This window comes from Vibrio sp. ZF 223 (genome assembly GCF_003050585.1).
Classification (GTDB): Bacteria; Pseudomonadota; Gammaproteobacteria; order Enterobacterales; family Vibrionaceae; genus Vibrio; species Vibrio crassostreae.
Map to the genome: position 1 here is coordinate 115,344 of NZ_PIGB01000001.1, position 57,671 is coordinate 173,014.

The 57,671-nt window shown below is 42.8% G+C and carries 48 protein-coding genes (2 of these 48 cut by a window edge); 18 read left to right on the forward strand and 30 right to left on the reverse strand.

What is annotated here, in order from left to right; genetic code table 11:
* The 7 genes from moeA to CWO13_RS00555 all read left to right on the forward strand — a co-directional run.
* A protein-coding gene (gene moeA / locus CWO13_RS00525) for a molybdopterin molybdotransferase MoeA (RefSeq protein ID WP_048662565.1) crosses the window boundary here: on the forward strand, positions 1-751 show its 3' portion. 485 nt of this gene lie to the left of the window's left edge; the window shows 751 of its 1,236 coding nt (coding positions 486-1,236); its start codon lies off the left edge, out of view; the stop codon is at positions 749-751.
* Between the two features lie 12 nt (positions 752-763).
* A complete protein-coding gene (gene moeB / locus CWO13_RS00530) occupies positions 764-1,513 on the forward strand; it encodes a molybdopterin-synthase adenylyltransferase MoeB (protein WP_048662564.1) in 750 nt (249 codons plus the stop codon).
* Between the two features lie 253 nt (positions 1,514-1,766).
* A complete protein-coding gene (locus CWO13_RS00535; protein ID WP_102432964.1) occupies positions 1,767-3,902 on the forward strand; it encodes an LruC domain-containing protein in 2,136 nt (711 codons plus the stop codon).
* 11 nt (positions 3,903-3,913) lie between these two features.
* Positions 3,914-4,522 carry a hypothetical protein gene (locus tag CWO13_RS00540; RefSeq protein WP_102432963.1) on the forward strand — a complete coding sequence of 203 codons (609 nt, stop codon included), beginning with the start codon at positions 3,914-3,916 and terminating at the stop codon, positions 4,520-4,522.
* Between the two features lie 161 nt (positions 4,523-4,683).
* On the forward strand, positions 4,684-4,998 hold the full coding sequence (locus CWO13_RS00545) for a hypothetical protein (RefSeq protein ID WP_102432962.1): 315 nt from the start codon (positions 4,684-4,686) through the stop codon (positions 4,996-4,998).
* A gap of 35 nt (positions 4,999-5,033) precedes the next feature.
* Positions 5,034-5,882, forward strand: a complete 849-nt coding sequence (locus tag CWO13_RS00550; protein ID WP_108082340.1) for a sulfurtransferase — start codon at positions 5,034-5,036, stop codon at positions 5,880-5,882.
* A 384-nt stretch (positions 5,883-6,266) separates the two neighbouring features.
* Positions 6,267-8,570 (forward strand): putative bifunctional diguanylate cyclase/phosphodiesterase, encoded by a 2,304-nt coding sequence (locus CWO13_RS00555; protein ID WP_108082341.1) that lies wholly within the window; start codon positions 6,267-6,269, stop codon positions 8,568-8,570.
* Positions 8,571-8,679: 109 nt separating this feature from the next.
* On the opposite strand, the gene CWO13_RS00560 is transcribed toward CWO13_RS00555, so the two are convergent.
* Genes CWO13_RS00560 through CWO13_RS00570 form a run of 3 tightly spaced genes read right to left on the reverse strand, consistent with a single transcriptional unit; the run spans position 8,680 to position 11,924 of the window.
* Positions 8,680-9,840: a patatin-like phospholipase family protein gene (locus tag CWO13_RS00560; RefSeq protein WP_065676218.1), complete on the reverse strand. Its 1,161-nt coding sequence runs from the start codon at positions 9,838-9,840 to the stop codon at positions 8,680-8,682.
* Positions 9,840-10,850: a DUF2955 domain-containing protein gene (locus CWO13_RS00565; RefSeq protein ID WP_108082342.1), complete on the reverse strand. Its 1,011-nt coding sequence runs from the start codon at positions 10,848-10,850 to the stop codon at positions 9,840-9,842. The genes CWO13_RS00560 and CWO13_RS00565 overlap by 1 nt, the downstream gene beginning before the upstream one ends.
* 9 nt (positions 10,851-10,859) lie before the next feature.
* On the reverse strand, positions 10,860-11,924 hold the full coding sequence (locus CWO13_RS00570) for an HlyD family secretion protein (protein WP_108082343.1): 1,065 nt from the start codon (positions 11,922-11,924) through the stop codon (positions 10,860-10,862).
* A 99-nt stretch (positions 11,925-12,023) separates the two neighbouring features.
* Between CWO13_RS00570 and CWO13_RS00575 the strand changes: the two genes are divergently transcribed.
* Positions 12,024-12,902, forward strand: coding sequence for a LysR family transcriptional regulator (locus CWO13_RS00575; protein ID WP_108082344.1), 879 nt, complete (start codon positions 12,024-12,026; stop codon positions 12,900-12,902).
* Between the two features lie 180 nt (positions 12,903-13,082).
* Here CWO13_RS00575 and CWO13_RS00580 read toward each other — a convergent pair whose 3' ends face one another.
* Genes CWO13_RS00580 through CWO13_RS00640 form a run of 13 tightly spaced genes read right to left on the reverse strand, consistent with a single transcriptional unit; the run spans position 13,083 to position 24,260 of the window.
* Positions 13,083-13,649: an OmpA family protein gene (locus tag CWO13_RS00580; protein WP_108082345.1), complete on the reverse strand. Its 567-nt coding sequence runs from the start codon at positions 13,647-13,649 to the stop codon at positions 13,083-13,085.
* 1 nt (position 13,650) lies between these two features.
* A complete protein-coding gene (locus tag CWO13_RS00585; RefSeq protein WP_108082346.1) occupies positions 13,651-14,967 on the reverse strand; it encodes a TadE/TadG family type IV pilus assembly protein in 1,317 nt (438 codons plus the stop codon).
* Position 14,968: 1 nt separating this feature from the next.
* Positions 14,969-15,553, reverse strand: a complete 585-nt coding sequence (tadF, locus tag CWO13_RS00590) for a tight adherence pilus pseudopilin TadF (RefSeq protein WP_108082347.1) — start codon at positions 15,551-15,553, stop codon at positions 14,969-14,971.
* Positions 15,543-16,079, reverse strand: a complete 537-nt coding sequence (locus CWO13_RS00595; RefSeq protein ID WP_108082348.1) for a TadE/TadG family type IV pilus assembly protein — start codon at positions 16,077-16,079, stop codon at positions 15,543-15,545. The genes tadF and CWO13_RS00595 overlap by 11 nt, the downstream gene beginning before the upstream one ends.
* Positions 16,076-17,176 carry a tetratricopeptide repeat protein gene (locus CWO13_RS00600; protein WP_375111945.1) on the reverse strand — a complete coding sequence of 367 codons (1,101 nt, stop codon included), beginning with the start codon at positions 17,174-17,176 and terminating at the stop codon, positions 16,076-16,078. The genes CWO13_RS00595 and CWO13_RS00600 overlap by 4 nt, the downstream gene beginning before the upstream one ends.
* Before the next feature lie 26 nt (positions 17,177-17,202).
* Complete coding sequence (locus tag CWO13_RS00605) at positions 17,203-18,069, reverse strand: type II secretion system F family protein (RefSeq protein ID WP_108082350.1); 867 nt, start codon at positions 18,067-18,069, stop codon at positions 17,203-17,205.
* Complete coding sequence (locus CWO13_RS00610) at positions 18,069-18,983, reverse strand: type II secretion system F family protein (RefSeq protein WP_108082351.1); 915 nt, start codon at positions 18,981-18,983, stop codon at positions 18,069-18,071. Before CWO13_RS00610 ends, CWO13_RS00605 begins: the two co-directional genes overlap by 1 nt.
* Complete coding sequence (locus tag CWO13_RS00615; protein WP_108082352.1) at positions 18,980-20,245, reverse strand: CpaF family protein; 1,266 nt, start codon at positions 20,243-20,245, stop codon at positions 18,980-18,982. Before CWO13_RS00615 ends, CWO13_RS00610 begins: the two co-directional genes overlap by 4 nt.
* The gene (locus CWO13_RS00620; RefSeq protein ID WP_108082353.1) at positions 20,242-21,435 is read right to left on the reverse strand and encodes an AAA family ATPase; all 1,194 of its coding nucleotides are present in this window, start codon (positions 21,433-21,435) and stop codon (positions 20,242-20,244) included. The genes CWO13_RS00615 and CWO13_RS00620 overlap by 4 nt, the downstream gene beginning before the upstream one ends.
* A 2-nt stretch (positions 21,436-21,437) precedes the next feature.
* Positions 21,438-21,899: an ATPase gene (locus CWO13_RS00625; protein WP_108082354.1), complete on the reverse strand. Its 462-nt coding sequence runs from the start codon at positions 21,897-21,899 to the stop codon at positions 21,438-21,440.
* Positions 21,899-23,224, reverse strand: coding sequence for a type II and III secretion system protein family protein (locus tag CWO13_RS00630; protein ID WP_108082355.1), 1,326 nt, complete (start codon positions 23,222-23,224; stop codon positions 21,899-21,901). The genes CWO13_RS00625 and CWO13_RS00630 overlap by 1 nt, the downstream gene beginning before the upstream one ends.
* Position 23,225: 1 nt before the next feature.
* Complete coding sequence (locus tag CWO13_RS00635) at positions 23,226-24,002, reverse strand: pilus assembly protein CpaB (RefSeq protein ID WP_108082356.1); 777 nt, start codon at positions 24,000-24,002, stop codon at positions 23,226-23,228.
* 51 nt (positions 24,003-24,053) lie between these two features.
* Entirely contained in the window at positions 24,054-24,260 is a 207-nt protein-coding gene (locus CWO13_RS00640) for a Flp family type IVb pilin (RefSeq protein WP_108082357.1), read from the reverse strand.
* A 210-nt stretch (positions 24,261-24,470) separates the two neighbouring features.
* On the opposite strand from CWO13_RS00640, the gene CWO13_RS00645 reads away from it, so the two are divergent.
* Positions 24,471-24,929 carry an A24 family peptidase gene (locus CWO13_RS00645; protein ID WP_108082358.1) on the forward strand — a complete coding sequence of 153 codons (459 nt, stop codon included), beginning with the start codon at positions 24,471-24,473 and terminating at the stop codon, positions 24,927-24,929.
* Here the strand turns inward: CWO13_RS00645 and CWO13_RS00650 are convergent, their stop codons facing one another.
* From CWO13_RS00650 to CWO13_RS00660, 3 genes are all read right to left on the reverse strand, one after another.
* On the reverse strand, positions 24,930-25,814 hold the full coding sequence (locus tag CWO13_RS00650; protein ID WP_108082359.1) for a LysR family transcriptional regulator: 885 nt from the start codon (positions 25,812-25,814) through the stop codon (positions 24,930-24,932).
* Positions 25,815-26,380: 566 nt separating this feature from the next.
* Positions 26,381-29,398 carry a M6 family metalloprotease domain-containing protein gene (locus CWO13_RS00655; RefSeq protein WP_108082360.1) on the reverse strand — a complete coding sequence of 1,006 codons (3,018 nt, stop codon included), beginning with the start codon at positions 29,396-29,398 and terminating at the stop codon, positions 26,381-26,383.
* 253 nt (positions 29,399-29,651) lie between these two features.
* Positions 29,652-30,644 carry a sugar-binding transcriptional regulator gene (locus CWO13_RS00660; protein WP_061016685.1) on the reverse strand — a complete coding sequence of 331 codons (993 nt, stop codon included), beginning with the start codon at positions 30,642-30,644 and terminating at the stop codon, positions 29,652-29,654.
* Between the two features lie 460 nt (positions 30,645-31,104).
* On the opposite strand from CWO13_RS00660, the gene tal reads away from it, so the two are divergent.
* Positions 31,105-32,055, forward strand: a complete 951-nt coding sequence (tal, locus tag CWO13_RS00665; protein WP_009845571.1) for a transaldolase — start codon at positions 31,105-31,107, stop codon at positions 32,053-32,055.
* Positions 32,056-32,142: 87 nt separating this feature from the next.
* Positions 32,143-34,134, forward strand: a complete 1,992-nt coding sequence (gene tkt / locus CWO13_RS00670; protein ID WP_102432956.1) for a transketolase — start codon at positions 32,143-32,145, stop codon at positions 34,132-34,134.
* A 96-nt stretch (positions 34,135-34,230) separates the two neighbouring features.
* Here the strand turns inward: tkt and CWO13_RS00675 are convergent, their stop codons facing one another.
* The 3 genes from CWO13_RS00675 to CWO13_RS00685 form a co-directional block, all read right to left on the reverse strand.
* A complete protein-coding gene (locus CWO13_RS00675; protein WP_108082361.1) occupies positions 34,231-34,884 on the reverse strand; it encodes an outer membrane beta-barrel protein in 654 nt (217 codons plus the stop codon).
* A 170-nt stretch (positions 34,885-35,054) separates the two neighbouring features.
* Entirely contained in the window at positions 35,055-36,617 is a 1,563-nt protein-coding gene (locus CWO13_RS00680; RefSeq protein WP_048659953.1) for a methyl-accepting chemotaxis protein, read from the reverse strand.
* A gap of 164 nt (positions 36,618-36,781) precedes the next feature.
* Positions 36,782-37,249 carry an Lrp/AsnC family transcriptional regulator gene (locus tag CWO13_RS00685; RefSeq protein WP_048659952.1) on the reverse strand — a complete coding sequence of 156 codons (468 nt, stop codon included), beginning with the start codon at positions 37,247-37,249 and terminating at the stop codon, positions 36,782-36,784.
* A 153-nt stretch (positions 37,250-37,402) separates the two neighbouring features.
* On the opposite strand from CWO13_RS00685, the gene CWO13_RS00690 reads away from it, so the two are divergent.
* The 3 genes from CWO13_RS00690 (at position 37,403) to CWO13_RS00700 (ending at position 41,986) form a co-directional block, all read left to right on the forward strand.
* Entirely contained in the window at positions 37,403-38,368 is a 966-nt protein-coding gene (locus CWO13_RS00690; protein WP_102431672.1) for a hypothetical protein, read from the forward strand.
* Positions 38,369-38,892: 524 nt separating this feature from the next.
* Positions 38,893-39,192, forward strand: coding sequence for a hypothetical protein (locus CWO13_RS00695; protein ID WP_107898458.1), 300 nt, complete (start codon positions 38,893-38,895; stop codon positions 39,190-39,192).
* Between the two features lie 37 nt (positions 39,193-39,229).
* The gene (locus tag CWO13_RS00700) at positions 39,230-41,986 is read left to right on the forward strand and encodes an immune inhibitor A domain-containing protein (protein WP_107898457.1); all 2,757 of its coding nucleotides are present in this window, start codon (positions 39,230-39,232) and stop codon (positions 41,984-41,986) included.
* 248 nt (positions 41,987-42,234) lie between these two features.
* On the opposite strand, the gene CWO13_RS00705 is transcribed toward CWO13_RS00700, so the two are convergent.
* Positions 42,235-43,410, reverse strand: a complete 1,176-nt coding sequence (locus CWO13_RS00705; protein ID WP_108082362.1) for an MFS transporter — start codon at positions 43,408-43,410, stop codon at positions 42,235-42,237.
* Positions 43,411-43,934: 524 nt separating this feature from the next.
* On the opposite strand from CWO13_RS00705, the gene CWO13_RS00715 reads away from it, so the two are divergent.
* Positions 43,935-44,825 (forward strand): LysR family transcriptional regulator, encoded by an 891-nt coding sequence (locus CWO13_RS00715; RefSeq protein ID WP_107898455.1) that lies wholly within the window; start codon positions 43,935-43,937, stop codon positions 44,823-44,825.
* A 101-nt stretch (positions 44,826-44,926) separates the two neighbouring features.
* Here the strand turns inward: CWO13_RS00715 and CWO13_RS00720 are convergent, their stop codons facing one another.
* The 6 genes from CWO13_RS00720 to CWO13_RS00745 form a co-directional block, all read right to left on the reverse strand.
* Positions 44,927-49,852, reverse strand: coding sequence for an ATP-binding protein (locus tag CWO13_RS00720; RefSeq protein ID WP_108019382.1), 4,926 nt, complete (start codon positions 49,850-49,852; stop codon positions 44,927-44,929).
* On the reverse strand, positions 49,845-50,870 hold the full coding sequence (locus CWO13_RS00725) for a response regulator (RefSeq protein ID WP_108082363.1): 1,026 nt from the start codon (positions 50,868-50,870) through the stop codon (positions 49,845-49,847). Before CWO13_RS00725 ends, CWO13_RS00720 begins: the two co-directional genes overlap by 8 nt.
* Positions 50,871-51,157: 287 nt before the next feature.
* The gene (locus tag CWO13_RS00730) at positions 51,158-51,922 is read right to left on the reverse strand and encodes an iron ABC transporter ATP-binding protein (protein ID WP_102571617.1); all 765 of its coding nucleotides are present in this window, start codon (positions 51,920-51,922) and stop codon (positions 51,158-51,160) included.
* Between the two features lie 12 nt (positions 51,923-51,934).
* Positions 51,935-52,885: an iron chelate uptake ABC transporter family permease subunit gene (locus CWO13_RS00735; protein WP_108082364.1), complete on the reverse strand. Its 951-nt coding sequence runs from the start codon at positions 52,883-52,885 to the stop codon at positions 51,935-51,937.
* Positions 52,878-53,831 (reverse strand): ABC transporter permease, encoded by a 954-nt coding sequence (locus tag CWO13_RS00740; RefSeq protein WP_108082365.1) that lies wholly within the window; start codon positions 53,829-53,831, stop codon positions 52,878-52,880. The genes CWO13_RS00735 and CWO13_RS00740 overlap by 8 nt, the downstream gene beginning before the upstream one ends.
* A 100-nt stretch (positions 53,832-53,931) precedes the next feature.
* A complete protein-coding gene (locus CWO13_RS00745; RefSeq protein ID WP_055319313.1) occupies positions 53,932-54,864 on the reverse strand; it encodes a siderophore ABC transporter substrate-binding protein in 933 nt (310 codons plus the stop codon).
* A 930-nt stretch (positions 54,865-55,794) separates the two neighbouring features.
* On the opposite strand from CWO13_RS00745, the gene CWO13_RS00750 reads away from it, so the two are divergent.
* Positions 55,795-56,004, forward strand: coding sequence for a hypothetical protein (locus CWO13_RS00750; protein ID WP_004731601.1), 210 nt, complete (start codon positions 55,795-55,797; stop codon positions 56,002-56,004).
* A 231-nt stretch (positions 56,005-56,235) separates the two neighbouring features.
* On the opposite strand, the gene CWO13_RS00755 is transcribed toward CWO13_RS00750, so the two are convergent.
* Entirely contained in the window at positions 56,236-56,829 is a 594-nt protein-coding gene (locus CWO13_RS00755; protein ID WP_048659943.1) for a hypothetical protein, read from the reverse strand.
* Between the two features lie 265 nt (positions 56,830-57,094).
* On the opposite strand from CWO13_RS00755, the gene CWO13_RS23370 reads away from it, so the two are divergent.
* Together CWO13_RS23370 and CWO13_RS00760 are read left to right on the forward strand one after the other, a co-directional pair.
* A complete protein-coding gene (locus CWO13_RS23370; RefSeq protein WP_181359903.1) occupies positions 57,095-57,256 on the forward strand; it encodes a hypothetical protein in 162 nt (53 codons plus the stop codon).
* Positions 57,257-57,482: 226 nt separating this feature from the next.
* Positions 57,483-57,671, forward strand: partial view of a DUF3332 domain-containing protein gene (locus tag CWO13_RS00760; protein ID WP_029405412.1) — the beginning only. It continues 351 nt past the right edge of the window; 189 of the gene's 540 nt are visible here — the first part of the coding sequence; it begins with the start codon at positions 57,483-57,485; its stop codon lies off the right edge, out of view.

Sequence of the window (57,671 nt, forward strand, 5' to 3'; positions counted from 1 at the left end):
TGATATTCCAATGATTGCTTCACTGGGTGTAAGCCACGTTACAGTACTACACAAGCCTAAAGTCGCGTTCTTCTCTACTGGCGATGAACTAAAACCATTAGGCCAGCCTCTTGAAGACGGTCAGATCTACGACAGCAACCGCTACGGCATTAAACCGCTGATTGAAGCGTTTGGTTGTGAAGCTATCGACCTAGGTATCATCCCAGATTGCCCTGCAACACTTAAAGAGACGTTCGAGAAAGCACAGCAAATAGCAGACGTGGTTGTGACTTCTGGCGGCGTAAGTGTTGGCGAAGCGGATTACACTAAAGACATTCTTGAAGAACTGGGGCAAATCGGTTTTTGGAAACTTGCAATCAAACCCGGTAAACCGTTCGCATTTGGTGAGTTGGATAACGCGTGGTTCTGTGGCCTACCGGGTAACCCAGTATCAGCGATGATGACGATGTACGTACTGGTTCAACCTATGCTGGCTAAGCTTGCGGGTCATACCGCGTGGACAGCACCAGAATCTATTCCTGCTATCACCAAGTCTGCATTCAAAAAAGGCCCAGGCCGTACTGATTACCAACGTGGCATCTACTCGATTGAAAACGGTCAGTTTGTCGTAGAAACAACCGGTAACCAAAGCTCTGGCGCTTTCCGCTCAATGAGTTTAGCAAACTGCTTTGTGGTACTAGAGCGCGAACGCGGTCGTGTTGAAGTTGGTGAAACGGTTCAGATCCAACTGTTTAACTCGACGCTTTACTAACGAGGCTCACTGATGGAAATACTGTCTGACACAGAGATGCTTCGCTACAACCGCCAAATCATCCTTAAGCAGTTTGATTTTGAAGGCCAAGAAGCGCTAAAGCAGAGCTCAATCTTAGTATTAGGGGCTGGAGGCTTAGGTTGTGCCTCTGCTCAATACCTTGCGACCGCGGGGATTGGTAAGCTGACACTGATCGACGATGATATTGTCGAGCTTTCAAACTTACAGCGACAAGTCCTTCACGCCGATGCTGACATTGGTAAGAAGAAAGTCGATTCTGCCGCTGAGTCGCTGCAGGTATTGAACCCTCATCTGACAATTGAAACTGTCGACCACAGGCTTGATGATCAAGCGCTTGCAAAGTTGATTGAAACTCACTCTCTTGTTCTTGATGCCAGTGACAACGTCGAAACACGTAATCAGTTGAACCGCCTATGTTACGCATCGAAAACACCATTAGTCTCTGGTGCTGCGATTCGAATGGAAGGTCAGATTAGCGTATTCACTTATCAAGACGCCGACGCGCCGTGTTATCAGTGCTTGAGTGCTCTATTCGGCAACGCCGCACTAAGCTGTGTTGAAGCGGGTGTAATGGCACCTGTTGTTGGCATGGTAGGCGCGGCGCAAGCTCTAGAAGCGATTAAGGTGATTGCTAAATTCGGGCAACCAAAGCAAGGCAAGCTTTTGATACTCGATGCGATGTCGCACAGCTGGCGTGAGATGAATTTGATGAAAATGCCTAATTGCTCGGTGTGTGGATAGACTAAACCATCCTCCTCTTATCGAGAGCCTAAGCCTTGACTATAAGTCAGGGCTTTTTTATTCCTGAAGTTTAGCTTCTACTCAGGGTTATCAATTTGAAATAATTATTAAGGGATTAGTTTCATTTGAATTCTCATTTTGAGAAAACAACAAGAACTTGAATTATCAAAAATAAAAACATATAAAATCATAAGCTTAAAAATGGCACATTACTTGACTAAGTATCTAGACCTTCCATCACAAGGGTGTAGATATGAGAATTACAACGTTAAGTTTGCTATTAAGCGCGCCACTGGTCGCCAACGCAGCGCCATTCGATACTTGCCCGAGTAAGGCATACCTCTTTCAATCCACCCCTGTGGAAGTTTGGGGCGTTAACCTAGTGACTGGTTCAACGACCCTTCTCGAAGACGACACGGGGATGAACGCTAACATCAATGGTGTCGGTTTCGACTTCGAAGACAGATACATCTACGGTTATGACACCACTAACAAGCGCTTGGTGCGCCTAGGCAAGGATTTCCAAGCAGAAGTCATCAACACCAGTGGACTGCCGACAGACCATACCTTCTATGTGGGTGACGTTTACGATCATGTTTACTACCTGTACCGCACTGGTAAAGGGCTCTTCACGGTTGATCTATCACCTTTGGATTCTGATCCAAATGCGACAGTTACCGTTAACAAAATCGCAGGCAGCCCAGCAACAGTGAAATTAACTGATTTCGCTTTCCACCCAAGCGATGGCTCTCTATATGGTATCGATAATAACTCTGGTGGCTTATACAGCTTCAACCCTACAACTGGTGCCGAAACCTATATCGGCGACACCGGCGAGTTAGGTACGTTCGGTGCTGGCTATTTTGATGTCAATGGCTACTACTACGTATCGCGAAATCAAGACGGTAAAATTTACCGTATCAACCTGTCTCCAGACAACGCTGCCAATATCGCGGCAGGTATTGTTCCAGCCGTTGAATTTGTTTCGAATGGCCCAGCTTCTGGTCAAAACGATGGTGCTCGTTGTGCCAACGCACCTGTTGTTGATGAAGATTCAAACATCGACTTCGGTGACGCGCCAGACAGCTACCTAACTCTACTAGCGAGTAATGGTCCTCGACATGAACTCGATGGTGTCACATGGTTAGGGACAGATGCACCAGATGCAGATCTGGATGGATACGTTTCTCCACAATCGGATGAAAGCGTCGGCATTGATGACGAATGGACGAATGGTGGTATCGGCTTCGTAACCGCACTTGAAGCTGGCCTCGATTCGAAAGTAATTATTGAAGCTTCAACAACGGGCTATCTTTCAGCTTGGATAGATTGGAACCAAGACGGCAGCTTCGACGGCGCCAACGAACAAGTCTTTACCGATTACTTATTGGCGGCCGGTGAGAACGACTTATTCTTAAATGTCGATATTAATGCCTTAACGGGTACCACTTGGGCTCGATTCAGATTCAGCCAACAAACTAACCTGAGCTACTTTGGTGGTTCTACCTCTGGTGAGGTGGTCGATATTCAAGTCGATGTTCTTAATGATGGCGCAACGGCTCGTTACTTCCCAAGTGCTTCTGGCTACGCCACCCTAGCGTATGAAGACAATTGGCCTTATAAAGCCGACTATGACATGAATGATGCCGTTATCATGTATCGCATCACTGAGATCTTAAAAGACGGTAAGGTTGTTAAGTCTACCATCGATGGTCGCCTAGCGGCTGTGGGGGCAACCTACAAAAATGGCTTTGCGATTCGCCTACCAAACCTTGCACCAAGCTCGGTAGATACCGTTAACTCATACATGAAACACAATGGCGTATTCACCGATTTAGGTATGGAAGACGGTCGTAGTGAAGCTATCTTTATCGCCGCTGAAGACTTGTCTGAAAAAGCGAATACTTCATGCGCCTTCTACCGTACAAGCAACGCTTGTAAAGAAGATGAACAGTTCGCATTCCAAATCGGTATCAACTTATCAGGCGACGGTGTGAGTACTGCGTCATGGACAGACATGCCTTACGACCCCTTCATTTTTGCAACACCGGGCTACTATCACGGCGACAACCTACCGATGCACCCAGGGCGTAGTTGGGAAGTTCACTTGCCAGACCAAGCACCAACCGAGGCCTTTGACACTGTGAACCTATTTGATTCTGGAATCGGTGTTGATGATAGCGACCCAGCAACAGGTAAATATTTCAAAACAGCAGAAAACCACCCTTGGGCACTGATTATCACGTCAACAGAAGAGTGGGAATGGCCACAAGAATACGTTGATATCGTAACTGCTTACCCAGAGTTTAAGCAGTGGGCAGAGTCAGGTGGTGACAATAACCAAACTTGGTACACATCACCAGCAGACAACCAATGTTACGAGCCATAAGGAGAGACGTCATGAGTATCAAAGATAAACCTAATCGCGAACATCATAACGTTGAGTTGAGAAGCAACCTCTCTAAGGAAAATAATATGTCTGCACAAAGCTCTTGGAACATGAAGAAAACAATGACCGTAGTTTTAGCTACAGCCCCACTCCTACTAGCAGGTTGTGGTGGGGGCGGAGGTGGCGGTGGTGGCAGCACGGCTTCTCCTTCACCATCATCACCGGCGACACCTGCAACGCCAGTAACTGCAACGCCATCACCGTCTCCAGTAGCCAGTGCAGCAGCGGAACCAACTTACACTATGAGTGATTTAGTGGTACCCGATGGTTTTGATTACAGCTCTGTAGAGCAGTTTGATATCGACATCGACATCAGTAGTATTTCAACAGACCGTTCATTTGTTACCGTGTATAGCCGTTTTAGTGCTCGTGACGACTCGACATTGAAACCAGACTACTCAAGCAAAGTGATTGCAGGATCATTAAACAATGGTGTGTTCGCCTCTAACTTCTCGAGCCCAGTCAACCACGATTCACTTCTTGTTGAGATTTGGTTTTACGATGGGCAGCCACCTCTACAAAAAGTAGTATCGAGCAGCAACTCTCAGATCGTGTGGTAATGAAAGTTTAGCTTCGAATATCAGCAACTAAAAGTGAGCAGCAATGCTCACTTTTTTAATCGCCCCACACTAATAACAGCGAAAATTATCTGATAGGCGTTCATTCACTTTACTTCGAATCTAACTTATATTTTCAAGATAACCTTCAAAGACTTACTCTCATGAAACAGTTAAAAATAGGTCTACTTATATTAATGTGTGGTGTCGGCGTATTAGTTGCTCTTACCCATTTCCCGTTAACGTCACAGACGGGGCAACGTATTGAAGCCAAAGTGATTTCTAACACGCTCACTCAGTCACTAGACGGACATAGGCGCTACCTCACGGTTGAAACTCAAAACAACGAGATATTTCGCGTTTCCATTCCACCAACAACAGACTGCCCTCTTGATTCTGTGGTCGCGCTTGATACATTAAACAATCAAATAACCGGACAAAGCAGCTATCAGTTCATCCACTGTAGAACAGCGCCTTAGTCGTCGATATAACAACAAGAATGGATATAAGAAGAATGACTCAGCCACTCATTTCACCAGAACAACTTCAACAACGTTTGCTAGAAGAAAACAACATTATAATCCTAGATGCCAGTATCGAATTTCAGATCCCAAGTGAGTCAGAAAAGATCAAAGGACAAATGATTCCTGGGGCTATTCGTTTTGACTACAATAAAGACTTTTGTAACAAGCACATTTTGCTTCCTCACATGTTCCCGACCGAAAAACACTTCAACACTCGCGCAAAAGAAATTGGCATCAATCAAGACAGTACGGTTGTGGTTTACGATAACTCAGGAACCTTCGCATCCCCTCGTGCGTGGTGGATGTTTATGGCAATGGGACACAACGACGTATATATCTTAGATGGCGGTTTGCCAGCTTGGATCGAAGCCAGTTACGCGACCGAGACTGACTATCGAACCGAAGTAAAAGTGGGTGATTTTGAAGGCAATATTCAAGACAACTATTTTGTTACTGCTCAGCAGATTGAAGGTTACTCCACTGCCAAAAGCGCAAACATTGTCGATGCTCGTTCTCAAGCTCGCTTCGATTCAGAAGTTCCTGAGCCACGTGAAGGCTTACGTAGTGGCCATATACCGAATTCGATTCGCCTACCATTTGCCCAAGTGCTCGATAACGGTAAGTTAAAGCCTCAAGAAGAGCTCGTCGATATCTTTTCAACGTTGCAATTAACCCCTTCTCAGCCGATGTTCTTTAGTTGTGGTTCTGGAGTAACAGCCTGCATCATATTATTAGCCGCTAAACTGGCCGGATATTCAGGTGAAATGGGCGTTTATGATGGCTCATGGACTGAATGGGGCGCTAACGAGAAATTACCCATCACTGTGACTAAAAGGTAATTCAACTTCGCTTACTGCCACTGTTAGAATATACTGCGCATGCATAAAGAGCTTACTCGTAGTGATGACTTAACGTCTCACACAGTAAGCTCTTTGCTTTGCGGTAATGCTACGTCGTTTGAAAACAAATCTGGATTTACTCGGTTGCTTTTTAATCTATAGCGATTTATTGACCATAAACCGTGATTAATCTTGGGTAAATCGTTATCAATGTGGTGAATAATAATATTTCACTCAAGAATCTCTGCTCGTAGTCGTTACACTATTTAATCATTGATACTGTCATCATTGATGTTTGTATCTTTCGTTGCACGAATCACGCTGACGACCCAATAGTTTGTCACTTGCACTCTGTTAAAAGTAGTAACCAACAAAAGGCATCTCATGGCTCTATTTAAGAAAAATATCTGGTCGCTGTACGCGTTGATCGTACTACTGACCCTGATACTTTTCGCCGCGTTGGGCGTAACTAAATGGCAAGCCAACAGAGATGACTTCACCCAACAACAACATATCCAAGTCGAGCTTTTTTCTAGCTCTGTAAGCTCACTCTTGACCAGTCAAGAGGCACTGCTTGAAGTGGTTGGGCACCAACTCGCCCAGCAGTCTGACTTCACTCGTACTGCCTCCATTCAAATTCGACCAATACTGGATAAACTGCTAGATACTCACCCTGCGATTGCAGCGTTTGGCTTGTTGAACACCGACGGTGACTACCTCTCGATCAGCTCAAATCTCCAACTTGCGAATCAAAGGAACTTGCTACAATACGCGCCAACGAAAGACTCCTTTTTAGACGCACTATCAAGCAGTAGCATGGTGCTTGGCCGTACCTATTTTCAAGAATCGTTGAATAGCTTGGTGATCCCGCTGAGAAAATCCATTTCGATCGATGGTAATAAAATCGATGCAGTAATGACCGCAGGGCTGCGGTTAGACGCCACGATCGTATTTGAAAATAATGCTCACGCCGGAAGTTTCAATACACTAAGCCTGATCAGAACAGACAGTTATCGCCAGTTTTATTCGAGTGATATCGAATCTGAGAGTGCATATTCCTCTCCAGTCGGCAAAGATGTCCTACAACGTATTGCACGGACCTTTACCGACCACTTCGGAATCAGCGTGCAAGAAGCGATGAATGGGCAAAAAACCTACTCTTTTGTCGTCGACGATGAACAATACCACTCTTTAATGAGCGCAAAATACATCCCAAACTACAAATTATGGGTGGTTGGACGCACGGATCTAACTCACGTTGATAGCATATTTATACAAGAGTTCAGCATTCTTTTCGTTGCCTTTATTTTTCTTCAATTTGGTTTCTACTTTTTGGTTAAGTCGATTGCCAAGAATGAACAGCGCACTCGTAGCCAACTCATTTATCAGGCTAACCATGATCCATTAACCTCTCTACCAAACCGCTTGTACATGCGTAAAAATATTGGTAAATGGATTGAGGATGAGTCAGAGCAGTTCTCGCTGTTGTTTATTGATATCGATAACTTTAAATGTGTCAATGATACCCACGGACACGACTTCGGCGACAAGGTGCTCAAACAAATAGCTTTGCGTTTGATGCGATTCCGATCTCGACTCAGCCTCTTAGTACGTGAATCAAGCGATGAGTTTTTGTTCTTAACGCCATTGTCGAATGAAGCTGAGGTAAAACGACTCGCCAAGCGTATTATTGAAGTACTTTCTCAACCTTATGAAGTTGAAAGCGCTCAGTTTTTGTTAGGTTGCAGCATCGGCGTAGCTCGTTTCCCTGAACACGGGAAAGATCTAGATAGTTTATTACGTTCTGCCGATATTTCGATGTACAAAGCGAAACAACAGCAAAACTCATACAGTATTTTCACAACGGAAATGCAAGATGCGCACCTCTACAAAATGAAAGTAGAACAAAGGCTACGCATCGCTATCGAGAAACAAACGCTGTTCATGGTTTTTCAACCGCTAGTTCGTGCAAATGAAAGTATTCATGGTGTAGAAGCACTCGTTCGCTGGATTGATGACGAATTGGGTTTTGTACCGCCAGATGTCTTCATACCGGTTGCTGAGAACACAGGCTTAATGCAAAAACTGGGTACTTTTATTATTGAGTCCAGCATTATGCAGATCGCCCACTTGCACAGAACAACGGAACAAAAGATCGGGTTGTCGATCAACATATCAGTTCGTCAGTTTTCTCATCAATCTTTCTCTGAGCACCTGTTCGCGACACTAGAAAAGTATCAACTCTCTCCTAGCTGTTTAACGCTAGAAATTACAGAGAGCTTGTTCATTGAAGATGTAACTTTAGTGAAACCGACTTTTGAAGCCCTCAAAGAGAAGAATATAAAGATCTCTTTAGATGATTTCGGTACTGGCTATTCATCACTGAGTATGTTGAAAGCACTCCCTATCGATGAACTTAAGATCGATAAAAGCTTTATTGAAAATATTGCGGTGGATCAGCAATCATTAACTATGGTTCAAAACATCATAGCAATCGGCAAGAACTTTGGCATGGTGGTATTGGCTGAAGGCGTAGAATCAAACGAACACTTCGCGATTCTAAAGGCGTGTGGATGTGACTTAATGCAAGGCTATTACTTCTCTCGCCCTATTCCTTACGATGAGCTGTGTGAGTTTTTATCTCCAGCTTTAGCAAAGGAAGTCGAGCTGACAGAATCCGAAAGTTAACGAGTAGCGTCACGATTCAAACCTCTAGACATTGGCTGAATCAAGCAGATGGGGAAAGTAGATTTACATCTATGCTTCCCCAAAAACCATAGATGCATTTAAAGCTCACTCAATCTGGATTCGGTAAATTTTGGCTCCATAAGTCACTCTCTATCTTTTTTTGATATCCGTACGCAAACAACTTTTGCATATACTCTAGGCTAAACGAGTTAAGGTTATCTTTCGAAAAATCATCGTCTATGTAAGCAAGATGAAAGCCAATCTGATTTCGCTCACTGTAATTATAGATATGTTCTATATCACCAATACTTTGCCGGCGAATCAAAATCGATAAAGCACGGTAAGAGACTGACGCTAAACCATTTTCCACTTCTTCGAATTCTGGCTTCAGGAAACCATTACGTATGACGTAGATGTTCCTTTTTACGTCTCTTGACGTTGACGCCAAAGGTGTTTGAAAACCTTGAGGAATGAGAAACACTTGTCGTGACACGCCACCATCTACATGCAACTCATCTAGCGTTCCTCCTTCATAAGGCAACACAATTCGAGTCGCAGGGAACAGGCCTGGTACAGCACTACTCGCGATAATAATATCTTGAATCAAATACTGTGCTTCAGGCGTACCGATCTGCGCTATTTTTCCAATGTCCCAAATTGCCATTTTTTGATTATCTAAACTGGTTGTTGCTATCAGCAATAACCGCCCTTTACTTCTCTCAAGAGCAAGCTGATTAAGCATAGTGACATCGACAGCGTGACGCACTTTGCGTTCAAAGCCACTCACATCCACCATTGAGTTACGAAAAGGTAACTTAAAAATCGAGTTACGCTTAAACATCTCTTCAGCTGACGTTCTCGTATAGTAGTACTCTAGTGCTTGATCGTAATCACTTCCTAAAAAGGCAAACACCGACACAATTGCACCGGTTGAAACTCCCGTGACCACGTCGAACTCGGGTCGAGTACCGCTTTTGGTCCATGCATTCAAAACACCAGCAGAGAAAGCTCCATCAAACCCGCCCCCAGACAAAGCAAGATGATTCACCTGTCCAGACAGGTTACTGTGCTCAACTAATGAATCTATCGCGTTATCGATATCGTAATTATCAGCAGAGTTGACAGACTCATCCCAAAATCTCAACCCAGGAGTATTAAGGGGATTTATCTGCTCAGACTTTAAGGAGATGTTTCGCTCAGGGGTTTGTGCGCACCCAGACGTGACGAGTATCAGTAACAGCGTAATAACTACCGCATAATGTGGCGTCATTATCGTTTCTCTTTCAAACTTGGGGAGTTATCTAACGCTTTATATTCAAGTATTTTTTGCATCAAAAAAATAAATAAAGCGCTGACGACAACTGCAATAAAAATTGAACTAAACCTATATAAAATAGAAAAAATAGCGTCTTGCTCACTTGGGGTTATAGCAGTTGTCAAAGGTACCGTTAATGAAGCCATCCCGGCAGAGGCAACGGCAGATTTTAATTTACCTTGTGTGTGCCAATAACAGAATGGCCCCATAGCAATTGTGAATAATAACCAATACAAAATTGCATTTTCGTACCATGGTCCAAGAATCAATTGCACAGCCAATCCTGTAATACAGCCCAGCGCTGTACCAATCACTCTCACTTTGGCCATTTGCACTGCACCTGAACAAGTTAAAGGTGCCAAAATTACAAGTATTGATGCGTATGCAGCCGATGAGTCATAAAGATCAACAACTTGAAATACGATAAAAGACAGCATCACGACAACCCAAATCACCATGATTTGCGTTGCATCGTACTGAATAGGCAGTGCTGTTTCTTCTGGCTGTTGGTTCTTGTCTGTCGCGTCCGGGAATAGCCAATATGCCATAGAGCAGATAACAATATTCATAAAGCAATACACGCCAATCGTGATTGATATTTCTTCTATGTCGATAAAGTCGTAACTACTTAGATGTAATAAAATAGATATCGCAATCAATCCCATATACCCGATAATAAAGGTTTGTTTTTTTGTCATCGCAATACATTTAAAGAGAAATACTCCCGCTACAGCGATCAACAAAGCAAAGGGATAACTTCCGAAAGCTCCCCATAGTAAATTAGCCTGAATTATTGACCAAAGTGCACTAGCCGCAATGATCAACAACAGAGGTAGGTTCAAACTATCACTTAGGCTAAGTACAAAAAGGGGCAGCAGAATCGCCAAAAAGCCCAGTTCCCAGCCCATACTCATACTTATGGCTAAACCGAATGAACAACCAAACCATATTCGAAACGTCTTCATCGCGACCGCCTAATAGATGAAATGAAACCAGCTAACCAAACGGATACGCATCTTAGCGACAAGCCCCCAAAAGCGATTATCGTTTGAGTACAAGGCTAACGTCGCTCTAGAACCAACAAATAGTGGGCTCGGCAACACACCGTCACTCTGTAGATTAATTCTTGTTCGTTGCGCATCGCGTACCCAACGGTTATTCCCTTCAATTTGAGTTAACGTACCGTTTGGGGTTTGGTGAGCGGAAGCAACACCTAAATCTCGGCTCGCGACGCGATAGTCAAATATCTGTCCGGGATGAGCATCAAACGTAACAAGCGCTCGATAGCTTTCTTGAACATGCGCCACAGACTTTTCTCTAAAATCAGCCGCGACCCACATAGAACCATCAGATATTAATGTAATCAACGGCATATTGGCTGTCGCCATTGCTCCAACTTCTAAACGTAGGTTAGTAACGACACCATCGCTTTGTGAACGTACTGTGGTATTCATTAAATCAAGCTGTGCTTGCTTAACTCTACTTTCAGCCAGCAATACATCAGTTGTTGGCTGACCCGCTTCTCCTAAACGAGCGACCAAAGTGCTAAGGTTATGCTTTTCAATCTCAAGTACCGAGCTTGCAACTTGGTACTGTTTAAAAACATTGTCTAGATATGATGCCGACACTGCTTGATTTTTGGCAAGCTCGGCAATTCGTAGATAGTCTGTTTGTGCATTTTTATAACTGGCTTCGGCCCTAGATATGCTCGCTATCGCCATCTTTTTCTGAGCATATAAAGAACGTTCTTGTTCTTTTGCCGCTTTCAATGACAACTCAGCTTGCTCCAGCGCTATTTGGTATCGACTCGAGTCCAGTTCGAATAGCACGTCGCCCTTTTCAACCACCTCATTGTTCTCAACGAATACTCGTATGACTCGACTTGTCACCTCTGGCGCTATCTGCACAACTTGTCCATAAACACGTCCTTCTGTTGTGAAAGGAGCTCGACGATCCGCGATAATTAAATACACAAATAAGACAACAAATACGCTACCAAAAATTTTCATAGTGCGCTTAAATACTTGCTTTTGCTTCATGCTACATCCTAACCGAAAAGATTTTTGTGCAATTATAGTCATAATAAAATCTATCTGGTATGCTCATAAAGAGCCCACACTTGAGCTAAAAATAGGACAATGAAAGCAAGTTTTGACGATATCAGACTATTTTCCCAAGTCGTACTTCATGGAGGGATCAGTGCTGCAGCTAAGGCAAATAATATGCAGCGCTCAAAGGTCAGCCGCCGCTTAAAAGCGTTAGAATCCTCTCTAGGTACAGAGCTCTTGATTCGTACCACACGGAATATTGAACTAACTGGGGCTGGGAAACACTTGTACGAATTGGTGGCTAAGCAGGTTTATCACATTGAGCAGGGAGTCGAAGCGTTGCAGGAAAGTCAGCGGGATTTCAATGGCCTATTGCGCCTAGCCATTCCGTCAGCTTTAATGAGTTCTAGTATTTTTAATTCCACTATCGAAGACTATTCAGCACAGTTTCCCAATGTGCAAATCGAAATTGAAAATTACCAAGATTCCGTGGACTTAAAGCGCCAGGGGCTTGATCTACAGATACTGCCTAATACCGTCGAGATCATCGACGATAGTTATGTTCAGTTTAGCTTGCTACATTATGGCTCAAGGCTCATCGCAACCAAACAGTACCTTGATAGTCACCCCTTCTGCGAAAGCTTAAATGACTTAAAGCTCCATCGTATTTTGTCCAATAGATACAGCGCTGACTTTCTTGATAAGTCCATTCAAATCCATTTAAAGTCCGACGATCTAAACCTTTTACTCAAGTTAGCGTTACAACACCGAGGGATTGCCTTTCTTCCAGATATCTATCTAACGCGATCAGGGGATGAATCCAACCTAGTACATGTTTTGCCAGAGGTTGATTTCCCTAAATTAAGTTTGACCATGATCTACCCTTCCGCGAATTCGTTATCGAAAAAGACTCGCTCATTCATCGATCTGTTTAAGCAAAATTTGGAGCAAAGTTTTTCACCAGAATAATTACTAAACCGACAGTACAAAGCGCAAATTTATGAGGTGTTTACCTATAAAATAGCCAACTATTTAACCGAAAAGGGAGCCTAAGTTGGCTCCCTTTTTTACTCTATAAATGATCTATTTATACACCACTTAACAGAGCCGCCCAAAAAATAAAAACACATACAATAACAACAAAACCCATTATGACTTAACGGTGATGACAACTCTTCGATTACAACCCGTCACCTTGTTGTCCGCCACCTTACATATAGGTGCACTTTCTCCGTAAGCATATTCAACAATGCGACTTCCTTGATGAAGATCTTTCTTCAAGTAGCTCGCCACTTGCCCTGCTCGGCGAGATGACAGGGCTTTGTTGTAGCCTTTACTGCCTAAACTATCTGCGTGACCCTCTATATAAATCTTAGACTTATCACTCACTAAGCTAAGGTACTGACCTAATACTTGCTTATGGCTTTCATCCAATTGATACACATTAATTGGATAATTAAGTACCAAGGATTGCGTCGCTTTATCATAGAAACACACATCATCTTGAGCTCCGACTTGAATCACTTCACTTTCTCTATTGATCACCTCATTTTGAGGTTTCTCATCAAGTTCAATCAGCTTTCCAGTCACTTGTGTCGTCACAGTATGAGAAGACACCAACGTTTTCGACGTGACGTACTCGCCGACATTGCCCAAGCAGTTCGCATAGCCCAATGGAGACATTAGCATCGTAGATAAAATTACTAGGTATCTCATGTTAATCCTTTAGTTTTCCGGTTTCTTCATTAATCAAATTCAAAATGTACTTGTATACATCTTCACCATCTTTGGCGTGATAGATGTTCTTCTTACCAAAGCAATCTCCAAAGCCATCGGTTTCTGCCACTCTATAATTAATACCAATGACGCCCATCGTGACTTTCGTTTTCTCAGCTTCAGTTGGCGCATTACTTTGGAAACGATTTCGTTTCGCTGAAATGGTTGAGCGCAGCTTTCTACATAACCCTTGGTCCACTAGTTTTTGTAAATAGTTCTTGTCGCCATCCTGACCATCGGATAACACAATAAACACCTGTTCAGGGTTAAGGTTGGTCGCGTTATTGGCTTCTTGTGCCGCAGCAATGATTCCGTTCCAAGAAGAGGTTCCTCCACCAGCTTTCAACTGAGCACTCATTAACTGGGCTCGAAAATTATCATAATCCTCAGTCAGTGGAATATCGTAAAACTTGTAGTAATCATCAAAATCATTGTTTCGCTTATAAAGTCGCTCTACTTCATATCGACTCATTCCATACGATGGCTCTATAATCTCATTATACGATGTTGGTCGATCAAACATTCGTCTCACTGTTGTCACAGGAGAGTTTCGCGCGTATTCATAAGTGTATCTCTTTCTCCATGCCCCTCGGTAACCATAAGCGTTCAGTCTCACTATCTCTTCGTCTTGTTTAACATGGATGTGGTTGTACCCAAGCAAGGCGACTCTGCTTTTTTCTTCCGTATTAAACTCTTCAATGTCATCAACGACTCGTTTAATGGTTTCTTTCACGACATCTAACTTCATTTTTCCGCTCTTCCACGAGTTACCCATAGAGCCACTGAAGTCACCAATAAAGTAGACGTCTACTGGCTGGGGAAGATATTTGCGCGTCACAGCTCGGCTACTGACTGAGAATTCAGGCTTTAAATTCACGTCTTCGTATGAAATCCAAGACGTGTATTTGGCCGTTGCGCTCACCACAAAGTCGCTGAACGGTGCGAGCTCACCACTTGCTTGTACACAACCATCTTTGTACTCACATTTACTTGTATAAACCGCTACATCGACATCATCTGTATTGTCGACAACATAACGATCCACTAAGTAGCGAGCATATTTAACGTTGCTCTCTTCATCCTCTCTAGGGCTTGCGATAAGCGCTAGACTCGCTACCTCTGCCGCTTCAAGTAACCTTGTATGCGCAAGCATCTGTTGGGACATCTGCATCGAAAACGCCATAAAAATAACCATCATCGGTAACAGGCCGACGAACAAAATACCCGCCACACCCTTATTTCTCTTTATTGAACGCACCTTATATCCTCGCAAATGAATAAGAAGAACTCACAAGACGGAAAACCTCACCGTTCGCGATACCAATCAGGTTTGTTGGGATCTCGTAGCACAATGAAACCTGATACATCGGTAATCTGCGCCCTCTAGAAGTGACGGGAAGCATTTCTATCGCTTTTTGTTTGGTGATATCACTCATGTCAGGAAAATCACAACCCTCTATGTTTCCTTTGGTTAGCGTCTTTTGATTCCTTCGATAGTTTACTTTACCTCCAGAGACAGCAGTCTCTTCGAGCCTTATCTCATCAATGCGCATTCCGAATTTGGTTTTGTCAAAATTCGGAATCATCCGCTTCATCGAAGCCGACGCAATTGCAAAAGCGTTATGTTCTGTTTTCCGGCAATCACCTGCGCAAATGTCCATGTTGGCGTCAAATAACTGCTTCCGCTCTGCGAAAATCGTGGTCATTGAATATGTCGCTCTGTCCAATTGGCCTTTCTTGTTAATCGCTAGCATGTGGTTCACAACAACTAAGAAAATGCCAGAAGCAAAGACAAGCACCATCGCCAGTTCAACCGCAAAAGATCCTTTTTGTTTAATTTGCACAACCTGCCCCCTGACCAATTTTGAAAGAGCATCTTTCATACTCTTGGATCGTAATAACTTCTCGCTTTATCGGCATAACAGGGAACCAAATAGACACAATGGGATCGTAAGTGTATTCCAAAGCGTAAACTGCAAGTGCCATATCTTCTGGTTCATCTTTCTTATCCGGGCACTTGTCTGCAGAGCCATAGGCGTCCGTGCATTTAAGAAAACCTTCGAAGTCTCGGAAATAGTTCACATGAATGATGACGCTACCCTCTTTAACGACGTTACTCCATAACGCTCCACCGGCTTTGTTCAACTCATCTTGGATCATTTGCCCGTAGTTAATGGATTGACTACTACTCGAGTCACCCGCTTTTTTAGTTCGCATCACCGCTGTCGTTAATGCGTGGTCAGTCATACTCATTGAAAACGTCATTATGCAGATCTCAACCCAGCCGAAGACAATCGCGAGGAAAATCGGAATACCCATAGCGACTTCAACCGTTAATGCACCCTTTTGCTTTCGTTTAAACGATCTCATAAGCGGACATACCTTTTCTTCGTATAATCAACAACAAATGCTCCCTTGATATCAATGCTATTCAGAAACGCCTTGGCTTCATCCAGGTCATTGAAATCACCTATGCAATAACGCTTCCACAGCCCATGTGTATAGGAATACACAGCGCCATAGTTTGTTTTCAAGTAATTCAAAAAGTCCGAAGGAATTGCAGTGTAAGTTGCCAAAACTTGTACGCGATAAATAGGCTTTGCGTTTGGTTTAAGCTTTCTAGGATCAAGTACCGAACCGCCCACACTGTGTTTAGACGCTTGAAAGTCTTTAGTAGCATCAAGCTTGCTCACACGTGATGTTGGGGCAACAAAGCCACCTGAATTAGCTTGAGAGCCAATAAGCTGTTGTTCCATCTCTATTTTTGACTGTGTCACGGTCTTGTTCCCTCCGCTTTTAGATATTGACATCATTAACGCCTTAAGTTGCTTACGCGCTTGTTCATCGCTATTTGAATGTTTCAAAACCTCGAGAGCGATATCTGGCCTTTGAGATTTAACTGAAGAGAGAATCAAGTTAGAGCTCACTCTTTGATCATTCGGATTCGAAAGATATAGGTCATATAAAATGTCCGTCGCACCTAAATAATCAGCCTGCATTATTTTCACCACGGCAATGTTATTTCCAGCCTCTCTATCAGATGCACCTTGTTTACGACTCTCTTCAAAGTGTTCAATGGCCTGGACAAACTGCTTTTGCTGAGCCAGAATTTTTCCGGTTAAAAGTTGATACTCATATTCGGTACCACCTTCGTCACGGTATTTATTTAGTTCTTCTAGCGCGCGTTCAAAGTTCTTTTTCTGATAGTAAATACGTGCATTAGTTAGTATGTATTCGGGGTCATCAAGGTTGCTCTCGCTATAGGTATTGCGATATAGCTCCGCCGACTTGATATCCTTAAGGTCTAAATACAGGTTAACGAGTTTTACTTTATATATAGGGTAAGACTGTATGTTTACTTTGTAGAACTCGATAAGTTTCTGCGAATCGCCGGCCCCTATGAGTAGTTGTTCTTTGGTATCAAGTTGATTATTAACCGTTGTACAACCAGAGATTAAAACCAACATAATTGCGGTTAATATATACTTTCTTATCACATCAACATCCTCAAAATACCAGGGGCAGCAATTAGCACAACAATAGGAACCATGATAAAAGCGATAAGTGGGATTGACATTTTTGCCCCCATCTTTCCAATCCGTTCTTCTAAATCCATCATGTTTAGCTCTCTAATATCAGTAGCTAAGGTCGATAATACGGGACCAACAGATGAACCAAACTGCAAGCTCTGCACAATGGTCATCACAAAGCTTTGCGATTCACTGGTTGGTACAAGGTCGTAAAACTCCTCTAGCGCCTTTTCCAAACCAACAAGGCGTGAGCGTTCCACCGTAACTCGGACAACATGGGCAAGGTTGCTATCAATCGAATGAAGTTCCTTAGCTAAGTATTCGAGGCTCGATTCGATAGTCATCCCGGTATGAACACACACATTCATCAAGTCGAGTAAAAAAGGTAACCTTGAACTAATGTGCTTTATGTTGGCTTTGCCTCGAGCAGATACATAGGAGTCCGGTGCGATGACAAACGCTAATAAGGCCCCCAATAAATACAGCAAAGAAAATATCACTTCGGTTTTACCGTTAAAGAAGTCAAGACCAATTAATACTAGGCAGATACTAAAAGGGATTATTTTCAATAAATAGTAAGCATCAGCAAGGAAGTCATTGTAAAAACCAGCTGCGACTAACTTCCGTTTAGTTTCATGCTTATTGAAACTAAGCCGAGACAAAACAGCCTTAAATAAATCTGTTCGTTTCTTTTCTTCGCGTGTTGAACCAATTATTTTTCGAGTTTCTATATTTGCTCTCGTGTTATCCCAAAAACGCAAGCAATACGTTGCTAGAACCATAGAGATAATAAATATGACACTCCAAACAATAGTCGTTTCAAAATCCATCAATTTACACCTCGCAAAATCAGCCAGATGCAAAAGAAACCTAATAATTCGCTCACTAAAACGTAATAAAAAATAGGTTGTCCCGCTTCCTCAAACATAACAAAGCTGTAGTTCTCAGGGCTTGTAAACTTCAAGATGATAAGAAAAATTACGGGCAAACAGGCGATAATTTTGGCAGAAGCTCGCGCTTCCGAGGTCAATGCATTTTTCTTTTTCTCAACAGCTCGAGAATCAAACATGAGTCGATTAATTTTATTGATCACATCTTTGAGCTGACCACCCCGAGCTAGGTTGATTCTTATCGTTGAAGCGAAAAAGAAATACTCTAAATAAGGAAAAGTATTGCTGCTACGCTCAAGAACATCATCAGGATCTTCACCAATCAGTAATCGCTCAGCCATAAGCTTGAACTCTTTGCCCACATCATTATCAAGCTGCTTACCTACATACTCGAACGCATGAATAATGCTTTGACCAGAAGAAATAGCGCCGCTCAAAATGTTCAAAGCGTCTGGGAAGTTAGTTTTGAAACGATCCATCTGTCTTTGCTTTAACTTTGTGTAAAAAACAAAGAACAAGATTGGTTCAGCAAGAAGTAAGCAAACGAAATAATCCTGACGCAAGAAAAACTCATTGACCGCATAGACTGCCGATGATGTCACAGATACAAATAGAATTAACTTCAAAGACATATTAGGTTGAAAGACTTTGATGGTCTTCTTGTAACTTTTCCTCAACCGGGCTTTGTAGCTCTCTTCAAACTTCTGAGAATCAATAACGGAGCGAACGCCCTTTACCCCTTCGAATTCAGCCTCCATCTCGATCAAGCTACTCAACTTTTTGTTTTGGCGAGAGCGATGAATAAGGAAGTAGATCAGCAACGTACTCCATGACGCAATCAGAATGAATGTCATGAGAAGACCTCCTTGACCGCTTGCTCTAGCCCGAAAAACTTGGCACGTTCATAAATGACAGAGCGGGTAGATAAGCCAGCCGTTCTAAACTCGCCGACCATTTTCCCATCTTTAAAATCCGAGCTCGCCTCGTAACGGAAAATATCTTCCATCACAACGCTATCTCCTTCCATACCGATAATTTCAGAAATGTACATCACCTTACGGCTGCCATCGTGGAGGCGCTTTACTTGAACGATAAGGTCCACTGCACTAACGATGGTTCTACGTATTGCTGATATCGGCAGACTCGCCGTAGCCATCATCACCATACTCTCAGTACGAGCAATGGCATCACGAGGTGTATTAGCGTGCAATGTCGACATAGATCCGTCATGGCCAGTATTCATGGCTTGAAGCATCTCAAAGGCTTCACCACCACGACACTCACCCACAATAATTCTGTCAGGACGCATACGAAGGGCATTAATCACAAGGTCACGCGCGGTGATCTCTCCCGTCCCTTCAACGCTGGCTTGTCGAGTTTCAAGCCTTACGATGTGAGGCTTTTGAAGTTGTAGCTCAGCAGCATCTTCAATGGTAACAATGCGTTCAGTTTCACCAATGAACCCAGATAACGCATTCAACAATGTTGTTTTACCTGAACCCGTACCACCAGAGATCAATATGTTGCACTTACAGTGACTGGCTATAGACAATAGCTTTGCCATTTCCACAGACATGGCACCAAATTCAGCTAGATTCTCAAGCCTAATTTTTTGTTCTTTGAACTTACGAATAGAGATAGATGTACCATCTATTGCAAGCGGTGGAATCACAATATTTACACGGCTGCCATCCATCAAACGAGCATCACAAAGCGGTTTCGATTCATCAATACGACGACCTACATTCGAAGCGATTCGTTTAGCGATGGTGTTCAGTTGCTTTTCATTAACAAATTGAATCGGCGACTGTTCTACCTTGCCATTGATTTCAATAAAAATGTCCGAAGGCCCATTGATCATAATATCCGAGATATCATCGTTATCGACCAAGGCTTGAAGCGGCCCCAAACCTTTCAGTTCATCAAACAGTGCCTTCACCAAATCAACGCGTTTCAAGGAGCTGACTTGCAACTGCTTCTTGTCGATCAAGATATTCACTGAATCTTTGAGCTGCTCTTCCAGCTCTTGATTACTGATTTCGACGAGTGTCGCCGCATCCAACGCGTCAAAAATTTCATCGCGAAGTTGAATGTAGATTTCTTTTAATTGATTCATTTTCTAAACAAACTAAAGCGTGATTTAGGTTTAATTTTCTTACCCGTCAATGTCGCGACCATACTCAGCACCGCGGAGGAGGACTTGGATTTAAGCAACTCATTAATGCCCTGCTGGACGACCATCTTCTCGAGGGAGGGCTCGTACATCAAGTCAATGCTGTCTTTGGCTTTTATCCGCTCTTTAGCGCTAGCAAGTGTGACCATAAAGTCCTTTGCTGGCCTATTTAAATTAAAAATAATTTGGTGTTCGGATTTACCTATCTTTTTCTTCAAAGAGTTATAGGAGCGCAATGAAGACACCGACGGCTCACAAACAATAAAGATGCGATGATACTTATCTGATAACTCCTGATCGTGCATCTCTTCATAACAAGACAACGGCGCTGAATCGATAATAAAGTTATATTGATCAATTAGTTGGTTAGAAAGGTTGTAGAGCGTCGACGCGTGATCAGAGAGACAAGCGACATTCTTCTCTAACATCAGGTAATCAAGCTTGTCTTTCACCGGATGTACATAAGTTTTGGCGATGGCACTGTCGATATCAATTTGATTCAAATCGATACTATTGTGTTTGGCTTTTAAACCTTTCACACCAATATAGATGTCGCTATTCAAAGCCCCTGAGTCATGATCGACCAAAAGAGTTTTTAAATTTGCTTGTTCAGCCAAAGAGTGAGCCAAGACAGAACTCACACAGGAAACGCCAATCCCCCCCTTGGTACCGAGTACTAAAATACGCTTAGCAACACGCGTTCTTTTAACGGTGCTTTCACCCTCTTGTGTCGACTTAATTGCCGCAAGTAATGCATCAAGTTCAGAATCCCACAGCACATATGTCGCACCTAAAGCGTGCACTTGGTTACGCAGCTTTATCGAGTCAACATCACATAGAACGAGTAAAGAGATATTCACATCCAGTCGAATCGAAATCTCAGAGACATGCTCTATTACGTTTGGTGCACTGCGAAGGTCCAATACAACATGGTTCAACTTGATGTTTGACTGATTCCAAGCGCCGTCCAAATCAATATCGGTCACTTCAAGAGGTTTGGGAAAGCCTTCTATTGCATAAAGATCTTGGATTGATTCAGTTAACTCGCTGTCGTCAGAAACAACCAAGTCTGTCGCTTGAACCGACGATTTCATTTTCGACGACGAGTTACGAAATAAAATATCTAAGTCCATCGCTACTTCGCCTCTTTGATTGGGTTAACTAAGCTAATGTTTCGGTTATGCTCAACACTACAACCAAATTGGTAGTCTTCACGTTTCGAAAACACCATCACGCCGCAATCACTGCTTTTAATACGGACGTACCGCCCTATGATCAGGATGTTTTTCTGCTGGTCATCAGCGGCAAGCTCGACTTTGTATCTGTCTTTGGCAATCGACTCCGATTTAAACCTGTCTCGAAACTTAGCCACGAACTCACTCGCATCTGGTTTGTATTTGACGTAGAACGTTGACTTAGGCTCTCTTGCATTCAGCTCTCGAATAAAAGCCACAGAGCGTGACATTGAATCTTCGCTGTTCGTAGTATCAAACTCGAAGCGTTCTTCTAGTTGCTCAATAACGCTGGTGTTCGTGCTATCAACATGCGTACAAGCTGACGCAAGCAGTGCTAGTAGGGTAATAGCGATCCATTTCATTAGTTAAACCCTCCTTGGTTGATTGTGTTTTCTAGATCTGGCTCATCAAGTTCGGAAAGGTCGATTCTCAGGAGTCGTTCAAGGTCGCTGGTACGCCTAAAGCTCGGCAGCTTGACCTGCTCTTGCTCAACTGGATCGACTAAATTAACCGTAGCGACGATGATGAGCTCAGTTTTAGAGCGGTTAGTAGAAGTGTGACTAAACAGTGCACCCAAGATTGGGATGTCACCCAAAATTGGAATCTTGGTTAACGATTCGCGCTCTTCTGATGTGAGTAGCCCTGCGAGCACAAAGCTTTGGCCATCTTTCAAATGAACAGTGGTATGGGCCCTTCTGGTACGTAATGAAGGCACGGAAATAAGACCGGTAGTGGTCTTGTTTGATTCATCAATTGAGCTCACTTCAGGTATCAAGGTTAAGCGGATGTTCTCTGTATCCGTGACCTTTGCCACCATCGCCAATTTAACACCATACTCTTTGTACGAGATGGTGATGCCGTCTTCGTCTCGCACCGCGATTGGGATTTCACCACCCGCTAGGAAGCTAGCCTGTTCGCCAGAAATAACGGATAGATTTGGCTCTGCCAGTACGCGTCCAATCTTGTCATCACCGCTCGCAGAAATAACAGCAACGATATCTTGAGCGGTAAAGTCGAGCAGCTTATTAACAAAAGTACCTGGCTCACCGCTGTCACTGTAAGTCACACCCAACTCGGTTAAAAATGAACTCGATACTTCCGCAACCGTTAGTTTTACGTTGATCTGCTCGGTAGTAAGCACTTTCAGGTTATTAATCACTTGGTCGTAGTTGTATTGTACGGTGTACTCTAGTTCGTCTAGCACTTCGCCGTCTGCATCTTTGAGTTCGTGAGCGGCGCGACGACGTTCTTTATTAAGCATTTCACCGACAAGGCGATTTATCTTCTGTTTAATCTCTTCACTGCCAACAATACCATCGAGTACCACTTGGTCCCCGACATTCGAAACCACTACGTTTTCATCAGGAAATCGCGCGATTAGCGTCTGCTTTAGTAGCCTTAAGCTTTGATTCACCACCAATTCAGCATTGTAAATTTCGTTTCCGCCACGATCATAAACAATCACTGAGGTTGTGCCTTGGCCGACGCCGTAAATGACAACCTTGTTTTCATCAATAATTTTGTAATCAGCGATCTCTTGGTTCGCAACAAATACTGTTGATATCTGTCTCTTTAAATTAATGGTCTTCGCCGCACCTTGATCTAAATTCATTAATTCAGATGCGAGCAATGGGCAAGAGAGAATTGCAGACAATAGCAAGGCTATATGTTGTTTATTTAGATTCATGTTAGTCCTTACCACGTAGTTCTCTGACACCAAACTGTGTTTCTAATAAGTCACTACTGCGAATAGATAAATAACGGTTTTCAATTTCTGAAGGAATGATATTTACATCCCCAATTTTTTGAGCCATTTCGAGTTTCAATACACTGCGCATATTTAGAGCAATAACTAAGCTGTATCTTTTATCTTCAGCATCTTGTGAGTCGGTATCTTCGCTGCCTTTTATTACCTGCAGCACGCGAGCTCCACTAATAATCACTCGGCTAACGAGATCACCGATATCACCATACCCGTTCTCAACTAGATTCGATTTTGAAGAGGTTGTGGAAACAAAGCTCACTTTGTCACCAGGGGTAAGCGTTGCGGTTTGTACCACTCCGATACCGGTAACTTCATAAAAATAAGGTAATTCACCGTTATTTAATGACAAATACATATAATCTCGGTCTCCCGGGTTGGAGATCATATCTTGTGTCAAGTATGTGCCTTCGGAGATGTCTTCTTTAAATAGAGCGCCAGGTTCAACAATAAGATCGTCTTCTAACGTGTAGTAGGAGCCATCTAAGTCAGATATATGGACAAATTTCTTGTCATAGAAATTAGGTGTTAACGGTTGGGAACGTTTAATCGCTTTCTGAGTAACTAAAATACTGACCTTAGGTTCTTCTTTTTTCTGTACTTCCTGTGGTTCTTCATCAGCTGAAATATAGTTAACATTGATATATATCAATGTAGAAAAAATAGAAAAAGCAACAAGAAGGAGAATGATAATTCTGTTCATATTAAGCCTAAAATAGGGGCCTAAGCCCCTTAATATATTAGTAGTGGCCGTTTAATTTGACGCAGCAGTCAAGTTGTCTGTAACCTTAGTCAACGCACCAGTGATAGCATTTTTAAGTGCATCAGTTTGAAACGCGGCAAGCACTAGAGCTGACATTACAACAGCAATAATTGCATATTCCACTGCAGTAACACCGCGAATATCATCTTCGAACTTCATTTTTAGTTCAGCTAGTTTTGCTAAAGTTTGGTAGTACATATTAATCCTCTAAAAGTATATCGACCATTGGTCTTATTGAAATTGCAAAATGAAATTTACCGGATTGAGAAATATACATCCAATTAATAGTTATTATGATCGCATAACAGAATCTTATTTAATAGATAGATAAACTATTTTTATGTCTTCATAATAATTATTAATTACAATTTTATTGATATTAGAACCAATCATAGATACCCTTTACTTATGAATATAGAAATAATTAATTACTCATTTTTAATCGCTCTAAACCTATCAATATTTTCTTGTGTATGCTTTTTTGATTGGAAACACAGGAAAATACCAAACAACTTAAATAAAATTGCATTGGTAGTTAATCTGGTTGTAGCCTTATCAAACGGTTATTTGGCTTCATCCCTGCCGATCTCTATTGTGTGTTTCGTTATTGGAGTTTTACTTTGGTACCTCAAGGTAATCGGTGCTGGCGATGTTAAGTTACTGACAGCATTGGTCGTTGGAATTCAACCTGATCTAGTCATTGCAACCCTGATTTCTATAGGTTTTATGGGAGGGGGGGTAGTTTTAATAATGTATATAATCGGTAAGATAAAGCGTTTCAATAGCTACAAAAAAGGTATCCCCTATGGGATACCCATTGCTTTAAGTTGTTTTATTTTCAGCACAATTTCAACACTATCAAACTAGTCACATAATATTATGCTTTATTCCTGATTCGGAAATATCACTAATCTGAAAAAGTTGCTGTATTTTATCTTTTATTCCTAAAGTTTCGAGTTCTTGTGAAATTTCATCACTACACCAGACATACATATTTACTTTCTGACGTAACGGGATTGTCTTACACTTTTCATCACATACCGACCACTCAGGAAAGATCAAAACCGTCCCGTTAGTATCGAGTTCATTTTTTAACAATTGGCATGAGCTTGTTTTAACCCAACTTGTTACGTGAGATGTTTCAACATTGTAGTCGTTTAATAGCTCTTGAACATATGACTTAGACAAAGAACTGCAAAAAACAACTCTCTGTGGATAGCACTCATAAGGGTCAAGGGAACAAGAATACGCAATCACATAGTTTACCGTTTTTAATTGATAGGACTTTCCGTTCTCCTGTGAAATTCTATCCATAGTAAATATTAAGTCATAACGCGACAACTCCAATGAAGAAGACTTAGTAAAACTGTTTATGGATAAGTCGATATTGTTTAACATTCGAAATTCATTAATTACTCGATTGACCAAATCGAAACAAAATGACTCGTCAATCGCTATGTTGAATTGATCTCTTAGCTCCACTTTCTCTAGATCTTCAAATAACCTCTCATACATGGACATGGTTTGGTCAGCATAATCCAGTAATACTTTTCCATGTTTAGTCAGTAAAAACCCTTCTTTTCGATCAAAAATACTTGCCCCTATTGTACTCTCGATCTTTTTAATATGTTGAGATACCGCGGGCTGTGTCATAAATAGAGACTCAGCGGCAGCTGTAAAACTTTTGTGCTTAGCAACGTGTGAAAATGTTCTTAAATATTTTACGTCGATAGATCTGTTGACGTTTTTCATGGTGAAAACTACCCCGATGTTGCGTTGTTTTATTAATTATTCTTATTAAAAATCAGCGTAAAAGTAACAATAGTGTCATTCAGATACAAAAAAACATTATTTATATAGTCATAAGTAATGTTTATATCCATCTACATAAACAAATACATTTCCCGAACCAACAACTGATTCACAATCCTTATGTGCTTTTACAAACAACATATTTAACTTGTCATTCGTTTTCCTGAGCCCTTACACAACACATGCTCAACACTAATGACAATGAACACAATTATAACCAAAAGCTATACATCGACCACCTTTAAGGTGCAATAAAAGCTCTGAAATTTATGTAAAAATTCGTCATTTATAAGACTTCAGATGAAAAGTCACTCAAAAACATGATTGTTAAAATTTGTGATCTAGATAGCCACCAAGTGAAACTAAACACCTATAAATATTACTTAATTCCAAAAAATGCGACAAAATACGCTGTTTTTATTCTGGAACGAGCTTTTGCAAGACACAAAAAAGGGCTAATAATCGTAGCCCTTTCCGTATATGCATAATTATATTATGGTTTTATTTCAACACTTCATTCGTAACCTAGAGAGTAAACAGAGTATAAAAAGAATAAGAAACGATGAGCTGCCTCCTGACGAATCACCTTGATTCAATGTCACCTCTGACTCGTTTGAAACATTAGGCAAAACTTCTATATCAAAAGAACCAACCCACTCATCACCACTCAACAATAAGACCTTATATTTAATATAGTCATATAAAGCCTGCCTGCGCTCTGCTGGCGCATTATAAATAATCTGGGCACCGATTATATTAGCTAGTCCATTACGTGGGGCTTTAAGAATATTTAACGCTTTCACTTCACCATTAATATTTGGAAACAATTGGACTTCATCGCCATATTTGACTTGTAGAGACTTCGTTTCCAACAACGATACTTTCTTTTTATGCACATCAATAGTAACCGACTGTTCGGTGTACCCCCCTACGGGATCCTGCACCTTGACGCTCAATCGATACTTTTCACCTTCCAACGCTCCGTTTGGTACATGTATAGTCAATGTTTTCGATTGTGTACCACTCAATGCTAATCTAGCACCTTCTGTCTGAGTCCAAGTGACCTGATGTTCAGCTGAATCAACATCCGTAATCGTCGTTACTTCGAATACCACTTTCTCACCAGCTACAGCACCAACCTGAATCTTATTGAGCTTAAATTGGGGAACATCATTAACCGGCCTAATTTCAACCTCAACAGTCGCGTAATCACTTTGGTATCCACCACCATCAACAAGACGATAAGTAAAACTATCTCGTCCAAACTGGTTGTTCGAGGGGAAATATGTACTACCTCTGATAACACCTTTAGCTGGCTTACGACCTATCTCAATTGAATATGGGTGAGATCTCGGCAAATTAAGATCATTGGCCAATAAATTGAGCATAAACGGACTGTCTTCTTCCGTAACGACAGAGTCATCTACCACAATAGGCATGGATTGGCTTGGTTGTTCAAAAAGTACCGCAAAAGGGAAGTTTTGGCCGAAGCCACGACTCAAGCCTCGAGTTTTATAATCGGACATTGCCCCTGAGAATTGTGCTTTCCTCTGTCCATCACCCAAATAAGCATCTAAAAACTGTGTTGAATATTCAGGTGTGCCGTTTTCAATCTCTAAAACCAATAACTTGGATCCAAGTCCAAGCTTTACAGGCTCATCAAAAATAATCTGCCCTCCACCTTGCTGCGCAACACCTCGATGCAATAGACGGCCAGCGGCTTCATCAATCACAGCATTACCAAATCTTGATTGAAACGGATACTCAATCAGTCGATAAAACATCGGCATAGCAACACTCGTCGCCTTAGCGTAGAAGTGCAGCCCTGCAATATCCTCACGCCCCTCAACAACATCAATGGCGAAGCCAAGTACGTTTGTATTTGTGCTATAACGTGGATAAGTTCGGCCAAATGACGTGACCCAAGACGACTTAGTGGCCGCGTTGGGGATAGCTAGAGAAAATGTTGCCTTATCAGCATCACTACTAATATTTGAGATGGTTACATCGGTACTTCTTCCTGCGGTAATGTCAGTCAAAGATGGTTCAGAGTCATCAGAGAGATTCGTCACTGCCTCTCTGCCAGGAAAAACATCGCCCGAGTCACCGGATGAAAACCCACTCTCAAGTAGCCCATCGCCATCAGCCTGAAATACCTGAACCTGCATAGGGCCATCACTATTGAACTGGTTATCTATATTTACCGCCGTAATGAGCAAGCCTTCGCCACGAAGTGCTTGGTCATAATCGGTTTTGCGTCGGTTCTCAATATAAGCTCGAGGCCCAAACTGCTTTAAGTATGGGTCAAGGTGAATCACACTTTCCCCCTTAAGAGTGTCAATTTGGACCAGGCCATTCTCTGAAAGAACGGTTGGCTTAAGAAAACCTGACGCCTCTTTACTCCATGCCAGCATGTTTACTGGAGTCTGACCTGCGTATTCGTCGCTAGGCTTTCTTGCCCAGCTTCCGCCTCCCATCAAACCCCAATGTCCAATTGAGCCGTCATGCTTATGAGAGTAAAGATCCGGCAAACCCAACATTAAATGCCCAAGTTCGTGCGCTATTACTCCCATGGTTGACTGATGATCGTCTTGATAATCAGCAAACAAACAATAAGCGCTGATTCGCTTTCCATCAATCTCGACGGTACTGTGTGCGTACTTATGAGGCCAAATCGTTGGAGTCTTTCGTGTACCGCTAGATTTATCATTACCCGCAAAGACGAACATAACGGAGAGTTCTTGAGGCGAGATGCTATCGTCATTGTTCGAGTCGTATTGAGCAAGATTGAAATCCACGTCTAAGGCTTCATACGCTTTTTCAAACACATTATTGAGTTTAGTTTGGCAATTACGCTCTGATTTGGAGTGGCAGTTTGGATGTTCAATATCTAGAGTGACATTAATGACACCGTCATTCTTTGTTCCTTCACTCTCTTTCGCTGGAACAACTTTATAGTTACCGTAGCTATTTTTTAGAAAGTAATCTTGGACGCTTTGTTGATTGGTTCCAAATATCGTCGACTGAAAGTCATGGTCCACTTTTTCGTTTGAAAAGCTAACTTGTACCACTAATAATGGCTGCTCTATGATTTTATTATTTAAAGCTTGGCTTTCATGCGAACTTTGGTTCCTTATATAATTAAACCTCTTGTTGTTAGCCGCGGGTGATTCAATTAGTTCATTGAAATATGTTGGCTCTATTCTTATATGCCTAACATTAGATTCAGAAGGTACATCTGTCTCACTCGAAGCTAGAACTCCAGTGGAAACTATTCTGCCTTGCTCTTCTTCATTCTTTTCATATCTAGCAAAATACCATTGACTGTCAAAGTCTTGGATATAGAGGCTACCTGTTTGGTCTTGATACCAAAACATATGCTGAGAGCCCATTAACCGTAGTTCTTTAGAACTGCCGTCAACAAAAGTTATCGTATGCCAAATTGGTGCAGGTAAAGTGCTTGCTTGTACTGTACTAACAGCTAATAACGCTGTTATGAAGGTACAAATTAGTTTTGTCCTCATTAGGATAATCCCATTAATAATTCTTTCTCAATAAGAGATAATTGATGCGTAAAATGCAACGCGACTTTATCAATGGGGATTTATGTAAACCAATTAAGTTTCTAACTAAACCTATAAATAATAATTATACCTAATCTTATATAAATTTAATTTATGACAGTATAAATAATATAATTAAATGGGAAGGCTGAATAACCCACCCATTTTTAATCAGAATAAAAGCGCATTAAAAAGGAAGAAAACCATAAATAGTTTATTTATCAATTAATGTCATCTGCTCATCTAAGTTTAAAACCGTCAAAGCATTGCTCACACTGGTTGCTATAACATCAACCACGCCGGTTCTTAGAGCTCCTAATAGAGCTAATGGCTTACTGTTCTCTGCTGCGATAGCAATAACTTCCGCTATTGGGCGAAACTCTTCCAAGCCTAATCCGATCACACGGTCACTCATTACCGTATTTGCCGCTTTACCGTGTACGTCGAAAAAGTCATAGCCAGCAAAGTCACCAACGACACCTTGTAGTAAGCGAGACTGTACGACCTCACCCGCGGTAAACCAACCTAAGTCGACCATATAGCTGTTCTCACTCATATCACCGATACCCACTAAGGCTACATCCGCTTTACGAGCTAGATCGAGTGTTTGCTTTACAGTACTGTTTTCCATGAACGCGGTTTTTTGTGCTTTGTTTTCAGCATAAGCAGGAGCATACAAAGTTTCAGAGGAGCCACCGTACTTTTTCGCTAGTTGTCTACATATATGGTCGGCGTTAAACATGCCGCCTCTTGGGTGTATGCCGCCGATACCGCATACGAATTTACAGTCACGCGGAGTAATTACGCCAGTGTGATGAGCAACAGACGATACGTTTCGACCTTGGCCAACCGTCACCACCATCCCGTTTTTCAGTGTACTGGTAAGATAATTAGACACTAAACCGGCTACTTGGAGTCTCTGCTTCTCTTCATTTGGTTGGTCTAGTGCCACAAGAGCACGCTTAACACCAAACCGTTCGATTAAACGTTGCTCGATCTTCGCGCTAAAGACGGGGTGGTATTTCACGGTGATCTCAACTATGCCCTCATCTCGGGCTTGCTTGAGCATTCGACCAACCTTTGCACGGGATATAGAGAACTTTTTGGAGATCTCTTCTTGTGTCGCGCCATCCTGATAATAAGCAACCGCCACTTCAGTGAGGAGATCAGTGTTTTCTTCGGAAACATCTTGGATATTCTTACTCATATACCACGCAACCTATATTTAACAATTAATTTACCTACTTTGAGATCAAATGTTCGACGCCTAAGCAAATGATGCACAAGTTTACATCTTGAACATATGTAACAGCAAGGTACATTTGTTCAGCATGGTAACCTTGATTTTATTGTTGATTAATTCGCCTTACTTTGTCCGTTAAACGTTTGCTTGCATAGCCCATGATTACTAGAGCGAAATATATTTGACTGAAGTCACCATACAGCACTATTTACCGTTGACTTTGATGCTAGATCGGATAAATATGGCTACATCATTTACTCATCGAGCGATCAAATGTTCTGTGCAAATGTTCGTTCGGAGAAAAATTTAAATTAATGTAAGTTTGGCTCACTGGTACAACCATTGAGAACTTCATTAGTTAGCTTGCAAATGCCCACACCTCTCCCATTAACAATGGTGTTATGCGATACATAGGATGATCAAAATGAGCAATAAATTAGAGCAACTTCGTAAACTAACAACTGTTGTAGCTGACACTGGCGATATCGAAGCTATCAGCAAGTACACGCCTGAAGATGCAACAACTAACCCATCTCTAATTCTTAAAGCTGCTCAAATTGCTGAGTACGCTCCTCTAATCGATGCTTCTATCGAATACGCAAAAGCGCAAAGCGGTGATAAAGCACAGCAAGTTCAAGATACTTGCGACATGCTTAACGTGAACATCGGTAAAGAAATCCTGAAAGTTGTACCTGGCCGTATCTCTACTGAAGTAGATGCTCGTCTTTCTTACGACATGGAAGGCAGCGTTGCCAAAGCTCGTCAACTTATCAAAATGTACAACGACGCTGGCATCACTAACGACCGCATCCTTATCAAACTGGCTTCTACTTGGGAAGGCATCCGCGCTGCTGAAATCCTAGAGAAAGAAGGCATCAACTGTAACCTAACGCTTCTATTCTCTTTCGCTCAAGCTCGTGCTTGTGCTGAAGCTGGCGTATTCCTAATCTCTCCTTTCGTAGGTCGCATCATGGACTGGTACAAAGCGAAAGAAGGTCGTGATTTCGAAGCTTCAGAAGATCCAGGTGTAATCTCTGTTTCAGATATCTACAACTACTACAAAGACCACGGTTACAAAACTGTTGTTATGGGTGCAAGCTTCCGTAACATCGGCGAGATCCTTGAACTTGCTGGTTGTGACCGTCTAACTATCGCTCCTCAACTTCTAGCAGACCTAGAAGCAGCAGAAGGCGAAGTAGTAGAGAAGCTTATCGACTCTAATGGTACTAAAGAGCGCCCTGCAGCGATGACTCACGCTGAATTCCTATGGGACCACAACCAAGATGCAATGGCTGTTGAGAAACTGGCTGAAGGCATCCGCAACTTCGCCGTTGACCAAGGCAAACTAGAAGACATGATCGCAGCTAAGCTGTAATCACTCTCACCAAATTCAAATAGGGGAACGTTCAGTTCCCCTACTTTTATCAATTTTGTTTTTCTTAATTTTTATTCGGAAGTTCTTATGAATCGCAAACATCTAGCTAACGCTATTCGTGCTCTAAGCATGGACGGCGTACAACAAGCAAACTCTGGTCACCCAGGCGCACCTATGGGTATGGCTGACATCGCTGAAGTACTTTGGCGTTCTCACCTAAACCACAACCCAGCAAACCCAGAGTGGGCAGACCGCGACCGTTTTATCCTGTCTAACGGCCACGGCTCTATGCTGATTTACTCTCTGCTTCACCTTGCAGGTTACGAGCTTTCAATTGAAGATCTTAAGAACTTCCGCCAACTGCACTCTAAGACTCCAGGTCACCCAGAGTACGGTTACGCACCAGGTATCGAAACAACGACTGGTCCTCTAGGTCAAGGCATCACTAACGCTGTTGGTATGGCTATGGCAGAGAAAGCGCTAGCGGCACAGTTCAACAAAGAAGGCCACGACATCGTAGACCACTACACTTATGCATTCATGGGTGATGGCTGTCTGATGGAAGGTATCTCTCACGAAGCATGTTCTCTAGCGGGTACGCTAGGTCTTGGTAAGCTAGTTGCTTTCTGGGATGACAACGGTATCTCTATCGATGGTGAAGTGGAAGGTTGGTTCTCTGACGATACACCTAAGCGTTTCGAAGCTTACGGCTGGCACGTAATCCCATCAGTAGATGGCCACGACTCTGACGCTATCAACGCAGCGATTGAAGCAGCTAAAGCAGACCCTCGCCCTACTCTAATCTGTACTAAAACAGTGATTGGCTTTGGTTCTCCAAACAAAGCAGGTACGCACGACTGTCACGGTGCACCATTAGGCGCTGAAGAAATTGCAGCAACACGTAAAGAATTAGGTTGGGAGCACGGTCCTTTTGAAATTCCGTCGGAAGTTTACTCAGAGTGGGATGCGAAAGAAGCAGGCGCAGCTAAGGAAGCAGCGTGGAACGAGAAACTTGCAGCTTATGAAGCAGCATACCCTGAGCTGGCAGCTGAATTCAAACGCCGCGTAAACGGTGATCTTCCTGCTGAATGGGAAGAGAAAGCAAACGCAATCATTGCTGACCTACAAGCTAACCCAGCAAACATCGCTTCACGTAAAGCGTCTCAAAATGCTTTAGAAGCATTCGGTGCTATGCTACCAGAATTCATGGGTGGCTCTGCTGACCTTGCGCCTTCTAACCTGACTATGTGGTCTGGTTCTAAGTCTCTTGAAGCAAACGACTTCTCTGGTAACTACATCCACTACGGTGTACGTGAATTCGGTATGACGGCGATCATGAACGGTATCGCTCTGCACGGTGGTTTCGTACCATACGGCGCAACCTTCCTAATGTTCATGGAATACGCTCGTAACGCTATGCGTATGGCTGCTCTGATGAAAACTCAGAACATCCAAGTTTACACACACGATTCTATCGGCCTAGGCGAAGATGGTCCAACTCACCAACCAGTTGAGCAGATCGCTTCTCTACGTCTAACGCCAAACATGAGCACGTGGCGTCCATGTGACCAAGTTGAGTCTGCTGTTGCTTGGAAACTAGCAATCGAGCGTAAAGATGGTCCTTCTGCACTTATCTTCTCTCGTCAAAACCTTGCACAGCAAGATCGTGACGCTGAGCAAGTAGCTAATATCGCTAAGGGTGGTTACATCCTGAAAGATTGTGAAGGCAAACCTGAGCTTATCCTTATCGCAACAGGTTCTGAAGTTGAACTAGCGGTTAACGCTGCTGCTGAACTAACGGCTGAAGGTAAGAAAGTACGCGTAGTATCTATGCCTGCAACTGACGCATTTGACAAGCAAGACGCGCAGTACCGTGAGTCTGTACTTCCATCTGACGTAACTGCTCGTATCGCTGTAGAAGCTGGCATCGCTGACTTCTGGTACAAATACGTTGGTTTCGGTGGCAAGATCATCGGTATGACAACGTTCGGCGAATCTGCACCAGCAGGTGAGCTATTCAAGATGTTCGGTTTCACTACTGAAAACGTAGTAAACACAGCGAAAGAGCTTCTAGCTTAATCTTGAATACACTGTCTCGCCCTCAAATGGGTTGATGCATACAGAAAGCCCCGCATGAAAATGCAGGGCTTTTTTGTATCTTTGCGCCTTTAGCCGCTAAAACGTAAACCGCGCCCCCACTCGAATCGTATTCTGCTTTAGGTTTTTGCTATAAGTATGGTCATATCCAGCATCGACAGCGAGCCAAGAAAGAATATCAACTGAATTCACAATCCCGAAATTATTTAGACCATGTTGATGGGTATCTGAATAGCGATAAAAAGGTTGCAGTGACCAACGATCATTGAGTGAAACGACCGCCCCCGCCTCACCAATAAAACCCTCATCGTAATTTTTAATGGTCTCTCGATCACACGGATCCCAAATGGTGTCATTACGGCACGAAGAGCGCCTTTCCGGTCTGACCCAATTAACACCACCAGAGGCATACAATTCAACTTGTTGGCTGACAGAGTGGTACACACCTAAGTGAATAGATAAGTCAGACAATGTCGTTGAAGAGCGTGTCGTCGCGGACGAATCAAAACCTAAGAAGAAAGCATCGTTTAATGCATAGTTTCCACAGAAATAACCACCGTAAAGTTGCTTACTTCCTGAATTGTTGTAGGCTCCGCCAAAGTAATCTTGGAAACCATCATCGCTGACTCTCGTATTCTGATACCCAGTATAGAGATAATTAGAGCCTTTTGACGCTAAGCAGGGGAAACTCGTTAAGCTCAAAACAATGGCGGTAACAATAAGGGGACGCATGTTGGTAACTCTGTTATTAACGTGGGATATGGGAAGTGTAACTTAATCACAATTGAACGATGTTTTATTTTTGTTTCAAAGCTTTTCTAACCGTCACTTTTAACCTATAAAAAAGCCTTGCACTATAAGCAAGGCTTTCCCTTAAATCTGACTCAGACTAGCTGTGGCAGCTATTTTTCTTCGAAACGCTTCGCCAATTGATAAAACTCATTCACTTGCTCTTTCAACTCTGTGGAGTGGTCTTTGACTGAATGCGTGGCAACCAAGTTTTGCTCTGCGGTCGAGGCGATGGACTGCATATGTAGATTTACTTCACTCGACAGTTCACGTTGCTTATGTGCAGAACTTTCAACAGACTGCATCAATTCGTTCATGGATTGCATTAGGTTTTCAACTTCCGACAAGCGCTCGGCACTCACCTTTGCAACATCACCACACGCATCCGTTTGCTCTCTGTTTGCAAGGATATCTTTTTGCCAGCCTTCAATCGTTGCCAGCATGGTATCAATACTCTCTTTGATCTGAACCGTAGCCTTTGACGTTCGACCCGATAGCGCGCGTACTTCGTCGGCAACGACGGCAAAACCTCGTCCTTGTTCGCCCGCTCTAGCCGCTTCAATCGCAGCGTTCAATGCCAACAAGTTTGTTTGTTCGGCGATTCCACCAATCTCTTCCATAATCTTGCTTACGCTCTGCGCTTGGTCGCTCAGTTGGTAAGTCGTTTGCGTCGCCTTTTCGGCCTGAGAAGCTAGGCTCTCTAAGTTTTGATGAGTTTGGTTAATGCTCTCTTTAGCGCCGGCACAGGTTTGCAAAGTCACATCAACAATCTGGTGCGCTTCTTCAGTACGAGAAGATACCTCGTTCGCGGTGACTTCAACCTCTTCCGTTGCTTCACGCACTTGTAGAATGTCTTTTGTTTGTTGATCTAACGCTTCTGATACTTCAAATGATGTGGCATTCAGATTATCGGCTAAGTCCTGCAGCGGTTTCGCAGAATCAGTCATACGGCCGAGTACCGTGCGAATTCGAGCAGACAAAAGTTTTAAGTGAAAATCGGCCACGGAGAATTTGCTGTTACCTGAATAAACAAGGCGGCTCACACTGTCGAATTTCGACTGCAGTTTTTTCAGCTGTAAAGGAGTATCAATCAGCTCTTGTCGGAAAAGCAGAGCTAATGCTGAAACAGGCAGCAAGCTAAGAAGCCATTGGGATACCTGCCCTACTTCGACAAGATTTGAAATCAGAGGCGCAGCCAGAGAACCCAACAACACGGCATAGCGAACACTATCACTGATCTGCAATGACCATTGGCGGCCAGATTTCTCAGCCTTCAATAAGCCTTGGTAGGCCTTATCTGCAATCTGCACCCACTCGTTCTTCGGTTTAACACGAACAGACTGATAACCACTCACCTTGCCGCTCTCGTAGATTGGAGTAACGTAAGCATCGACCCAGTAATATCCACCAGATTTAGTCTTATTTTTTACAATCCCGCGCCATGCCTTACCTTGCTTCAGATTAACCCACATATCGGCAAACGCCGCTTTAGGCATATCACCATGCCTAACAATATTGTGGTGTTGTCCTAGCAATTCTTGCTGGCTGTATTCTGCGATGCGACAAAAAGCATCATTACTATAAGTAATCACGCCTTTAAGGTCGGTGGTTGATACGAGTTGTTCGTTTTCGCTGAGAAGTGTTTCACGAGATTGAGAAGATGAGCTGACAGTCATTATATTAACTTTTGTTAATTATTATTTTAGGCGAGGAATATATACAATTATTAAAGTTATGACAAAATGTGAACATCACATTTTGTGTAAATGCCTGCTATTTAAACAAAAATAAGCCAGGTACCTCACAAAGCTCAATGCCTCACGTCTCTTCAATCTAACGATTACGACTCATCTAAGTTCACGGCGGTACTAAACTTCACAGTTCTCATTGACACAGAGGTGTGGAACTTACGAATGTTCAAATCTTTACGCAGCACCCGCTCAACAAAATCTTCATAAGCTTGAATGTCTTTGACCGTAACAATCAACATGAAGTCAAAGCTGCCTGAAATTTGGTAACACTGAGTCACTTCCGCAGCCTTCGAAATAGAGTGGCGAAATATCTGATAGATGTCCCCTCGATCTCGCTCCATTTCTACAGACACAACCAAAGTCATCTTACTGCCTGTAAGCTCAGGATTGATGATAGACACATCACCGACGATTACGCCCTCCTCTCTCAAGCGCCTTACTCGCTTTAAACAAGCAGGTGGTGACAAGCCAACAACCTCAGCCAGCGCCTGATTAGGAATTCGGTTATTCTTTTGAAGCTCTACGAGAATGCTTCGATCTATTCGGTCTATTTCCATAATTTCTTACAACCACAGCTTTGTGACTTATAATTTCCAATTCTACGACAATTAAAAAATTTCACGCAACTTCACAAAGCAATTTCAAAATTACGATCACAGCAATCGCGATAAGATCTTCTCATACAACATAATCGAACAATGGTCGTAACAATGAAATTCACTTATCAATTTTTTAAAGAACTCCTTAAAGAAATTTTCGATGTCACCTCGACGCTTTTTCGAATCATGATTCCAATCATCATCGTGATAAAGGTAGTTGAAGAGCTCGGCGGCATCATGATTCTTAGCGAATGGCTGAGCCCAATAATGGAAAGTGTTGGCTTACCGAAAGAAATGGGGTTGGTATGGGCAACCACCATACTCACTAACATCTATGCAGGGTTGATTATTCTCATCAGTTCCGATGTTCCCCTTACTGTCGCTCAAGCCTCAGTATTAGGCAGCATGATGCTTCTCGCCCATTCATTGCCAATTGAAGGCGCAATAGCGAAAAAAGCAGGCGTAAGCTGGCTTGCCACCTTATCAGTCAGAGTCGGCGGCAGCTTGGTATTGGCATGGCTACTGAATCTCAGCTATCAATACGGAGATTTACTCAACTATCCAGCAACCGTTTTATGGCAGCCAGAAGTATCGTCAGATAACAGTTACATCGGTTGGGCTATCGAACAACTCAAAAACTTTGCAGTGATATTCATGGTGATTTCAGCACTGCTACTGTTACTTAAAGTTTTAAAGGTTCTTGGCATCGAGAAGTTAATGGCTCTGCTGCTACGACCATTTTTAAGACTACTAGGCATCAGCAAAGATGCGACCAATCTAACCATCATAGGGATCACGCTCGGTCTTTCGTTCGGTGGCGGGTTATTGATCAACGAAGCAAAGAAAGGACATATAGCCGCAAGAGACGTGTTTACCGCCATTATGCTACTCAACCTGCTCCACAGTTTGATTGAAGACACCTTGTTGATCTTGCTGATTGGGGCTAATTTTTACACCATATTCTGGGGAAGAATCGTATTTTCAGTCCTCATCGTTGCTTTAATTTCGCACGCTATTAAACGTGTCAAACCAACGATTTGTGAGCGTTACTTTTATCGCGACGTATCCCAATCATAACAGCGAAAACTCACCTTAAACCTTTTAGCAAAAGAGCCGACACACAGGCTCTTTTATCATCAGCTTTTTCACTACCCAACTTGTTCGCCGCTCCAACCCAAAAATTTGCGTAACATTGCGCCCACAAGCGCTTTCACCTCTCCTCAATCGAAGAAATCGTGATAATTCGAGTGAAAATAATTTAAACACGAATAATCCATCATTGGGCTGACAATAAAATTCACTATTCTTATATCAACACAAAGTATAAAGGTATTTTTATTACTATCTAAAGCCTTACCTCTATTAACACGAGAGACAATAACCATATTATCCACACTGATACTTACTATTAAAACAATCAACTATAAATTCACCAAAATGAAATAAATAACTGACAATAAGATAATTATCTAAGGCTATTTGATATTAACTCTTAATGTTGAAAATAGGATAGACAATAACTTGTAAAAATTTACAGTTTGATTGGTTAATTTTATAAATATATTTTGTTACACAATCGAAACAAATGGCTAATTATAACAATGTCACATAAAACAATGGCTTTAATGGTTCTGTCCTTATCCTCACTGTCACAGGCTTCCACTATAGAGAATGATGAACCATTGCTGAGGTCATTGATTGAACAAGGCATTATCTGTCCCGGCTTAAATTATGAGGACAACCAAGAAGCTTTGCGTATCTATCTCAATGCCAAAGCAAATAAGAACCATCAGCCTAATTTCGATTTAAATAAAGATATAAAAAACCAACGTCAGGTAAATAAAGCACCAAAAGAGTGCATTAGACCAATATCGGTGAATAACACCGGTGAAGGAAGTTGATATTAATATCGACATGGAAATATAAAAAGGAAATGTAATGAAGATAATGAGAAAGACGTTGCTGGCTTCAGCAATGATTACTCTATTTAGCGTCAACAGTTATGCTAAAACACCTATTGATTTAGGTGTTGTTAATGAAGATAAGCTAATTGAAATGCTAGTAAGACAAGGCTTAGTTGATGAAAACGCTAGCGATCAAGAAAAACACAGCGCCCTTGATCGTTACCTAAAAAGTAAAATCAATTCGGGTTTTAAAGGTGATGCGCAATTTGGCAAAAAAGCCATGGAGCTGAGAGCAAAGATTCTAAAAGCCATCGAAAAAGAGTCCGGCGTCAAAAAAGCGAGTGTTTTCGCACTGGAAATGGGTACCAAACGCACGGACAAAGTGCTCGCGCTGCTTGTCGACTTCCCTGATCTAAACTGGGACGATAACAAGCTCACTAAAGAGCACACGCAAATGCTCTACGAGAGCTACAACCCAGAACACTACCAAGAGTTACTGTTTTCTGATTCAGGCTATACCGGACCAAATGGTGAAAACTTAATCTCGATGCGCCAGTATTATCAAAGTGAGTCAGGCGACAGTTACAGTGTGGCTGGTCAAGCCGCAGGTTGGTATCGAGCTTCTAAGCCAGCAGCTTTCTACGGTGGTAACTCCCCGACAACGGATAACGACCTAAATGCTCAAGAGCTCGTTCGCGAAGCCCTCAACCAGTTAGCTCAAGACCCTAGCATCAACCTCGCTGATTACGATATCGAAGATCGTTACGATTACGATGGTGACGGAGACTTCCGTGAGCCAGACGGCGTAATTGATCACCTAATGGTGTTCCATGCCTCTGTAGGTGAAGAAGCCGGTGGCGGTGTGTTAGGTCCTAATGCAATTTGGTCTCACAGATTCAACCTTGGGCGCACACATGTGCTAGAAGGCACCTCTAGCTCGCTTCCAGACCGCTTTAATGGCCAGTACGCGGCGTTTGATTACACGATTCAACCGATTGACGCAGCAGCCGGTGTTTGTGCTCACGAATATGGCCATGATTTAGGCCTTCCAGATGAGTACGACACACAATACACGGGTAAAGGTGAACCTGTTTCTTATTGGTCTATCATGTCTTCAGGCAGCTGGGCTGGTCAAATTGGCGGTACTCAACCAACCGCATTCAGTTCTTGGGCAAAACACTTCCTACAGAAGTCTATTGGTGGTCGTTGGATTAATGATGACCAAATCTCAATTGATGACCTGGAAGACAATCCACAAATTTACACCCTGTTCCAAACGACAGATAACTCTCGTCCGAACATGATTAAGGTCGACCTTCCAGAGAAACAAATCGAAGGTTTGAAACCGTTCGAGGGTGAGTACTCATTCCACTCTCAAAAAGGCGACGACCTGAAAAATAGCATGACCCGTAAGCTGGAAATCCCGGCGGGCGATTCTGCAATGCTTACCTTCAAAACTTGGTACCAAATCGAAAAAGACTATGACTTTGCTCGTGTTCTTGTGAACGGACAAGCCATCGCAGGCAACATCACTTCTATGGATGACCCCTACAATACCGGCCTAGTTCCTGCGGTTGGTGGAGAGTCTGACGGGTGGATTGATGCTGAATTTGATGTTTCTCAATGGGCAGGACAAGAAGTCGAGCTTTCGTTCGAGTACATCACCGATGGCGGCTTAGCCATGGAAGGTTTCTACTTAGACAACCTGAGCCTTGTCGTTGACGGCGGCACGGTTGCGGTAGATGACGGCGAAGATAACTCTAGCTTTGCGCTTAATGGCTTCAAATTGAGCAATGGTTTCCATCAAGCTCAACACTACTACCTACTGCAATGGCGCAGTCATATGGACGTGGATGAAGGCTTAGCGAATATCAAGCGCATGGGCCAGCTCATGTCGTTCGATCCAGGTCTGATCATTTGGTATGTCGATGAGTCGCTCACTGATAACTGGGTAGGCAAGCATCCAGGAGAAGGCTGGTTAGGTGTGGTCGATGCAGACCAAAATGCCATGATTTGGCAAAACTCAGGAAAAGTCGCTCAAACACGTTACCAAGTCCGTGATGCCGCGTTTTCACTGAAAGACCATACTCCTATGCGTCTTGTGAACAGTGACAACGATGTGCTTCAGGACACAAACCTAGTGGGTACAGCAAGCTTCTCTGATGATCAAGATTACACATCACCACAAGCTCCTGATTCGGGTCGTATTTTGACTAAGTTTGGCTTGGTGGTAGACATTGTTAACCAAAGCGATGTCAACGAATACGGTGTGGTACGTCTGTCGAAAGTAAGCCAACACAACATCGCGCCAACAGCGAACTTCGAACTCAATACAGATGGGTTGAACGTCTCAGCTCGCAACTTCAGTTCGGATCAAGATGGCGAAATCATCAGCTACCTATGGGACTTCGGCAACGGCGTAACAAGCAGTGAAATAGCGCCAACGTGGACTTACCAAGACGCCGGCGAATACACAGTCAGCCTAACGGTAGTCGACGACAAAGGTGTTAACGCATCGTTTAGCTCAATCGTTAATGTTGAGGTTCCAAACGCGCTTCCTGAAGCAAGTGCGAAGTACATTCACTTAGGTCGTTGGGTCACCATGTGGTCAACAAGCTCAGACAGTGATGGGCGAATTGTCGATACAGAGTGGACATTACCAAATGGAAAAGTGAAACGAGGTCGTACATTCACTTCTATCTTCCCTTCATACGGGAAACACGAGGTGACCTTGAAGATAATTGATGACCAAGGCGGGATCACGACTAAGACCATTATGGTCGACCTATAAGTCGCTTCTAGCTCAAATCATTGAAATAAGTACGTAGACAATAACGTGCGTACTGATAAACCAACTTAAGTACTGCTGTCTTTGGCATGAGTCAGGACAGTAGTTTTAAGAAAACGTTATTATTTAAGCCGTAAGCAAGAGCCCTACCGTCATCGGTAGGGCTTTTTATTGGTCTGTGCTTCGGAAAAGCTAGCCTAACGCTCTGTTCAAATGAAGAGGTCTATCTCACCCAAACAGGTGACAACTACTCACACCGGCTGCTTTTGAATGCGAGATTTACTTGCGCTAAATGCAAACAATAAAATAACGGCTAGCACAAATGGCAATACGTAGATATTGAGGTTTTGCCAGCCCGCAGTCGACTCTAACCAACCAGAAAGCAACGCCGTTACTGTCACACAGCCAAAGACAACAAACTCATTAAACGCTTGAGCCTTCGCTTTGTTCTGCGGTTGATAAGATTGACTGAACAAACCGGTTGCCGCGATGAACATAAAGTTCCAGCCTACCCCGAGTAAAACCAAAGCCGCTCTGAAATGCCAGATTGATTCGCCATGAATGTTGATAGCAATACAAACAACGAACAACACCCCACCCGCCAAAATCATCATTCGTGAACCAAACTTCTCAATAAGTGAGCCAGTAAAGAATGCCGGGACAAACATACCCAATACGTGCCACTCAATCACACCGGCGGCTTTAGTAAAGTCGAATCCACAACCGATCATCGCCAATGGTGTTGCCGTCATTAGGATATTCATCACGGCATAAGCGACCATTGCAGCAAACACAGCACCAATAAAGTTAGGCGCTTTCACTATCACACTAAGAGGATCGGATTTAGGAGCCTGACTATTAAAAGAGGCTGTTGGAAATTGAATGGTTTGTAAGATGAGTAACGCAAGAATGTTCAATCCAATCAAAGAAGCAAAAGCGCCAATATACAAGCCATCTTGCGACCATTGCTGCGACATAATCGCCAAGTTTGGCCCTAATACCGCAGCTAAAACGCCACCAGCCATCGATATAGAAATTGCGCGATGTCGTGCATTTTCATCACACACTTCGATAGCAGCGAAACGATAAAGCGTACCAAAACCAATACCTATCCCGAGCAAAAATGTGGCGAAGCAAAACAAGTAGAAATGCTGCTGAGATAAAGCGTAGGTAGCAAGGCTTGCCCCTGTAATGCCAACGACATTACCAATGCTAAACCCTCTCTTTCGTCCTAGCTTACCTGAAATTAAAGACGCAGGAATCGTGGCAGCCATTAAGCCTAAAAACTGAAGCGCAACGGGCAAAGTAATCATGCTGACACTGGGTGCAATCTGCTTGCCTATCAAGCCAATCACCGAAATCAGTAAGATGTTCCCCGTCATCAATAAGGCCTGACACAGTGAGAGCAGCCAAACATTTCTATTCATCTTAGTTCCTAAATATGAGCACAGTTGGTCAATAGACCAAATAATCAACAAAGTCGCAACACTTTGTTACTCAAAACAACTCCAGCAAACAACCGAAAGCTCTGCTTCGAACAATATTCAATCCAGCGTACTTTGATCTTCGAAGCTTTACACTCTAGAGTTGAAGTTATCATTATTTGAGATAATAATAATTTTTTGTTATTTATTAGGGCGTGTTGATCTTTCGAGCTGATTTTTGCAGCGAGTTGCTGGGTATTTATACAAGGCAGAGGCTTTGATGTGTAGCTAGCCTACATGATAAGCCGATAACGCAGTAGAAATGACCAGCAAACGCTGCCCGGAGGGTTCGAGCTGGGCGCCCCCGCAAAAAGCGTTTTACTCTTTGTTGAGGGAGATTTGCTTAGAATGACTAGGCTGCTTCTCCCTCGCCGCGATTAAAACGCTTTTATCTCGAACAAAATTTAACCACGAAAGTTCAACACGCCCTAGCGCTGTTTTACAAACTTCGGCATTAAGAGGCGAGTATGATCAATCCGCTTTGGCTCAACACATTCAAGACTCTGGTTGAAGTTGGCCATTTCACGCAAACGGCTGAAAAGTTATACATGACTCAACCAGGTGTCAGCCAACACATCAAAAAGCTTGAGCAAGCATGTGATTGTGACCTGCTTTCTCGAGAAAATAAGAGCTTCGAGCTAACCGAGCAAGGTCGGATTATGTATCGCTATGCGCTCAAGCTAGAGAAAGACCAAGAAGATCTTTTCGAGTCTCTGAGTTTTGATAATCCTTATGCAGGACAATGTCATTTGTCTTGCTCTGGCTCACTCTCTTTACGTCTATATCCCAAGCTTCTTGAACTTCAGCAGCAACACCAAGATCTCAGCATCAACCTGGAAGCGGCTCCAAACAAAAAGATATTGAATGACCTACTCCAAGGCACTACCGATATCGGCATTGTTAGGCATTCTCCTAACGACAGCTACTACCAAAGCCAAGTCATTGGCAAAGAAGCACTATGTCTTATTGTCCACCATAGCCACGCCGACCTAGAAATAACACCGCAAACGCTGCATGAGATTGGACTTATCGCTCACCCAGATTCAGCGCACTACCTCTCTTTGTACTTCGACCTATGCGGTGATAAATACTTAGCGAATATTAACGTCAATGAAATTCCAAAATCTGGCTACATCAACCAGCTTCATCAGATATTGCTACCAGTATCAAAAGGATTAGGTTTTACGGTATTACCGGCTGGCGCAGTTGAACACTTCCCAGAGAGAGACAAATTGCACGTTGTGCCGCCAAAAGTAGAGGTTGAGGAGACGCTGTATTTGGTTCAAAAACGAAACCGGAAACTGCCGCACCGATACAATACAGTTATTGATTTGATCAAACAAAATGTGAGTGGCTAACGCGTTGATTCGCTGACTAAATTAAAGCCTTTAACCCCTCAGGTTAAAGGCTTTAAAGGTTATATGATAGTGATTACCACAAGCGACTTATCCCAAGTTGCTTATTCCAAGGATCTGAGAACTTCGCTGGCTCGCTCGAAATCATAGCTAACTAATGCACTTTGAATATCTTTAAGCACAGCAGCATGTGGATACTGCACGAGTAACTCAGCCACGTATTGCGTAGCATCGTTATCATAAGCTTCGAGCAGTGAGAGTAGCTTAACCTTGTGATCTTCTGTGAGCACGGATTCCATCACACTCACTTCATTCACGCATTCAGCTTGTGGCTTTACAATCTGGCTATCCGTTGCTGCAATGAGCTCAGCTAACCTCTCTTCACCTTCTCTGAGGTCTTGCTCATCACACAAACTGTTATGCGCTTTACCTTCTAACTCTCCCATTAAATCAGCTAACTGGAATCCACCAATCGACGCTGCCATGCTTTTCAAGGTATGCAGGTTTCTTTCAAGCGTAATCCAATCGTTTTGTACCAAATTATCAAACGCATCAACCATCATGCTTGGCGCAGTGCTATGGAACTTCCCAATCAATTTGTTTTGAAGTTCCGAATCATGAAGAGTGAGTTGTTCGAACCGCTGTTGAGAAAATACACTGATAGCATCATTGCTCTTGGGTTTACTTGTTAGGCTTTCAAGTGGCTCTGTCTGCCTATCTAACGGAGCTGCCTTTCCTTCTACCATCACCTCCGGCACTATATATTTGACGATCAAAGAAGTCGCTTTATCGATGATAATAGGCTTGTCTAAGAAATCCGTTACACCTGCGTCCCTTGCCTTTTGCTTAGCATCAGCAAACACATTGGCAGACACCGCTATAATAGGGACTTTCGTATCAAACTTACGGATCTGACGCGTCGCTTCAAAGCCATCCATAACGGGCATTTGAAGGTCCATTAAAATCATTTCATAGTCATTATTTTTGGCTAGCGCGACGGCTTTTTCTCCGTTCTCAGCCAAGTCAACATTCAAATTCGTACGCTTGAAAAATGCCAACGCTAAGTCTTGATTTAACTCATTATCTTCAACCAGCAATATCTTTTGCCCCTTAAACTCGATGTGATAATCCAGCTTGAGCTCCTGAGATTTAAAGTGTGCCAGTTCTTCAGCATCCGACCTAGGCAGAGTAAGAACGAAAGAAAACTCACTACCCTCTCCCAATACGCTCGTAACTGAAATCTCACTGCCCATGGCTTGTACGAGCTTTTGACTGATATTTAGCCCCAAGCCAGTACCTCCAAACTTTCTCGTGGTAGTACTGTCTGCCTGGCTAAATGCTTGAAAGAGCTTGTGCCTATTTTCTTCTGAAATCCCAATCCCTGTATCAGAAACAACTACCTTCATACTCACGCTTCGATCATTGGATTCGAGATGAGTAACATTCAAAGTCACGTTCCCATGCGATGTAAATTTGATGGCGTTCCCAATCAGGTTCAGAATGACTTGGAATAGTCTTAACGGGTCGCCAATCAACGGGGTATCTAACTCTGGGTCTATCGACATAGACAACTTAAGTTGCTTCTCATCCGCTTTCGATTCCATCAGCTCAATCACATCATTAAAGGTCGTCACGGGATCAAACGGGATGTTATCAATAACAAGTTGCCCAGCTTCTATCTTTGAAAAATCAAGGATGTCATTGATGATACCGAGTAACGAATGGCCAGAACGGTGCACTTTCTCAATATAATTTCGAGCGACAGGATTAGATATTTCGCCAATTGCCAAATAAGACAAACCAATTATTGCGTTCATTGGTGTTCTAATTTCATGGCTCATGTTAGCCAGGAACTCAGATTTCGCTTGGCTCGCTAGATCCGCTCTCTCCTTTTCCTCTGCCAACTGCTCGTTGAGGTATTTCATTTCCGAAATATCGAATGCCCAAAACAGTGTGGCGATATCCCCATCAAGCTCAAACAAGTAATAACTCGCGAGAGCCACAAAGCGAGTGCCATCTGATTTTCTCAGCACTAACTCTCGGTTTTCTACCTTACCATTGAGCTTAAGCTCCTTGTGTACCTCTTCACGTACCGCTAACGAGTCATGAATTGCAGCTACATCAAACGCATCAAGCTTTTTACCTTCTACGACGAACAGGCGCTTTGCGGTGTCATTGGCATAACGAACCTGCTCCTCAAATACCACCGCAGCGGCAATCGGAGAACTATTGAGCATATTGTAGAGTTGATTCTGCGCCTTTTTGAGGGCTTCAGTCGCTTCATTAGCAATACTGATCTGCTTCGCTAATTTTCGATTCCAGAAAATAATAAGTAGGAGGATCACTAGCGAGAAAACCGAAATGGTGTAAACCAACTGGTAGTCAACTCTTTCTATCGCTTTTGGCGCTGCCCACTTTGCTGAGATCTTCTGATGTTCTTCTGCGGAAATACTCTCAATCGCTTTATTCACAATGGAATAAAGCAAAGGTTCTGATTTGATGACATGTAAAGTTGGCGAGAGGAAAAAATCGAGTCTTCCGATAATTCCGATCTCCCGGTGACCAAATGAGTCAATGAGATAATTGAGGACGTCGACAGTATCGATCATGCCATCTAAGGTATTATAGTCCAGTCGGTTGAGTCCATCTTCTGTGGATTCTACCAGCACCCATTCAACGTTCGGGTATTGTTCGATAACCGCATCTGTATTTGCTGCATTCTTCAAGATACCGATTTTCCAACCCTCAGCTTCTTCAAGTACCAAGCTGCTGATATCTCGTCTCGATGCGATCGCTAAGCGGCTTGAAAACAAGCTTTTGACTGCTTTGACATTGTCTCCTAACGAACGGTTTTCTTGAGCCGCGGAGACCAGTTCTACTTCATGGTGATCAACCAAGCTACGGGTCTCTGACCAATTTGCAACATCTACATGGTTAATATTTAAACCTGTTTTCTGCTCAATCAGTGTTAGATAGTCATCAATCATCCCGATGTATTCACCGGAATTGGATACCGCCTCATAAGGCAACGAATTCGGATCGATACCTATCCGAACATTCGGATTATCTTTGATCCACTTTCTCTCTTTTGGGCTGAGATTTAAGATTTCTCCAATCAAACTATTCGCTTGATAAACATCCGCTATATAGCGTTTCGCCGCATCTCCGAATGAACTGAATTTTTCGACCGAGGGAAAATAAACATGGTTCCGCTCTAACGACTTAACATCAAAATAGAAAGTCATCGAACCAGAGTTGGTGTTTCCTCCTTTGGTTCGATAATTTGCCACCTTGGTGACAGACGAAAAATGAGAGGTGTTTTTCTTCTCTCCATATTCATCAACTAGGTTGCCGATATACCAAGATTTAATCGGGCGATTGTTATTATCCGCTTGTGCGGTGATCACCTGAAATGAACTGTATGTATCAAAAATTTCAAAAACTTCCGTTAACTCTTCAAAGCGGTCATTGACAATAAAATACGCGGATACTTGCGCAATAATATTCGCTTTTTTAAGCACTTGACTTAAATCATTCTGAACCTGCACATCGATAATTTGGCTTAAACCATCATCGGCCTGTTTAAGGTTTTTAATCGCGGCATTGAAGCTGTCTCTAATTTCCTCACTCTTAAAGTCCACATAGATCGGATACTCAACTTTATACTCGTCATGTAACATTAACTCTGACATTTCGATAAAACGAGTATTGGTGATAAACCACTCTAGTACTCTTCGTTCAACCATTAGCAAGTCGACATTTTGAGCCCTCAACTGCGAGAATGCTGATTCAAGATCTTCGTAATCTTCGACACGATCAATGTCTAACTTACCCTTCAGAACTTCAACAGAGTTTTTAATTGGGGATGTTTCGTCGAACAATAACGCCCCTAATGATAGGTCTTTTTGGGATTGAAGTTGGAGTTTGCGTCGCACGAGAGACACAGGAACAAACTCAACATTAAGAACGTTATCACTTAAAAAGTGCGCATTAGGATCATCAAACTGAACACCAGATACAAAGGCAATAGAATTATTGTTATCGATAGCCTTTCTAGCGGCACTAGGAGGAAGGGTGACAACGTCACCTAACTTATACCCCATATCATTAAGAGCACGCTGAAGAATGTCGTGTTCTAGCCCGACCGCTGTGCTGTCTGGGTACATATACGGAGGGTTACCAAAGCCAAATACGCCTTTCAGTGGCACTCGATAAGAGGAGCTATCTAGCCACTTTGATAGAATCTGGTTCTTATTATCAATGTCGAAGGTTTCAATTTGTTTGTTGATTAGCGTCAGTAGCTCTGGTTCGTCAGTTCGAATCACCATTGACGCTTCTAACTTTTTCCAATGTTCCAAAACATAATTGACCGCTAGATCATGAACGCCAATCTTTTTCGCAAGATCCATGGTGGTAATTGGTTCACCGACTATGCCTTGAACATCGCCATCCCCTAACGCACGTACTGCATCAATAACGTTGTCGAACTCCACTCGTTCAATAGCGCTCAATTGAACACCTGCTCTTTGTAAGTCGATATTTTCATTAACCATCGCGATGCGGCGCTTGTTATTTTGCTCTAGGTTTCCATCGAGTTTATTGTCGATAGGTACTATTACAGCAACCTGATAAGGAACATAGGGGTCACTTGCAAGAAAACGCCCTCCTTCACTTGGGTCAAACTGTTGAAATGGGAATACATCACCTCGCCCATCGACTAACGCCGCTTTGGCCTCGACGCGCGAGTTAACTGTGATAAACCGAACATGGACACCAAAACGCTGTTCAAGATCCAATGTCCAATCTTTGATGATCCCAGAAACCAGCCCATCGTCATCGATGAATGAGTATGGGTAATGGTCGGAAAGTGCAATAAAGGTGATGGTCGGTTGGTTTTCCAACCACTGATTTAACTTTGCATCAGTCACTTCAGCCGCGTTTACACTGCGAATGACCAGTGACCACACCACTATGCCAATGACAAGAGGTACTGCAAAACGATTTAGCGACAGCATCCAGCGATCACTCATCTTTGAACTTCTCTTTAATTGCTAGAATCTCAGGTAACTTGAGGAAAAAAAGATCGACGATAGTTGGGTCAAAATGCTTGCCTTTTTGCTCCTCAAACAAACTCAACGCCTCATCAACACTCCACGCTTTTTTGTAGGGCCTTTCTGCGGTCAGAGCATCAAATACATCGGCAACTGCTGCGATACGCCCGACTAGAGGAATATCTTCACCTGCTATCTGGCTAGGGTAACCACTGCCGTCCCACTTTTCGTGATGATATTGCGCGACTTGAATGGCCATTTGCATTAGTTTGGAATCACTCTGCCTGCCAAGTATCTCGACACCGAATTCAACGTGTTTCTGCATGATCGCCCATTCGTCGGCATCCAATTTGCCCGGCTTCAGTAACACGCTATCAGGAATACCGATTTTTCCAATATCATGCATTGGTGCAGCATCACGCAAAGTCTCAGCGTCTTCGTCTGTCATACCCAAGGCTTTAGCTAATATCTCGCAATAATGGCTCATGCGCATAACGTGCATGCCCGTTTCATTATCTTTAAATTCAGCCGCACGCCCTAAGATATTCAGAGTCTCTAACTTGCCAAGGTTGATTTCTTGAGTTTTCTCTTTGACCTGACTAAACAACGCGCGTTGTTGGTCATAAAGAGAAATATGGGTTTTTACACGCTGAAGTGCGATTTCTGGGGTAATGGGTTTCGTTAAATAATCAACAGCACCTAAAGACAACCCTTTCACTTCAGCTTCAGGATCCATTTTGGCGGTCACAAATATAATCGGTATATGCGCGGTATTGGGTTGAGCTTTCAGTTGACGGCATACCTCGTAACCATCTATATCAGGCATCATGATATCAAGGAGAATTAAGTCAGGTTGTGGCACCATCTTCGTTATTTTGATACCGATAGTACCGTTGATCGCGACCTTTACTTGGTAAGTATCTTTGAGAATTGCAGTTAGCACATCCAAGTTACTTGGGGTGTCATCTACGACTAACACTATAGGTTTACGACTCATTGACACCTCGTATAAAAATCAAACAGTTATAATCATAGTGTAGATGGGTTTTCGAACCACTCAACATGAAAATGACAAATGATTGTTAAAAATGAAGAGTAGATCTTCGAGTGACGTCAAACTAACGATTTGAGTCTAGTTTGATGTCAAAAATTCGGCAGAAATTAATGTCTAACACAAGAGAAAATATGCTCTCTTGGACATATGAGCCAAACGAAAAGAGCTCCTCATAGGGGAGCTCTTTTATTGAACAGTTAGAAAACAAACAGCTTTGATTATTCAGTAGCCTAACGACCTGAGTAATACATACAGATTCGAACGCCATCGAACTCGCGAATCTCAAATGGGATCTCGTAGATAGACTCCATCACTGACTTTTCAACCACTTCAGAGACCTTACCCGACTTAACCACTTGGCCTTTTTTCATCGCGACGATGTTATCTGAGTAGCATGAAGCAAAGTTGATGTCGTGAATTACAATAACGACCGCTTTGTTAAACTCATGCGCTAAACGACGCAGCGTCTGCATGATTTCGACAGAGTGCTTAATATCTAGGTTGTTCAGTGGCTCATCTAAGAACACATAGTCCGTATCTTGCGCCACAACCATTGCGATGAACGCCATTTGACGCTGACCGCCACTCAACTCATCAAGGTATTTGTTTTGAATATCAGTAATGCCAAGGTGCTCGAGCGCAGTGTCGACGATCTTATGGTCTTCGTCTTTCAAGCGACCTTGTGAATGTGGGAAACGGCCGAAACAAACCAGCTCACGAATCGTAAATCGCATATTGATGTTGTTCGACTGCCTTAACACGGCAAGGTGTTTCGCCAGCTCTTTGGTATCCCATTCAGCCAGTAATTTATCGCCAATAACGACCTCACCCGCATCACTTTCGGTTAAGCGACTCGCCATAGAAAGCAGTGTACTTTTACCCGCACCATTTGGGCCAATGATAGAAGTCACCTCTCCTTTCGGGAACATAGCACTGGCATCATCAACCACAAGTGACTTGCCATACTTCTTACTTAAACCTGTTAATTTAATCACTACTTACTACCTTTACTGAATTCTGGTGCGTAACAACAAGAACATAAAATACAAACCGCCGACCAAGTTAATGATCACACTCACAGTGGTTTCAAACGACATCACTTTCTCGATGAACCATTGGCCAGAAACGAGCAACACCACCGCTAATAAACTGCTAGCGATTATAAGAGTACGGTGCTGATACGAGCTGAATACCTGACGAGCCAAACTGACAGTGATCAAGCCAAAGAACAGCACTGGGCCAACTAGAGCAGTCGAGACTGCCACCATTATCGACACAATCACCAAGGTAATCTGAGTTAATCGCTTGGTGTTCACGCCTAAGCTTGTCGCGTTATCGACACCAAGCCAAAGCACATCGAGCTTAGGCGCTAGCACCCATAACCCCAACAAGCTCAAACCTAACGGAGCAAGGCTAAGGTAAACCAGTTCACCTTTCACGTTATTGAAGCTTGCAAACATTACATTCTGTAGCACCGCGAACTCGTTAGGATCAATCAACATCGCCAAGAAGTTAGACAAGCTCGAGAACACGCTGCCACACACGATGCCTATCAGAAGTAGTGTGAATACGTTGTTTCGCTTACTCTTGAAGTAAAAATGGAACAGCGCAAACGAGAACAAGATCATCACAGTCACAGACAATGAAAAGTTCGCGATTGCATCAATTACCCAAAAGCTAGTGCCACCAAACACAAACAGAAGCACCGTTTGAACCAGCATGTACAAACTGTCAAAACCCAAAATTGAAGGGGTTAGAATTCTATTATTGGTGATGGTTTGAAAAACCAATGACGATGCAGAAATCGCCACCGCCGCCAACACAATCGACAGCAGTTTTGGTAGTCGTAGAGACAAGAAGAACTCGTAGTTATCCCACGTAAGTCCTTGCCCCACAAATACTGTTGCCATCCCCAAAGACGCGATAGCCAGAATCGCAATTTTTACTGAATCACGCATTCGACTTGTCTCTCATGATTAGGTAGATAAAAATCAAGCCGCCAAAAATGCTGATGACCATTGAGATTGGAATCTCATAAGGAAAGATAACGATTCGCGCTAACAAGTCACAAGCCAATACCAAGATCACGCCCCAGTAGGCTGTCCAAGGCAGAATCTTCTTCATGTTATCGCCCATTATCAGCGACACAATATTCGGCACGATAAGGCCAAGGAATGGGATAACACCGACAATCATCACCACAGAAGAAGCACAGATAGCGACCAACGCAACACCAATGAAAACGATCTTCTGGTAATTAAGGCCGATGTTTTTCGCGAAGCTCTCACCGATGCTCGCCGCACTGAACTGGCTCGCGAAGTAATAAGCCAGCACACAAGCAGGAACCGCGAGGTAAAGGATTTCATAGCTGCCTTGCAAGACACTCGCAAAGTTCGCCATCGTCCATGCTGACATGGTTTGTACTAAGTCGTACTTGTAAGCAATAAAGGTTGTCAGGGACGAAACAACGTTTCCATACATGATGCCAATCAAAGGTACCAGCACCGCATTCTTGAACTTAAGCTGCTGTAGGAAGCGAACCAATAGCATGGTGCCAAACACTGCAAATACGAAGATAAAGCCCAAGTAGCTCCATTGCGCTGCATTGCCTAGCACTAGAATACCGACTATGTATCCCAACATCGCACAGTCAATCGTGCCCATCGTCGAAGGCGCGGCAAACTTGTTCTGTACGATTTGCTGCATGATCAAACCTGCGACACTCAAGCCCGCACCAGCAAGCACAATCGCAAGTAGCCGTGGGATTCGACTAACAACATAAATAGAGTTGGCGTGTTGGTTGCCATCGAAGAACTCGCTAAAGCTAATCTCAGCGACTCCAATCATCAATGACGCAACGCATAACACAACAAGAAATACAGCAGCTGCAATGGGTTTCAACATAGAAATAATACTAAAGGTAGGTATCGGGTAGACCGTATAAAAAAGTGAAAAAGGGCTTATAAGAACACGCTTATAAGCCCGAAAATCTGATGATTAGTAACTATTGAATCGTACGTTCAATGTCACCCAGCATTCTGTGGATCGCTGTTACACCGCCACCAGCCAGATACCAAGCACTTGAATCAAGGTAAACAATGTTACCTTGTTGCGCTGCAGGTGTTGCCGCAACTAGTGGGTTATCAAACAGCTGTTGTGCGCGCCCTTCTGATTTGCCGATCGCTTTTTCGCGGTCAAGAACGTAAAGCACTTCAGGTTTTGCGTCAGCAATGTATTCGAACGAGATTAGGTTGCCGTGAGTCCCTTTAATTGGAGCCACTGTGGCACTCTTTGATTCAACGTAACCAAAGTCATCAAAAATGATTGAGAAGCGACTGCCCTTGTTGAACATCGCGATATTGTTGCCGTTATTCATCAACATCATTGCAGTGGTTTCGCCAGACGTTACTTTGTCGTTTACCGCTGCAATAGAATCCTGAGTCTCTGTGATGATTGCTTCAACTTCATTTTGTTTATCAAACAGTTGACCTAGTGCACGCCAGTTTTCTTGAGCGTCAGCCCAGTACTTATCGCCCTCAATAGAGAACATGATCGTCGGAGCAATTTGTGCCAACTTGTCGTAGACCTTTAGCATGCGGTTTTCAGCAATGATAACGTCAGGCTTCAACATGTAGATAGCTTCAAAATCAGGTTCGCTCAACGAGCCAGTGTTTGCTGTCGTTGCTTTGTAAGACTCTAGGTAATCAGGCATAAGGCTATGAGGTGCGCCGACTGGCTTGACACCAATTTTATCTAGCACATCCAAGCTACCAAAACCAAGAACCACTACTCGTTGCGGCACTTCATCAAACTGCGCTGCGCCCTTCACATGTTCAATAGTCACGGTTTCCGCTTGAGCGGTCATCATGAATGATGATGCAAGAACGATGGCAAGCCCGCTCAATAACTGGCGAACTGAATTGATTGTTTTCTTCATGTTTCTTCCTTTGCCATTGAGACAAACCACCACTCATGACAATGAAAGTCAGATGACTCATAGGTGAGCATGGGGCCTACACAACGGCTAAATAACGATAATTTAAAGTCTGTCATTGCTTCGACAACAAACCCGTAACGCAAGTGAGAATTATTATCAATTATATTTGTGTTAAATTAGCGACACAACAACTTTATTATTCAGAAACGTAAAAGTGAGTATTCATGTTTTGCGTAGTGAAGAGAAGTATTAGGAATCAGAAATAACAAAAAGACGCGAAGAGGAAAATGAGCATTAATCTGGAGAGGGAAATTGATGGCAAAAAGTGACCAACTGTTCTGTAATCATAACGCTTAACCCAAAAGCTACGACTTACAGTTTACAATGTAAAGCCTAAATATAACAAAGGCTTATGTTAACATTAATCAAGCTAGCAATGAAAAGAACTAATTACAAAGAAGACGAAGCGGCGCAAAGCCAAAAATCTGTCAGATATCATAGTAAATATCCTAACCGTCGCTCATTTAACCTTCAGTAAGCGATGATAAGTCACTCAAAAATATTTTTTAATTTAATTGAAAATAGGGTTGTAATTTTAAAAACTAGGCGTATAGTTCGCCACCTGGCTCTAATCTATAGAGCTGTTAATGCTAAAGTAAGTCCAAGTTCCACATAGACAGTTCTCGATTCCCTCGTTACACCATCTCTGCGTCAGCTTTCACCTAGATAGTCATTCAATAGCTTCTCAATTAGATCCCACTACCGTTCTATTCGTCATTTGCTTTCTTTTTAGCGAATTCAAGATAGACCGACTACTTAAATACAAATGTAATAAACACAAGGCACAGTTATGTCACGCAGAACAACACGACAAACCCATTGGTACCAACTATCACGCGAAAAAACAGTCAATAAACTAAAAGGTAATAAATGCTCAAGATTAAAATAGACTTACACAAAGAAGAGATTTCATGGGTCACCGAGATTCGACAGCTCAATAGCGATATACTCCACCGCCACATATTGCCCAAGCTACAACATCACAGTTATCTCATCGACTTTGAATTTAATGAACGAGAAAGCATCGGAACTATCGTTTCAGGCAACGGAAACACCCTAGGACATTTCACACTCCTATAGCATTTCCCAAAGGCGACAAAAAGAAACATCGCCTAGCTCCAAAGATATAAAAGATGTCACCCTCAATTCGCTCTAGCAGAACAAAATAGAGTAAAAGTAAAACAGATCAGAAACCTAGCCCTTTTTGCATTTCACACGCGGCTAACGCTAGCTAGGTTATCGTGCTTCTATTGAAACCAACTTATATCGAACTCTGAATCACCAATGAGTCATTATCAGTGCATTCATGGACTAATAAGTTAACGGCATCGACCTTAACTTCTGATCAAGAGTATATAAGTGTTCTGCAGCTTGCATGTGTTGAGGGTAATCACTGAATTTCTCACGATTCTCTTCATTCATCTTACATGTCTCATCCACCAGCATTAACTTCCAATACAGCTTTGTTGTATGCAGCATCGCCAGTAAAGGTTTGAATACCTCTTTCTCATAAGCTTGAATCAACTCTTCAATCAACTCGTCACGTTCGTCTTCACTTGCGATTGAACCCTCGGTTGCCGACAACACTTTTTGATACTTCAGGTTTTGTTGCAGCTTATCCATAACCGTTTGGTTTTCTTCCGCTAACTCAACAAGTTTCGACTTAATGATATTTATCCAGTTCGCTTGGCTCAGTACTGTGTCATCAACGTTGGTAAAGTCTTCTCTTATCTGTCGTTCCACATCTTTTTGAGCTTTCTTTAAAACCGCACGCACCTTTTGGAAAGGCAGCTGATATTCCTTACTTAGCTCGATAATCAGTTTATGAAAACCACCATTGGGCAGGTGTAAGTTTTCCTTAAACGTCGCCATTGCAGCTTCTTGCTGTTCGGTAAGGTGAGTCATTCTGTTTCCTATTCTTTATCACTTATGGTGCTGAGCCCGGGATCATAACACTATTACCCTCGCTTTTTCGGTAACTTGCTCAGTTACACCTAGGTACGTACTTAATTTCTCTCAACGCGTTATCTTTTGACTAGTTTTCACACTACTTGGCATGAAATGGTAAATCTCATTCGGGGAAAGTTCGTACATTACGCGCTCAGGGTATATCGCCAGACAGGAGTCGTTACTTACATATGAAAGATAACAGCCAGAAGTGAGAAAACACATGACCTATTCAGAATACAAAGAATCCGATTTGCATAAGTGCGTGAGTATTGGTGCAGAAGCAATGGTATCAGTCGCTAAGTTTGCCTTTAGAGCCTCGACCCTTTTATTTCGATTTTTCCGTTGGCTTGTCGTATCGGCCTATTCTTATGTGATGAAGTAATTCTATATTGGAGTCGTTGTTTTCATTACGGCTTATCCAAATACCCAAAAGCGCGCCCTATTAGGTCGCGCTTTTTTTTGTGCCCAGTTTTATACCTAGCTTTATGCCAAAAACCCGAGGACATTTTATATCGTCAGTGGCGCCAAATGGTAAAACTGATAATCGAATAAAAACCATACTACACCTGTTCCAACAAAACAGACTTCTAACTTATACAGGTACTAAAATGAAAAAGATTGCACTTAAAATTGTAGGACTAACGGTTTTGGCTTCTGCGCTAACTGGTTGTATCGGCAGTAACGCCGTAACAGGGAAAGTGATGAAATTTAACGTTGAAGTTGTCGATAACCGCTATGCTCGTGCAGGTGTAAACTTCTTATTAGCGCCTGTATACGGTATTACAACCGCAGCCGAC

Bases quoted from the DNA above. Each gene is read 5' to 3' on its own strand.
- CWO13_RS00645 (WP_108082358.1), top strand. From the start codon at position 24,471: ATGAATATAGAAATAATTAATTACTCATTTTTAATCGCTCTAAACCTA.
- CWO13_RS00625 (WP_108082354.1), bottom strand. From the start codon at position 21,899: ATGAAATGGATCGCTATTACCCTACTAGCACTGCTTGCGTCAGCTTGT.
- CWO13_RS00605 (WP_108082350.1), bottom strand. From the start codon at position 18,069: ATGGATTTTGAAACGACTATTGTTTGGAGTGTCATATTTATTATCTCT.
- CWO13_RS00735 (WP_108082364.1), bottom strand. From the start codon at position 52,885: ATGCGTGATTCAGTAAAAATTGCGATTCTGGCTATCGCGTCTTTGGGG.
- CWO13_RS00575 (WP_108082344.1), top strand. From the start codon at position 12,024: ATGAAAGCAAGTTTTGACGATATCAGACTATTTTCCCAAGTCGTACTT.
- CWO13_RS00630 (WP_108082355.1), bottom strand. From the start codon at position 23,224: ATGAATCTAAATAAACAACATATAGCCTTGCTATTGTCTGCAATTCTC.
- CWO13_RS00545 (WP_102432962.1), top strand. From the start codon at position 4,684: ATGAAACAGTTAAAAATAGGTCTACTTATATTAATGTGTGGTGTCGGC.
- CWO13_RS00695 (WP_107898458.1), top strand. From the start codon at position 38,893: ATGTCACATAAAACAATGGCTTTAATGGTTCTGTCCTTATCCTCACTG.
- CWO13_RS00640 (WP_108082357.1), bottom strand. From the start codon at position 24,260: ATGTACTACCAAACTTTAGCAAAACTAGCTGAACTAAAAATGAAGTTC.
- CWO13_RS00660 (WP_061016685.1), bottom strand. From the start codon at position 30,644: ATGAGTAAGAATATCCAAGATGTTTCCGAAGAAAACACTGATCTCCTC.
- CWO13_RS00725 (WP_108082363.1), bottom strand. From the start codon at position 50,870: ATGAGTCGTAAACCTATAGTGTTAGTCGTAGATGACACCCCAAGTAAC.
- CWO13_RS00740 (WP_108082365.1), bottom strand. From the start codon at position 53,831: ATGTTGAAACCCATTGCAGCTGCTGTATTTCTTGTTGTGTTATGCGTT.
- CWO13_RS00620 (WP_108082353.1), bottom strand. From the start codon at position 21,435: ATGGACTTAGATATTTTATTTCGTAACTCGTCGTCGAAAATGAAATCG.
- CWO13_RS00600 (WP_375111945.1), bottom strand. From the start codon at position 17,176: ATGTTGGTTTTAATCTCTGGTTGTACAACGGTTAATAATCAACTTGAT.
- tkt (WP_102432956.1), top strand. From the start codon at position 32,143: ATGAATCGCAAACATCTAGCTAACGCTATTCGTGCTCTAAGCATGGAC.
- CWO13_RS23370 (WP_181359903.1), top strand. From the start codon at position 57,095: ATGACCTATTCAGAATACAAAGAATCCGATTTGCATAAGTGCGTGAGT.
- CWO13_RS00720 (WP_108019382.1), bottom strand. From the start codon at position 49,852: ATGAGTGATCGCTGGATGCTGTCGCTAAATCGTTTTGCAGTACCTCTT.
- CWO13_RS00650 (WP_108082359.1), bottom strand. From the start codon at position 25,814: ATGAAAAACGTCAACAGATCTATCGACGTAAAATATTTAAGAACATTT.
- CWO13_RS00535 (WP_102432964.1), top strand. From the start codon at position 1,767: ATGAGAATTACAACGTTAAGTTTGCTATTAAGCGCGCCACTGGTCGCC.
- CWO13_RS00685 (WP_048659952.1), bottom strand. From the start codon at position 37,249: ATGGAAATAGACCGAATAGATCGAAGCATTCTCGTAGAGCTTCAAAAG.
- CWO13_RS00615 (WP_108082352.1), bottom strand. From the start codon at position 20,245: ATGAATCAATTAAAAGAAATCTACATTCAACTTCGCGATGAAATTTTT.
- CWO13_RS00560 (WP_065676218.1), bottom strand. From the start codon at position 9,840: ATGACGCCACATTATGCGGTAGTTATTACGCTGTTACTGATACTCGTC.
- CWO13_RS00540 (WP_102432963.1), top strand. From the start codon at position 3,914: ATGAGTATCAAAGATAAACCTAATCGCGAACATCATAACGTTGAGTTG.
- CWO13_RS00580 (WP_108082345.1), bottom strand. From the start codon at position 13,649: ATGAGATACCTAGTAATTTTATCTACGATGCTAATGTCTCCATTGGGC.
- CWO13_RS00755 (WP_048659943.1), bottom strand. From the start codon at position 56,829: ATGACTCACCTTACCGAACAGCAAGAAGCTGCAATGGCGACGTTTAAG.
- CWO13_RS00705 (WP_108082362.1), bottom strand. From the start codon at position 43,410: ATGAATAGAAATGTTTGGCTGCTCTCACTGTGTCAGGCCTTATTGATG.
- CWO13_RS00555 (WP_108082341.1), top strand. From the start codon at position 6,267: ATGGCTCTATTTAAGAAAAATATCTGGTCGCTGTACGCGTTGATCGTA.
- moeB (WP_048662564.1), top strand. From the start codon at position 764: ATGGAAATACTGTCTGACACAGAGATGCTTCGCTACAACCGCCAAATC.
- CWO13_RS00715 (WP_107898455.1), top strand. From the start codon at position 43,935: ATGATCAATCCGCTTTGGCTCAACACATTCAAGACTCTGGTTGAAGTT.
- CWO13_RS00610 (WP_108082351.1), bottom strand. From the start codon at position 18,983: ATGACATTCATTCTGATTGCGTCATGGAGTACGTTGCTGATCTACTTC.
- CWO13_RS00565 (WP_108082342.1), bottom strand. From the start codon at position 10,850: ATGAAGACGTTTCGAATATGGTTTGGTTGTTCATTCGGTTTAGCCATA.
- CWO13_RS00690 (WP_102431672.1), top strand. From the start codon at position 37,403: ATGAAATTCACTTATCAATTTTTTAAAGAACTCCTTAAAGAAATTTTC.
- tal (WP_009845571.1), top strand. From the start codon at position 31,105: ATGAGCAATAAATTAGAGCAACTTCGTAAACTAACAACTGTTGTAGCT.
- CWO13_RS00655 (WP_108082360.1), bottom strand. From the start codon at position 29,398: ATGAGGACAAAACTAATTTGTACCTTCATAACAGCGTTATTAGCTGTT.
- CWO13_RS00550 (WP_108082340.1), top strand. From the start codon at position 5,034: ATGACTCAGCCACTCATTTCACCAGAACAACTTCAACAACGTTTGCTA.
- CWO13_RS00700 (WP_107898457.1), top strand. From the start codon at position 39,230: ATGAAGATAATGAGAAAGACGTTGCTGGCTTCAGCAATGATTACTCTA.
- CWO13_RS00680 (WP_048659953.1), bottom strand. From the start codon at position 36,617: ATGACTGTCAGCTCATCTTCTCAATCTCGTGAAACACTTCTCAGCGAA.
- CWO13_RS00595 (WP_108082348.1), bottom strand. From the start codon at position 16,079: ATGAGATCGTTTAAACGAAAGCAAAAGGGTGCATTAACGGTTGAAGTC.
- CWO13_RS00635 (WP_108082356.1), bottom strand. From the start codon at position 24,002: ATGAACAGAATTATCATTCTCCTTCTTGTTGCTTTTTCTATTTTTTCT.
- CWO13_RS00570 (WP_108082343.1), bottom strand. From the start codon at position 11,924: ATGAAGCAAAAGCAAGTATTTAAGCGCACTATGAAAATTTTTGGTAGC.
- CWO13_RS00675 (WP_108082361.1), bottom strand. From the start codon at position 34,884: ATGCGTCCCCTTATTGTTACCGCCATTGTTTTGAGCTTAACGAGTTTC.
- CWO13_RS00750 (WP_004731601.1), top strand. From the start codon at position 55,795: ATGCTCAAGATTAAAATAGACTTACACAAAGAAGAGATTTCATGGGTC.
- CWO13_RS00745 (WP_055319313.1), bottom strand. From the start codon at position 54,864: ATGAAGAAAACAATCAATTCAGTTCGCCAGTTATTGAGCGGGCTTGCC.